Origin of the sequence: Streptomyces sp. NPDC092296 (genome assembly GCF_044755465.1) — a bacterium.
Classification (GTDB): domain Bacteria; phylum Actinomycetota; class Actinomycetes; order Streptomycetales; family Streptomycetaceae; genus Peterkaempfera.
In genome coordinates this window covers 172,109-219,260 of sequence record NZ_JBIVRB010000004.1, presented here as the reverse complement: position 1 = coordinate 219,260, position 47,152 = coordinate 172,109, and the positions used below count along the sequence as shown (strand labels likewise).

36 protein-coding genes and 1 pseudogene (1 of these 37 only partly in view) are annotated in these 47,152 nt (G+C 74.7%); 8 read left to right on the top strand and 29 right to left on the bottom strand.

The window, feature by feature from the left end; all coding sequences use genetic code 11:
* Nucleotides 1-112: 112 nt before the first annotated feature.
* Entirely contained in the window at nucleotides 113-2,581 is a 2,469-nt protein-coding gene (locus tag ACIQGZ_RS14040) for a DUF5682 family protein (protein ID WP_402601726.1), read from the bottom strand.
* 2 nt (nucleotides 2,582-2,583) lie between these two features.
* Complete coding sequence (locus ACIQGZ_RS14035; protein ID WP_402601725.1) at nucleotides 2,584-3,771, bottom strand: AAA family ATPase; 1,188 nt, start codon at nucleotides 3,769-3,771, stop codon at nucleotides 2,584-2,586.
* A gap of 167 nt (nucleotides 3,772-3,938) precedes the next feature.
* On the opposite strand from ACIQGZ_RS14035, the gene ACIQGZ_RS14030 reads away from it, so the two are divergent.
* Nucleotides 3,939-5,321: an SWIM zinc finger family protein gene (locus ACIQGZ_RS14030; protein WP_402601724.1), complete on the top strand. Its 1,383-nt coding sequence runs from the start codon at nucleotides 3,939-3,941 to the stop codon at nucleotides 5,319-5,321.
* A 480-nt stretch (nucleotides 5,322-5,801) separates the two neighbouring features.
* A complete protein-coding gene (locus ACIQGZ_RS14025) occupies nucleotides 5,802-7,349 on the top strand; it encodes a DUF5691 domain-containing protein (protein ID WP_402601723.1) in 1,548 nt (515 codons plus the stop codon).
* Between the two features lie 36 nt (nucleotides 7,350-7,385).
* On the opposite strand, the gene ACIQGZ_RS14020 is transcribed toward ACIQGZ_RS14025, so the two are convergent.
* Nucleotides 7,386-7,799 carry a cobalamin B12-binding domain-containing protein gene (locus ACIQGZ_RS14020; RefSeq protein ID WP_402601722.1) on the bottom strand — a complete coding sequence of 138 codons (414 nt, stop codon included), beginning with the start codon at nucleotides 7,797-7,799 and terminating at the stop codon, nucleotides 7,386-7,388.
* A 578-nt stretch (nucleotides 7,800-8,377) separates the two neighbouring features.
* Here ACIQGZ_RS14020 and ACIQGZ_RS14015 point away from each other — a divergent pair.
* On the top strand, nucleotides 8,378-10,015 hold the full coding sequence (locus ACIQGZ_RS14015) for a peptidoglycan DD-metalloendopeptidase family protein (RefSeq protein ID WP_402601721.1): 1,638 nt from the start codon (nucleotides 8,378-8,380) through the stop codon (nucleotides 10,013-10,015).
* 36 nt (nucleotides 10,016-10,051) lie between these two features.
* Here the strand turns inward: ACIQGZ_RS14015 and pcrA are convergent, their stop codons facing one another.
* The 6 genes from pcrA to ACIQGZ_RS13985 all read right to left on the bottom strand — a co-directional run bounded on the left by pcrA (nucleotide 10,052) and on the right by ACIQGZ_RS13985 (nucleotide 16,806).
* Entirely contained in the window at nucleotides 10,052-12,634 is a 2,583-nt protein-coding gene (gene pcrA, locus ACIQGZ_RS14010; protein ID WP_402601719.1) for a DNA helicase PcrA, read from the bottom strand.
* Nucleotides 12,635-12,682: 48 nt separating this feature from the next.
* Nucleotides 12,683-13,489, bottom strand: coding sequence for a DNA polymerase beta superfamily protein (locus ACIQGZ_RS14005; protein ID WP_402601718.1), 807 nt, complete (start codon nucleotides 13,487-13,489; stop codon nucleotides 12,683-12,685).
* Nucleotides 13,486-14,262, bottom strand: coding sequence for a DNA polymerase beta superfamily protein (locus tag ACIQGZ_RS14000; protein ID WP_402601982.1), 777 nt, complete (start codon nucleotides 14,260-14,262; stop codon nucleotides 13,486-13,488). Before ACIQGZ_RS14000 ends, ACIQGZ_RS14005 begins: the two co-directional genes overlap by 4 nt.
* A 52-nt stretch (nucleotides 14,263-14,314) precedes the next feature.
* Entirely contained in the window at nucleotides 14,315-14,668 is a 354-nt protein-coding gene (locus ACIQGZ_RS13995; protein ID WP_402601716.1) for a hypothetical protein, read from the bottom strand.
* A 108-nt stretch (nucleotides 14,669-14,776) separates the two neighbouring features.
* Nucleotides 14,777-15,484 carry a LuxR C-terminal-related transcriptional regulator gene (locus ACIQGZ_RS13990; RefSeq protein WP_402601714.1) on the bottom strand — a complete coding sequence of 236 codons (708 nt, stop codon included), beginning with the start codon at nucleotides 15,482-15,484 and terminating at the stop codon, nucleotides 14,777-14,779.
* The gene (locus tag ACIQGZ_RS13985; RefSeq protein WP_402601980.1) at nucleotides 15,481-16,806 is read right to left on the bottom strand and encodes a PspC domain-containing protein; all 1,326 of its coding nucleotides are present in this window, start codon (nucleotides 16,804-16,806) and stop codon (nucleotides 15,481-15,483) included. The genes ACIQGZ_RS13990 and ACIQGZ_RS13985 overlap by 4 nt, the downstream gene beginning before the upstream one ends.
* Nucleotides 16,807-17,185: 379 nt before the next feature.
* Here ACIQGZ_RS13985 and ACIQGZ_RS13980 point away from each other — a divergent pair, with 379 nt between their 5' ends.
* Nucleotides 17,186-18,688 (top strand): PspC domain-containing protein, encoded by a 1,503-nt coding sequence (locus ACIQGZ_RS13980; RefSeq protein ID WP_402601713.1) that lies wholly within the window; start codon nucleotides 17,186-17,188, stop codon nucleotides 18,686-18,688.
* Nucleotides 18,685-18,945 carry a hypothetical protein gene (locus ACIQGZ_RS13975; protein ID WP_402601711.1) on the top strand — a complete coding sequence of 87 codons (261 nt, stop codon included), beginning with the start codon at nucleotides 18,685-18,687 and terminating at the stop codon, nucleotides 18,943-18,945. Before ACIQGZ_RS13980 ends, ACIQGZ_RS13975 begins: the two co-directional genes overlap by 4 nt.
* Before the next feature lie 128 nt (nucleotides 18,946-19,073).
* Here ACIQGZ_RS13975 and ACIQGZ_RS13970 read toward each other — a convergent pair whose 3' ends face one another.
* The 11 genes and pseudogenes from ACIQGZ_RS13970 to ACIQGZ_RS13920 form a co-directional block, all read right to left on the bottom strand.
* Entirely contained in the window at nucleotides 19,074-19,340 is a 267-nt protein-coding gene (locus ACIQGZ_RS13970; protein WP_402601978.1) for a Rieske (2Fe-2S) protein, read from the bottom strand.
* Between the two features lie 276 nt (nucleotides 19,341-19,616).
* Nucleotides 19,617-20,156: pseudogene (locus ACIQGZ_RS13965) on the bottom strand (DoxX family protein); the annotation flags it as partial.
* A 144-nt stretch (nucleotides 20,157-20,300) separates the two neighbouring features.
* Nucleotides 20,301-20,906, bottom strand: a complete 606-nt coding sequence (locus ACIQGZ_RS13960; protein WP_402601710.1) for a Uma2 family endonuclease — start codon at nucleotides 20,904-20,906, stop codon at nucleotides 20,301-20,303.
* Nucleotides 20,907-21,025: 119 nt separating this feature from the next.
* Nucleotides 21,026-22,621, bottom strand: coding sequence for a glutamine-hydrolyzing GMP synthase (guaA, locus tag ACIQGZ_RS13955; protein WP_402601708.1), 1,596 nt, complete (start codon nucleotides 22,619-22,621; stop codon nucleotides 21,026-21,028).
* A 99-nt stretch (nucleotides 22,622-22,720) separates the two neighbouring features.
* Entirely contained in the window at nucleotides 22,721-23,050 is a 330-nt protein-coding gene (locus tag ACIQGZ_RS13950; protein WP_402601706.1) for a chorismate mutase, read from the bottom strand.
* Between the two features lie 1,242 nt (nucleotides 23,051-24,292).
* Nucleotides 24,293-25,978, bottom strand: a complete 1,686-nt coding sequence (locus ACIQGZ_RS13945) for a succinic semialdehyde dehydrogenase (protein WP_402601705.1) — start codon at nucleotides 25,976-25,978, stop codon at nucleotides 24,293-24,295.
* Nucleotides 25,979-26,091: 113 nt separating this feature from the next.
* On the bottom strand, nucleotides 26,092-26,652 hold the full coding sequence (locus tag ACIQGZ_RS13940) for a hypothetical protein (RefSeq protein ID WP_402601704.1): 561 nt from the start codon (nucleotides 26,650-26,652) through the stop codon (nucleotides 26,092-26,094).
* A gap of 315 nt (nucleotides 26,653-26,967) precedes the next feature.
* A complete protein-coding gene (locus ACIQGZ_RS13935) occupies nucleotides 26,968-28,377 on the bottom strand; it encodes a dihydrolipoyl dehydrogenase family protein (protein WP_402601703.1) in 1,410 nt (469 codons plus the stop codon).
* Nucleotides 28,378-28,521: 144 nt separating this feature from the next.
* The gene (locus ACIQGZ_RS13930) at nucleotides 28,522-30,438 is read right to left on the bottom strand and encodes a protein kinase (protein ID WP_402601701.1); all 1,917 of its coding nucleotides are present in this window, start codon (nucleotides 30,436-30,438) and stop codon (nucleotides 28,522-28,524) included.
* A 260-nt stretch (nucleotides 30,439-30,698) separates the two neighbouring features.
* Nucleotides 30,699-32,048, bottom strand: a complete 1,350-nt coding sequence (locus ACIQGZ_RS13925; protein WP_402601700.1) for a hypothetical protein — start codon at nucleotides 32,046-32,048, stop codon at nucleotides 30,699-30,701.
* Nucleotides 32,049-32,143: 95 nt separating this feature from the next.
* Entirely contained in the window at nucleotides 32,144-34,303 is a 2,160-nt protein-coding gene (locus ACIQGZ_RS13920; RefSeq protein WP_402601699.1) for a serine/threonine-protein kinase, read from the bottom strand.
* Between the two features lie 404 nt (nucleotides 34,304-34,707).
* On the opposite strand from ACIQGZ_RS13920, the gene ACIQGZ_RS13915 reads away from it, so the two are divergent.
* The gene (locus ACIQGZ_RS13915; protein WP_402601697.1) at nucleotides 34,708-35,334 is read left to right on the top strand and encodes a hypothetical protein; all 627 of its coding nucleotides are present in this window, start codon (nucleotides 34,708-34,710) and stop codon (nucleotides 35,332-35,334) included.
* A gap of 72 nt (nucleotides 35,335-35,406) precedes the next feature.
* Here ACIQGZ_RS13915 and ACIQGZ_RS13910 read toward each other — a convergent pair whose 3' ends face one another.
* The 4 genes from ACIQGZ_RS13910 to ACIQGZ_RS13895 form a co-directional block, all read right to left on the bottom strand.
* Nucleotides 35,407-36,534: a GuaB3 family IMP dehydrogenase-related protein gene (locus ACIQGZ_RS13910; protein ID WP_402601695.1), complete on the bottom strand. Its 1,128-nt coding sequence runs from the start codon at nucleotides 36,532-36,534 to the stop codon at nucleotides 35,407-35,409.
* A gap of 168 nt (nucleotides 36,535-36,702) precedes the next feature.
* Nucleotides 36,703-38,205 (bottom strand): IMP dehydrogenase, encoded by a 1,503-nt coding sequence (guaB, locus tag ACIQGZ_RS13905; RefSeq protein ID WP_402601694.1) that lies wholly within the window; start codon nucleotides 38,203-38,205, stop codon nucleotides 36,703-36,705.
* A gap of 319 nt (nucleotides 38,206-38,524) precedes the next feature.
* Entirely contained in the window at nucleotides 38,525-39,109 is a 585-nt protein-coding gene (gene shbA, locus ACIQGZ_RS13900) for an RNA polymerase sigma factor ShbA (protein ID WP_402601976.1), read from the bottom strand.
* Between the two features lie 494 nt (nucleotides 39,110-39,603).
* The gene (locus ACIQGZ_RS13895) at nucleotides 39,604-40,215 is read right to left on the bottom strand and encodes a response regulator transcription factor (protein WP_014136228.1); all 612 of its coding nucleotides are present in this window, start codon (nucleotides 40,213-40,215) and stop codon (nucleotides 39,604-39,606) included.
* 517 nt (nucleotides 40,216-40,732) lie between these two features.
* Between ACIQGZ_RS13895 and ACIQGZ_RS13890 the strand changes: the two genes are divergently transcribed.
* A complete protein-coding gene (locus ACIQGZ_RS13890) occupies nucleotides 40,733-41,059 on the top strand; it encodes a WhiB family transcriptional regulator (protein ID WP_402601693.1) in 327 nt (108 codons plus the stop codon).
* Nucleotides 41,060-41,209: 150 nt separating this feature from the next.
* On the opposite strand, the gene ACIQGZ_RS13885 is transcribed toward ACIQGZ_RS13890, so the two are convergent.
* From ACIQGZ_RS13885 to groES, 3 genes are all read right to left on the bottom strand, one after another.
* Nucleotides 41,210-42,250, bottom strand: coding sequence for a LysR substrate-binding domain-containing protein (locus ACIQGZ_RS13885; protein ID WP_402601692.1), 1,041 nt, complete (start codon nucleotides 42,248-42,250; stop codon nucleotides 41,210-41,212).
* Nucleotides 42,251-42,343: 93 nt separating this feature from the next.
* The gene (groL, locus tag ACIQGZ_RS13880) at nucleotides 42,344-43,972 is read right to left on the bottom strand and encodes a chaperonin GroEL (RefSeq protein ID WP_402601691.1); all 1,629 of its coding nucleotides are present in this window, start codon (nucleotides 43,970-43,972) and stop codon (nucleotides 42,344-42,346) included.
* Nucleotides 43,973-44,069: 97 nt separating this feature from the next.
* A complete protein-coding gene (gene groES, locus ACIQGZ_RS13875) occupies nucleotides 44,070-44,378 on the bottom strand; it encodes a co-chaperone GroES (protein WP_055586200.1) in 309 nt (102 codons plus the stop codon).
* Nucleotides 44,379-44,911: 533 nt separating this feature from the next.
* On the opposite strand from groES, the gene ACIQGZ_RS13870 reads away from it, so the two are divergent.
* Nucleotides 44,912-46,078, top strand: coding sequence for a methyltransferase domain-containing protein (locus ACIQGZ_RS13870; protein ID WP_402601689.1), 1,167 nt, complete (start codon nucleotides 44,912-44,914; stop codon nucleotides 46,076-46,078).
* Nucleotides 46,079-46,085: 7 nt separating this feature from the next.
* Here ACIQGZ_RS13870 and ACIQGZ_RS13865 read toward each other — a convergent pair whose 3' ends face one another.
* Both ACIQGZ_RS13865 and ACIQGZ_RS13860 read right to left on the bottom strand, forming a co-directional pair.
* Nucleotides 46,086-46,988, bottom strand: coding sequence for a polysaccharide deacetylase family protein (locus ACIQGZ_RS13865; protein WP_402601687.1), 903 nt, complete (start codon nucleotides 46,986-46,988; stop codon nucleotides 46,086-46,088).
* 50 nt (nucleotides 46,989-47,038) lie between these two features.
* Nucleotides 47,039-47,152, bottom strand: partial view of a hypothetical protein gene (locus ACIQGZ_RS13860; RefSeq protein ID WP_402601686.1) — the end only. It continues 186 nt past the right edge of the window; 114 of the gene's 300 nt are visible here — the last part of the coding sequence; its start codon lies beyond the right edge, outside the window — the gene reads right to left on this strand; the stop codon is at nucleotides 47,039-47,041.

The following is a 47,152-nucleotide window of genomic DNA, read 5'->3' as shown; positions in this document are numbered from 1 at the left end:
GCCGGACGGACGCCGACGGACGGACAGGCACCGTCGGCACGGCTGACGGCGGCAGGGGCGGCGACCGGGTCGGCCACCGGGCAGGCGATGGGCACGAGGGTGGGGCCGGTGGTCATGGGGTGGCGGTCCTCTCCGGGACGGGGGTGGTAGGGGGTTGGGCCAGGCCGAGCAGCAGGGCCACGGTGGCCAGGGCGGCGTCCGCCCGGGGGAGGTCGGGGTCGGCGGCGAAGCCGGGGGCGGTGGCGGACGGGCGGGCCGGGGTGCGGCCGTCCGCCGTACCGGGGGCGCCGGCGCGGACCCGCTCACCGACCGTCCGCCGGACACCCGCCTCGAAGCCGGAGAAGGTACGGCGCAGCAGCGGCAGCACCTCGGTGAACGCCTCGGCCGGCACCCCTGCCAGCCAGCCGTCCAGCAGGCCGAGCAGCCGGTCGTCGTGGACCAGCAGCATGCCGCCGCCGGCCAGGAAGCCCTCCGCCCACCCGGCGGCGTCGGCCGGCCCGGACGCGGTGGACAGGGCGAGGCCCATCCGGCGGGCGGCCTCGTCGGTGTCGAGCCGACCGTCGTCCAGCAGCAGCCGGACGGCCCGGCCGCGCAGCAGCCCGGGGACGCCGGTGGCGGAGCCCCCGACGGGTTCCCGGTCGGCCAGCGAGTACAGGGCGGCCGCCCAGCGCTCGCGCACCCCGCCCGGCTCGGAGCCGTCGTCGAGCAGGCCGATCGCGTGGTGTACGGCGTCGAGGTGGGCCAGCATGGCGGTGGCCGCCTCACCGGCCAGCCCGGTGCAGGCGGGTGGCAGGCCCACGCACACCCGTACCGCCAGGCCCTCCGCGACGCCGCGCAGCGCCCCGGCGTCGGTGCCGCGCACATCGCCGTAGCGCAGCGCCCGGACCAGGGCGGGCAGGGCCTCCGCGAGGTGGGCCACGTCGGTGTCCAGTGCGGCGCGGTCGGCGAGCACCCGCATCACGGTGGGGAGTGCGTCGGGCAGGTCCGCCAGCAGGCAGTCCTCGGCCAGGGCGGTGACCTCGGCCAGCGTGGCGGCGTGTGTGGCGCCGTCCCGCGCCCTGGCGGTGGCGGCGGCGGACACGGTGGTGCCCCAGAGGGCGGCCTCCACGACGCGGACGGCCAGCTCCGGGTCCCACCGCAGGCGCCAGGACTCGCGGAAGGTGCCGGTGCTGCCGCCGACGGAGCGGGCCGGGGTGCCCCAGGGGATGCCGAGCAGGCGGAGCCGGTGCAGCAGGCGGCTGCGGGCGGCGCCGGACTCCTGGCGCAGATCCAGGTCGAGATCACGCTCGGCGGCCGTGGGCGGCAGGCGCAGGGTGCGCTGCTGCCGGGTGAGGTCGCGCTGTAGTGGCACGGCCGGGGCGCTTTCGGGCACCGTACCGAGGGCGTCCCCGACCACCAGGCGGTCGTGGACGAGGGTGAGCGGCACCTCGGAGCCGTCGGTCAGCACCGCGCGGACGGCGTCCAGGGTCTCGGTGAGGCCGGGGAGCGGGCGGCCGCGCATGGCGGCAAGGGTCTCCGCGAGCCGGACCGCCTCGATGACATGGGCGGAGGAGACCGGGTGGTCGGCCTCGCGCAGCAGCCCGGCGACGCGGGTCATCCAGCGGGCCAGTGGCCGGTCGGGGGCGGTGAAGAGGTGGTGGTACCAGCCGGGTGAGGCGATGCCCGCGCCGTAGCCGGTGTGCTGGGCCAGGCGGCGGTGCGTCCAGGGCACCCAGGTGATCTCGGTCCTGGGCCGCCGGGGAAGGGTGCGCAGCAGTGCGGTGTCGTGGGCGGCGGTGGGCATCCGCTCCAGGGCGGGGACGTGCCAGGCGCCGCAGACCACGGCGATCCGGCGGTGGCCGGCCCGGCGGGCCGCGCGGATCTCCCGGCGCATGTACGCCTCGCGCAGTGCCTCGTCCGGCAGGCCGGTCGGGCCGCCGCTGCCCGGGTCGGATTCGGCCGGGCCGCGCTCGCGCAGCACGGCCATGGCCTCGGAGAGGGCCCGGAAGGGGGCCAGGGCGTCGCCGTCCCGGTCGTGCTCCCGGGGCAGCCGGTGTTCGACGACGTCCTCCCACCAGCGCTCGGCGTCGTCATGCCCTGCGGCTCGGGCCAGTGCGGCGATCGGGTCCAGGGCGGCCGGGCCGGCCCCTGCACCGTCACCGGGGCCGTCTTCGGGCTCGGCGGCGAGGCCGGGCGGGGCGCTCCCCGGTGGCGCCCCGCCCGGCTGCTGCTCCCGTGCGGCGGCCAGCGCGAAGCCGTACGCCGCCGGGAGGTCGATGAAGCGGACGGGCGTACCCCACTCCACGGCGTGCCGGATCGCGACCCACTCCGGGGAGAAGGACGCGAACGGCCAGAACGCGGCCTGGGCCGGCTCGTCCACCACATGGGCCAGCAGGGCGACCGGCGGGACCATGTCCTGCTCCGCCGCCAGCGCGAGGATCGGGTCGGCCTCCGGCGGGCCCTCGATCAGCACCGCGTCCGGCGCCAGGGCGGCCAGGGCGGCGGCCACCGCGCGGGCGGAGCCCGGCCCGTGGTGCCGTACGCCGAGCACGGTGACCTGTGCGGCCCGGTCGGCGGTGGCCGCCGGGGCGGATCGTGCCATCGTCAGCCCACCTCCCGGCAGGCGCGGTAGAAGTCCTTCCAGCCGTCGCGCTCGCGCACCACGCCCTCCAGGTACTCCCGCCAGACCACCCGGTCGCCGGCCGGGTCGCGGACCACGGCACCGAGGACGCCCGAGGCCACGTCGGCGGGGCGCAGCACGCCGTCACCGAAGTGGGTGGCGAGCGCGGTGCCGTTGGCCAGCACCGATATCGCCTCGGCGGTGGAGAGGGTGCCGGTGGGCGACTTGACCTTGGTGCGGCCGTCGGCGGTGACGCCGTCGCGCAGCTCGCGGAAGACGGTGACGACCCGTCGGATCTCGGTCGCGCCGTCCGGCAGGTCGGGCAGGTCCAGGGAGCGGCCCAGCTGGCGGACCCGCCGGGTGACGATGTCGACCTCGTCCTCGATGGAGGCGGGCAGCGGCAGCACCACCGTGTTGAACCGGCGGCGCAGCGCGCTGGAGAGGTCGTTGACGCCCCGGTCGCGGTCGTTGGCGGTGGCGATGAGGTTGAAGCCGCGCACGGCCTGGGTCTCGGCGCCGAGCTCGGGGATCGGCAGGGTCTTCTCGGACAGGATGGTGATCAGGCTGTCCTGCACGTCCGCCGGGATGCGGGTCAGCTCCTCGACGCGGGCGATCTTGCCGTCCGCCATGGCGCGCATCACCGGCGACGGGACCAGCGCCTCCCGGCTGGGGCCGTGGGCGAGCAGCCGGGCGTAGTCCCAGCCGTAGCGGACGGCCTCCTCCGGGGTGCCGGCGGTGCCCTGCACCAGCAGCGTGGAGTCGCCGCTAACGGCGGCCGCCAGATGCTCCGACACCCAGGTCTTGGCGGTGCCGGGGACGCCGAGCAGCAGCAGGGCCCGGTCGGTGGCGAGGGTGCTGACGGCGACCTCGACCAGGCGGCGCGGGCCGACGTACTTGGGGCTGATGACGGTGCCGTCCGGCAGCTCGCCGCCCAGCAGATAGGTGGCGACGGCCCACGGGGAGAGCCGCCAGCGCTCGGGGCGCGGCCGGTCGTCGTGGGCGGCGAGGGCGGCCAGCTCCGCGGCGCAGGCGTCCTCGGCGTGCGGCCGCAGCACCTCGGTGGTGCCGGCGGTCGTCGCAGCGGTCGGTGCGGTCAACGGGGGCTCCTTCCAGCGGGTCGCCGGGCACACCTGTGGCAGGGCACCGCGGCGGCGGGTTCGATCGGGGAGCATCGGCAGAGGTCAGTCCATGGGCAGGCCGACCGGGAGGGCGCGGACGGGCCGCGCCGGAGTCGGTCGGTCCGACCTGCGTGGAACCACCATGCACCACACCACTGACAACGCCGCCGGGACGGCTTCGGCCGGGGGCGTTGTCAGTGGTGGTCGCTACGGTCGGGGTCATGTCGGTGACTTCGAACGACGTGCGGTGGACGGCGGACCAGGTGCTGGCGCTGGCTCCTGACGCCGCATCACGCAAGGCGGCGGCCAAGTTGTCCTCCCCCGCGCCCTGGTCCGGGGTGGGCGCCGGGGGCGGTGCGGTGTGGGGGGAGTGCAAAGGCAGCGGCAGCGCCGTCTACCGGACGGCGGTAGAGCCGTCCGTGCCCGCGTACTCATGCAGTTGCCCCAGCCGGAAGTTCCCGTGCAAGCACGCGCTGGGCCTGCTGCTGCTCTGGGCCGGCGGCCCCGGCGCGGTGCCGGACGCGGCCGAGCCCGCCGACTTCGCCGCGCAGTGGCTGGCGTCCCGCCGGGAGCGCGCGGCGGGGAAGGAGCAGCGGGAGGCCGCCCGCGCCGAGGCGGCCACGGCCGACCCGGCGGCGGCGCGGCGGCGGGCCGAGCGGCGGTCCGCGCGGGTCGCGGCGGGCGCGGCGGAGCTGCGGTTGCGGCTCACCGACCGGCTGCGCGGCGGGCTGGCCGGTGAGGAGCAGGCGGGCTACGGCGGCTGGGACGACGTGGCCGCCCGGATGGTCGACGCCCAAGCCCCCGGGCTGGCCTCGCTCACCCGGGGGCTGGCGGCGGTCCCGGCCTCCGGTCCGGGCTGGCCGGCCCGGCTGTTGGAGGAGTACGCCCTGCTTGACCTGCTGACCGGCGCATACGGCCGGCTGGACGGGCTGCCCGCGCCGCTGGCCGCCACCGTCCGCACCCGGGTCGGCTTCACCGTGGACAACGCGGAGGTGCTGCGCGGTCCGGCCGTGCGCGACCGCTGGCTGGTGCTGGGCGTCCGCGAGACCGCCGACGACCGGCTGACCACCCGTCGGCTGTGGCTGCGGGGGGCCGGCAGCGGCCGCCTCGCCCTGCTGCTCTCCTTCGGACGGCCGGGCCAGGCTCCCGAACTCGCCCTGCCCACCGGCCTGGTGCTGGAGGCCGACATCGCCCACCACCCGGGCGCGCGGCCTCTGCGGGCGGCGCTCGGCACCCGCCACGCGCCTCCCGCTCCCCCGGAGCCCGGGGAGGCGGTGCCGCCCGGCGTCACGGTCGGCCGGGCGATGGCGGAGTACGGCGCCGCGCTGGCCGAGGACCCCTGGCTGGACTCCTGGCCCGTGGTGCTCACCGATGTGGTGCCGGTGCCGGGCCCGGACGGCTGGCGACTGGTGGACGGCGACGGCCGCGAGCAGATACCGGTGCCCCGCCCGGCGGCGGGCGGCGGAGTGGGGGCCGGGCTCTGGCTGCTGGCCGCCGTCTCCGGCGGGCGCCCGGTGACCGTCTTCGGAGAGTGCGGCCACCGGGGCTTCAACCCGGTGACCGTCTGGGACGCGGAGGGCACCGCGACGGGGGTCTGCCGATGACCCGTCGACAACGCGGCACGGCCCGCGCCCCGACACCACCGGCCGACGGCCGGCACCGCCCCCGGTCGGCGCGACCCGGCCGCACGCCCGTACGGCAGCACCTTCCACCGAAGGCGGCGTCGGGCCACCGGGGCACGACCGGCCGACGGCCAGGACCGCAGTCGGTCGGCGGCGTTCCCGGCCGAGCGCCCGTACGGCAGGAGCGCCTGACCCAAGGCACCGGTGGCCACCGGCCGGTACGGCCCCGACCGGGCACCCGTGCGGCAGCCACCAGGCGCGCGGCCCGCGCTCGGGCACGGCCTGAAGGCGACCGCCACCGGGCGGCACCGCGCCGACCCGACGACCCGACGGCCCGGCAGCCGGACAGCCCGACAGCCGGACGGCGGCCGGCCGCCGCGCCGGTTGCCCGGCCGGGTGGTGGACCGCACACACCTACTCCGCCCGGCTGAGCCGGGCGGCCGGATCACGCAGGAGGTACCCATGACCGCACAGCAGCTCCCGGCGGTACGGCCGCCGCAGGCCGGGGAGTGGGAGGAGCTGGTGGCCGCCGCGCTGCTGGGGACGGAGCGGCGGCCGGTGCCCGGCTCCGCCGACTCGGCCGCCGCACTGCTCACCCGGGCCGCGCTGAGCACCGTGCACCGGCGGGCCGGGCTGCGACCGGCCCCCGCCGAGCCGCTGCCCGGACCGGCGCCGGAAGACCCCCGGCCACCGCTCCCCGAACCGGCCCGGCGGCGGCTCGCCCTGCTGCTCGCGGACCGGGGCGGCACGGCCGGGGCCAACCTGGTCGAGCTGCTGCCGCAGTGGCTGGCCACCGCCCGAGCCCGTGGCTACCGGCTGCCCGCGCCACTGGTGCCCGCGCTGCTGGACACCGCCAGGGCCCGCAGCGAGCTGCGCGCGGACGCGGTCGCGCTCGCCGGTCCGCTGGGCCACTGGCTGGCCGCACGCAACCCCGACTGGCGCTTTGTGCTGCGTACCGTCCCGGAGGCACCGGCCACCGCCGAGCAGCCGGGCGACGGGACCGGGATCTGGCACGAGGGCCTGTTCGCGGAGCGGGTCACCCAGCTGACCCGGCTGCGCCGCCGCGACCCGGCCGCCGCACTGGAGTTGCTGCGCTCCACCTGGGCCACCGAGCGGGCCGAGGACCGGCTGCTCTTCCTGGACGCACTCCAGGAGCGGCTCTCCAGCGCCGACGAGCCGTTCCTGGAAGCCGCACTCGGTGACCGCAGCAAGAACGTCCGGCTGACGGCGGCCGAGCTGCTCTCCACCCTGCCGGGTTCGGCGCTGGCCGCCCGGATGGCGGACCGCGCCCGCGCCGCCGTCCGGCTGCGGCCGGGGCCCACCGGGGCCGCCCTCACCGTCCGGCCGCCCGACGAGTGCGACGCGGCGATGCAGCGGGACGGCATAGCCCCGAAGTCCCCCACCGGGCGCGGCGAGCGGGCCTGGTGGCTCGGGGAGATCGTGGCCGCCGCCCCGCTGCCGCTCTGGGCGGAGCTGACCGGGCTCGACCCCGGGCAGCTGCTGGCACTGCCGGTGGACGACGGCTGGGGCGACGACCTGCGGGAAGCCTGGGCCCGTGCCGCCGTACGGCAGCACGACAGCGACTGGGCCCGCGCGCTGCTCGGGCCGGCGCCCCGGCCGACCGACGGCGCCGGGCGGTCCGCCGGGGCACCGGCGAAGCTGCTCGCCGTACTGCCGCCGGAGGAGCGGGCGGCCTGGGCGGCGGCGTTCGTGGCAGCCCACGGGCTCGGGGACGCCTTCCAACTGCTGAGCGCCTGCACCGTGCCCTGGTCGCCCCGGCTGGGCGCCACCGTGGTGGGCGCCCTGGCCAGGGCCGCCGGTTCGGGGGCCTATCCATGGAGCCACAGCGGGGTGCTGGGGATGGCCGAGCGGGCCCTCGCCCCGGCGGCCGCCGACGAGGTGGAGGCGCTGGTGGCGGCCGCCGAGGGCGGCGCCGCGTGGACGGAGACCTTCGCCCGGCTGGCCGGCACGCTGCGTTTCCGCGCGGCGATGCTAGCCGAGCTCGGCTGAGCAGCGGCGACGGCGATGGTGCGGGGACCGCCCCCGTCAGGCGGCCGGCTGGGTACGCAGATTGGCCTCGACCCAGGCGACCACATCGCGGGTGGAGGTGCCCGGGGTGAAGATGTCCGCGACGCCCATGGCCTTGAGCTGCGGGACGTCGTCGTCGGGGATGATGCCGCCGATGAAGACCTTGATGTCGGCCGCGTCCTTCTCCTTCAGCAGCTCCACCACCTTGGCGCAGAGCGTCATATGGGCACCGGAGAGGATCGACAGGCCGATGCCGTCGGCGTCCTCCTGGATCGCGGTGTCCACGATCTGCTGCGGGGTCTGGTGCAGACCGGTGTAGATGACCTCCATACCGGCGTCGCGCAGCGCACGTGCGATGACCTTGGCCCCACGGTCGTGGCCGTCGAGACCCGGCTTGGCGACCACTACGCGGATCGGTCCGGACACTCCCATTCCTGCCTCCAGAGCTTCACGAGAACGCGGTGGGTCCCGCACATGCCAGGTGCCCGGTTAACGGGCGATAACAAACCTTGGAGGGAGGGTAGCGCCCACCGCGCCGGGGCGCTGTTCCACGGTCCACGGGGAGGGCAAAGTCACAGCGGGCGGCTGCGCCCCGCACCCGCACCGCCGACCGCCGGCCGCCCGGGGGCGCGACGCGGCCCGTTCGCCCGTCTGGACCATTCGGGGTGGAAACGGTGAGCGCCCCGCCGACCGGCCGCCCCCGGCCGTGGCCGAGGAGTCGGGTGCGGCTCCCCGCCGGGTCCGGCGGCGGCGCCGGCCGCCGCTGCGGAGGCGCCCGCAACCGCAGGTCACGGCCGAACGGCGGTCGATCCGGGACCGCGATCCGGCGGGCACCCGGGCCGTCCGATTCAGCACGTTTTCTGACGGGGCGACAGCTCCCGTACGGGCGGTGCCGGGTGTCCGATCGGCCGGTGCGGTGAGTCCCGTCCCCGGCAAAAGATTGTCGCCGGTCCACCTCCGGGGATACAGTCGCCGCTGATTCCCTTGCTGTCGAGGCGAAAGTGGAGCCAGTGGCATACGAAGGCCATGGTGCCGGGGCGGTCTTCCCGCCCCCTGTCGCCCCTGACCCCTCGTATGCGGAGACCTCCTACGACGCCACCGGCACCTGGTACGGCTACGGGGAGATGACGGCGGAGCAGACCGGCGGCTGGGCGGCCGACCCCGGCCGGCAGGCCGCCGCCGCGACCACCTACGGCTACGGCACGTACGCCGCAGACCCGACCGCGACCGCCGTCTGGGACAGCACCGCCTTCGCCTCGCCGGACACCACCGGCCACCAGTACGGCGCCCAGGACCTCTACGGCGGCACCGGGTACGGCGAGTACCCGGCAGGCACCGGGCCCGCCCAGGACGGGGTGTACGGCTACCAGGCGTACGCCGGGTACGACACCGCCCCGACCACCGGCACGGGGTACGCCGCCGAGTACGGCACCCACTCCGGCCAGGGCACGCCGCAGGAGGCCGCGCCGACCGGGTACGACACCGCTGCCACCGGCTACGGCGAGGCCCACTACCAGGCGACCGGGTACGACACCTCGCACTACGGGGCAGCCGGGTACGACACCATTCCGCACCAGGCGGCCCCGTACGACACGGCCCAGTTCGAGACCACGCAGTTCGAGACGGCCCAGTTCGAGACGGCCCAGTTCGACGAGACCGCGCAGTTCGAGGCCGCCCACTTCGACGAGACCGCGCAGTTCGAAGCGGCCCCGTACGACACGGCCGAGTTCGACCTGTCCCAGTTCGACCCCGCCGACCACCCCGAGCACGCCGGTCACCCCGAGCACCCGGACGCCGCAGCCCCCGCCGACCACCCCGGCCCGGCCGACGCCCCCGAACCCCCCGCAGCCGGGCACCCCGCCCCCGAACCCCCCACCCGGGTCGTGGCCCCCGGCGGCGGCCGCGCCGCCGCCCGCGCCGCCCGGGGCAAGCCCCGCACCGCCCGGCGGTCCGCGCTGCTCACCATCGCCGTCCCCTCGGTCGCCGTGATGGGCGTGGCCGCCGCAGCCGCCGTCTCGGTGAGCGCCCCCGACCAGAGCCCGTCGCACGAGACGGCGGCCGGAGCGTCCGACTCGACGGCCCTCGCACAGCAGCAGGTCACCACCGCCTCCTCCAAGCTGGACACCCAGCTGGCCGGACTGCGCAAGAACGCCGACGACTTCGCCGGCCGGGTCAGCCGCGACCAGGCGCGGATCGACCTGAAGAAGCGCCAGGCCGACGAGAAGAAGCGCAAGGAGGAGGCGCGCCCCAAGTTCGTACTGCCGGTGAAGCAGCACGGCCTCTCCGCCACCTTCGGCATGGCCGGCACCCACTGGGCGGCGCTGCACACCGGTATCGACTTCCCGGTCAGCTGGGGCACCAGCGTCCACGCGGCGACCGACGGCACCGTGCGCACCCAGTGGAACTCGGCGTACGGCTACATGGTGATCGTCACCGCGTCGGACGGCTCGGAGACCTGGTACTGCCACCTCAGCTCGTACAAGATCCGCTCGGGCAAGGTGAAGGCCGGCGACGTGATCGCCTACTCCGGCAGCAGCGGCAACAGCACCGGCCCGCACATGCACTTCGAGGTCCACCCCGGCGGCGAGGGCGCCCCCGCGGTGGACCCGATCCCGTGGCTGCTGGAGCACGGGCTCGACCCGCGCTGAGCAGCCCCGCCGACCGGGCCCACCGGTGATCGTCCGCTACAGCTTCTCCACCGGCGCGTAGCGCAGCAGCAGCCGCTTCCTGCCGGTCGCCCCGAAGTCGATGGTCGCCTGCGCCTTGTCACCGACCCCGGTGGCCTCGACCACGGTGCCCAGCCCGAAGGTGTCATGGCTGACCCGGTCGCCCACGGCCAGCGCCACCACCTCCCGCTCCTGCACCCGCCGCGCCGACTTGCCCCAGCCCGCCCGGGGCGCTGCCGCCGACCCGCCACGCGCACCGCCGACACCGCCCACCACGCCGCTGGACGGCGGCGCGGCAGCGGCGCCGGACCGCTTCCAGTCGACCAGCTGCGCCGGGATCTCCTCCAGGAAGCGCGACGCCGGGTTGTACGAGGGCTGGCCCCAGGCGCTGCGCATCACCGAGCGGGTCAGATACAGCCGCTCCCGGGCCCGGGTCACCCCGACGTAGGCGAGCCGCCGCTCCTCCTCCAGCTCCTTGGCCTGGCCGAGCGCCCGCATGTGCGGGAAGACGCCGTCCTCCATGCCGGTGAGGAAGACCACCGGGAACTCCAGGCCCTTGGCGGTGTGCAGGGTCATCAGGGTGATGACGCCCTGCGCCTCGCCTTCCTCGGTGTCGGGGATCTGGTCCGAGTCCGCGACCAGCGCCACCCGCTCCAGGAAGTCGGACAGGGTGCCGCCGCTGTCCTCCTGGGCGGCGCTCTCCTGCTCGAACTCCAGCGCGACGGCGGCCAGCTCCTGGAGGTTCTCGATCCGGGTCTCGTCCTGCGGATCGGTCGACGCCTGGAGCTCCGCCAGGTAGCCGGTCTCCTCCAGCACCGCCTCCAGCACGGTGGCGGGCCCGGCGCCGCTCTCCGCGATGCCGCGCAGCTTCGCCAGCAGCTCGTTGAACTTCCGTACCGCGTTGGCCGAGCGGGCGGCCATGCCGTACGCCTCGTCCACCCGGCGCAGCGCCTGGGCGAAGGGAATCCGCTCGCGCAGCGCCAGCGCGTCGATCATCGCCTCGGCGCGGTCCCCGATGCCGCGCTTGGGAACGTTGAGGATGCGGCGCAGCGGCACGGTGTCCTCGGGGTTGGCCAGCACCCGCAGGTACGCGAGGACGTCGCGGACCTCCTTGCGCTCGTAGAAGCGCACCCCGCCAACCACCTTGTACGGCAGGCCGACCCGGATGAACACCTCCTCGAAGACCCGGGACTGCGCGTTGGTGCGGTAGAAGACCGCGACGTCGCCGGGCCTGGCCTCGCCCGCGTCGGTCAGCCGGTCGATCTCCTCCGCGATGAACTGCGCCTCGCCGTGCTCGTCGTCCGCGACATAGCCGACGATCCCGGCGCCGTCGTCGCCCGCCGTCCAGAGGTTCTTCGGGCGGCGGTTGGTGTTGCGCTCGATGACCGCGTTGGCCGCGCTGAGGATGGTCTGGGTGGAGCGGTAGTTCTGCTCCAGCAGGATGGTGGTGGCGTCCGGGTAGTCCTCCTCGAACTGGAGGATGTTGCGGATCGTGGCACCCCGGAAGGCGTAGATCGACTGGTCGGCGTCGCCCACCACGCACAGCTCGGCCGGCGGCAGCTGCGCCGGCCCCTCGGCCGCCGGGTTGACCAGGTCGCCGTCCACCGTCCGCTTGGGCGCCTGGCCGACGGCGCCGCCGGTCAGCTCGCGAACCAGCATGTACTGGGCGTGGTTGGTGTCCTGGTACTCGTCCACCAGGATGTGCCGGAACCGCCGCCGGTAGTGCTCCGCCACGTCGGGGAACGCCTGGAGCAGGTGCACCGCCGTCATGATGATGTCGTCGAAGTCCAGCGCGTTGGCCTCCCGCAGCCGCCGCTGGTAGAGCGCGTACGCCTCGGCCAGCTTGCGCTCCATGGGGTTGGCCGCCTGGCCGGCGTAGGTCTCCTCGTCGATCAGCTCGTTCTTGAGGTTGGAGACCTTGGCCGTGAAGGACTTCGGCGGGAACTGCTTGGGGTCCAGATCCAGATCCCGGCAGACCAGGGCCATCAGCCGCTGCGCGTCGGCCGCGTCGTAGATCGAGAAGCTGGAGGTGAAGCCCAGCCGCTTGCTCTCCCGGCGCAGGATGCGGACACAGGCGCTGTGGAAGGTGGAGACCCACATCGCCCTGGCCTGCGGGCCGACCAGTTGCTCGACCCGCTCCCGCATCTCGCCGGCGGCCTTGTTGGTGAAGGTGATCGCCAGGATCTCGCCGGGCCGCACCCCGCGCTCGGCCAGCAGATGGGCGATCCGGTGGGTGAGCACCCGGGTCTTGCCGGAGCCCGCGCCGGCCACGATGAGCAGCGGCGAACCAGAGTGCACCACGGCCTCGCGCTGCTGCGGATTCATCCCGTCCAGCAGCTGCGCCGGGTCGATCACCGTGCGTGGCGCGCCATTGCCGTGGTACGCGTCCCGCTGGACCGGGCCGTTGAAGTCGCCCTGGAAGAGGTCGGCCGGAATGGCCTCCTCGTACGGAGCCGCCTCGTCGTACGGGGCGAAGCCGTCCTCCTCCGGGGGAGGCGGCTCGTCGGCGGCCGCGAAGGCCGCGTACCGGGCAGGGGCCGCCGACCCTGCGGTGGGGCCGTCGAGGCCGGGCAGCGGGATGTCGTCAAAGAGGCTACTCATCGCTCACCGAGTCTATGACCTGCCTGCGACAGCGGGCCGCCGCTCCGCTCATCCCAGCCGCGCCCGCACCACCAGCTCGTGCAGTTCCCGGTGGCCGCGCTGCTCGGCGGGCAGCGTGCTGTCCCGCTGCGCCTGGTCCAGCTCGGCCCCCAGCGCCTCCACCGCGTCGCGCAGCCGCTCCGGCGTCGGCGCCCCGGGCAGCTCGCCGCGCAGCCCCTGCTCCGCCGTCGCCTTGGCGGCGATCAGCTGCCCGAGGTACGGCGGCGCGGACGGCACCTCGGCCGCCAGCGTCGGCAGATGGGCCAGCACCTCGCCGCTGCGCATCAGGTGGATGCCGGTGAGCAGCGCGCGGAAGGTGTAGAGCAGCGGCTTCAGCTCGTCGCTGCGCTCGAACAGCCGCCACTGGGTGCGGGCGAAGCCCCGGTAGTGGTGACCGTGGTGGCGGGTCAGCACCAGCGGCGCCAGCGCGGCCAGCTCGGCGTGCACCGGGGTGGTGCGCAGCACCAGCGGGGAGAGTAGCTGCTCCAGGACGTAGCCGTTGCGCCGCAGCATCAACCGGGCGTACTTGGCCAGGTCATGGGTGACCAGGTCCAGTTCGACGCCCTCGCGCAGCCACATCCGGCTCTGGGTGTCGCGGGGCGTCTCCAGGCCGATCAGCGCCTCGACCGGCAGCAGGTGCGCGCCGCGCAGGTCCACGTCCGAGTCGGTGGACGGGAAGCCGTACAGGTGGGCGCCGGAGACCGAGGCGAAGACCAGCGGCTCCGCCACCTCCTCCGCCAGCACCTCACCGAGCTCGGGCACCCCCGCCGCCGCGAGCCTCTCCTTCACCACTGCCGCCGTCGTCCCGGTCGTCATGCGCTCACCCTCTCGCCGTCCAGTGTCCGGCGCCGCACCGAGACCAGCCACTCCTCCACCCGCCCGGCATCCGGCTCGGCGGGCAGCGGGCTGGTCGGCAGGGCGGAGTCGACCCGCCGGACGAGCCGGTCGCGCCAGGCGCAGACCTCGTCCCAGCCGACCTCGCCCCGGCCGACGGCCAGCAGCCGTTCGCGGTCGGCGCCGACGTCCAGCCGCATCGTCCCGGTCTCCAGCAGGTGGGCGCAGCCGGTCAGCAGCCGCAGCAGATGCAGCAGGTGCTTGCCCCTGGGCTGCTCGCCACGGGCACGGCGGGCGTCGGCTCGGGCGAACTGGGCGTCCGCGTAGCGGACGTGGGTCTGGTGCGCCCGGCGGGAGAGGAAGGCCGGGGCCAGCTCGCGCAGCTCGGCCCCCAGCGGGGTGGTGCGCTCGACCAGCGGGGAGTGCAGCACTTCGAGGACGTTGGGATTGGCGGTCAGCGCCAGCCCGCAGAACCGCTCGACCTCCCAACTGAACTGCTCGTCCTGCGGCCCCGCCATGTGCGGCGGCGGCTTCTCCAGCCGCCAGAGCCAGGAGGCGGGCGTCACATAGACGCCGCGCCGATCGGTGTCGGACGCCTCGGTGGCCAGCCCGAACGCATGCGAGCCCACGACCACCGAGAGGACGGTGTGGTCGGTGACCAGCTGCTCCCAGCGCTGCATGCGGGCCATCGTGGCGTGCCGCGCACGGTCGGCGCCAGCAGATTTCGGGGCGGCGGGCCAGGGGCGACGGGCCAGGGGCGACGGGCCGGGGTGGCGGCGGCCCGGGGTGGCGGCGGCCCGGGGCGGCTCAGGTCCAGAGGGTGGCGATGAAGATGTTGGCGGCGGTCAGGCCGCCGATCGCGCCGACCACGCCGCCGGCCGGCTTGTCCTCGTCGCGGTAGACCCAGACCAGCAGCAGGATGACCACCAGCAGGGCAAGCTTCACGCCGATCTTGACCATGTTGGGGTGGTGGTCGTCGGCGTCGTTCAGGCCCACCAGCGCCATGCCGGTGACCAGCATGGTCAGCGCGCCGTGCACCATCGCCGGCACCACCCGGGCACCGCCCGCCTTCAGGGCCTTGAGCTGGGTGAGGAACCCGCCCAGCAGGGCGGCTATGCCGATGATGTGCAGGGCGACGAAGATGTTGATGAGGACGTCCACCCGGCCGATCGTACTCAGCCGCCCCCGGCCGCCCGGCCGCGCCCCCGGGGCGGCCGGGGCCGAGAGCGCGGGCCGGGCCAGGCGGCGGGTTCAGACCAGGCAGCGGGTTCAGACCAGGCGGCGCGCGGTGGCCCAGCGGGTCAGCTCGTGCCGGTTGCTCAGCTGGAGCTTGCGCAGCACCGCCGACACATGGCTCTCCACCGTCTTCACCGAGATGAACAGCTGCTTGGCGATCTCCTTGTACGCGTACCCCCGGGCGATCAGCCGCAGCACCTCCCGCTCCCGCTGGGTGAGCCGGTCCAGGTCCTCGTCCACCGGCGGGGTGTCGGTCGCCGCGAAGGCGTCCAGGACGAACCCGGCCAGCCGGGGCGAGAACACCGCGTCGCCGTCCCCCACCCGGAAGACCGCCGCCACCAGGTCGGACCCGGTGATGGTCTTGGTCACATAGCCGCGCGCACCGCCCCGGATCACCCCGATCACGTCCTCCGCCGCGTCCGAGACCGACAGCGCCAGGAAGCGCACCGCCGCCGCGCCGTCCGCGCCCTCGGTCATCAGCGGCGCGCAGCGGCGCAGCACCTCCACCCCGCCGCCGCCGGGCAGGTGGACGTCGAGCAGCACCACGTCCGGCCGGGTGGCGGTGACCACGGCGACCGCCTGCTCCACGTCGTCGGCCTCCCCGACCACGTCGATGCCGGTCCGCGCGGTCTCCCCGATCTCGGCCCGTACGCCGGTGCGGAACATCCGGTGGTCGTCGACGAGCACCACCCGGGCCCTGCGGACCTGCCCCGCCCCGACCGCTTCCTCGGTCCCGCTCATCCGTCAGCCCTCTCCATCTCCAGCTCGACCTCGGTGCCGCCGGCCGGGGCGGGCCGCACCCGCGCCTGCCCGCCGTTGCGCCGCATCCGGCCGATGATCGACTCCCGTACGCCCATCCGGTCCTCCGGCACCGCCTCCGGGTCGAATCCGGGACCGCGGTCGCGTACGAACACCCATACGATCCTCCCCTCGACCTCAGCGTAGACCTGGACCGGTCCCCCGCCACCGTACTTGGCCGCGTTCACCATGGCCTCACGCGCGGCCTGCATCTGCGCCGTGAGCCGCTCGTCCATCGGGCAGTCACCGACGCAGACCACCTCCACCGGCACCCCGTGCAGGTCCTCCACCTCGGCGGCGACCTTGCGCACCCGCTCGGCCAGCGTGTCCGGCGTCTCCGCCGCCGCCTCCGGCCGGTACAGCCAGACCCGCAGCTCACGCTCCTGCGCGCGGGCCAGCCTGGCCACCTCCTTGGCGTCCTCCGCGTGCCGCTGGATCAGGGTGAGGGTGTGCAGCACCGAGTCATGGACGTGCGCCGCGATCTCGGCCCGCTCCTGGGCCCGAATCCGCTCCCGGCGCTCGGTGCCCAGGTCCTGCCACATCCGCAGCGCGTACGGGCCGATCAGCACCAGCACCCCGGCCAGCACCGCGAGCGACGCCTCCAGCACCGCGCCGAGCTGGGTCTCCGAACCCTGGAGCACCAGCAGGCCGATGATGCCGGCCGCCACCAGCACCACCCCGGCGACCACCCGCATCACGGCGGTGCCGCGCTTGCTGCCGTCCAGACCGAACCAGCGCTGCCACCGCGAGTCGTCGGCCTGCCGCCACACCAGGGCGACGCCCACCCCGATGGTCAGCAGCGGCCAGACGTACGGCTTGGCGGCCTGGATGTGCAGCGCGTTGAGCAGCGCCAGGATGCCCACCACCACGGCGAGCAGCGCCACCAGCTGTCCCAGGTTCTCCCGGCTGGCGCGGCCCTGCGGGGCGGCGGCGGGAGCGGCGGCCGGGTCCGGCGGCAGGCCGAAGGACTCGCCCTGGAACGTCCGCTGCAACCCCTCCCGCAGCCTGCCGATCCAGCCCCGGCCGCCCTTGCGCAGCGGCTCGCCGCCGCGACCGGGCACGAAGGCGCCGCCGACGTACGCCCAGTCGCCGGGCCCGCTGCCGCGCACCGGCTCACCGATGCCGATCGGCACCACGAACCAGAAGGCGGCGTAGAGCAGCACCCCCATGCCGTCCGCGAAGAACAGCAGGACGAAGGCGGCCCGCACCCAGGCCACCGGCAGCCCCAGGTGCACCGCCAGCCCGCCGGCCACCCCGCCCACCATCCGCCGCTCCGGGCTGCGGTAGAGCTTCCGGTACGGCGGCTGCGCCTCCGGCTCGGGCTTCGCGGCGGTGGCACCGCCGCCGGGCGCGCCGGAGTGCCCACCGGCGCCGGACGGCACTGCGGGCTCGGGAGGGATCGGGCCGGGCGGGTCCGGCCGGGACGGGGCTGGGCCGGACAGGGCTGAGTCGGACAGGGCTGGGTCGGCCGGGGCCGGGCCTGCGGGGGGTTCGGTGCCGGGTGCTGCCACGCCACCGATCGTCACACGCTCGCGGGGGCGCGCGCATCAGGGTTGCGCCCCTCAACCATCTCAGGGAGAGATCAGGGTCCGAGCAGGGGCGGAACCGGTTGGTCCCGGCCGCCGGCACCCGCAGGATGGAGTCATGACGGACGACCGCACGCCACCCCCGCCCACCGACGGGCGACAGGCGGCCCGGGACCGGGAGGACACCGCAGCCGGAGCCGGAGCCACCGCCGCCGACGACGGCACGGCCGCCCGCCCGCCGCTGGTGCGCAGCGACCGCCACCGGGTGGTGGCCGGCGTCTGCGGCGGCCTCGGCCGCCACCTCGACATCGACCCGGTGGTCTTCCGGGTGGTCATCGCGGTGCTTTGCCTCTCCGGCGGCCTCGGACTCTTCCTGTACGGCCTGGCGTGGCTGATCGTCCCCGCCGAGCGCTCCCGGAAGACCGAGATCCAGCGGGTGCTCACCGGGCAGGTCGACGCCCAGTCGATCGGCGCGGTGCTGCTCACCGTGATCGGCACCGGCGTCTTCTTCTCCTGGATGGACCGGGGCAACCGCCTCTTCCCGCTGCTGCTGCTCGGCGTGCTGGTCTTCTTCGCGGTGCGGTACGACCCGGAGCGGCGCCGCCGCCCGCCGGGCGAACCCCGACCGCGCCGCGAGTACGACCCGTACGACCGGCATGTCCAGCGCGAGGAGGCACGGGCCCAGCGCGACCAGCTGCGCGAGGAGTGGCGGGCGCGCCGCCAGGAGTTCCGGGACGAGTGGCGGGTGCGGCGGGAGGAGTGGCGGGCCACCGCCGGGTCCCCGACCGGCTACCGCTGGGACCCCCGGTATCCGGACCGCAACCCGTACGCCCCGTATGACGCGCCGCCCCCGCCGCCGGGCGGCACGGCGGCCTGGTGGCAGCGCGAGGATCTGCCGGCGGGCGATCCGCTGCGCAAGACGGCCGCGCCCGAGCCGCCCGTACCGCCGACGCCGCCGGAGCGGCGGCCGCGTCACCACCATCCGGGCCACCGGCACGGCCGCAGCCACCGGCACGGCCAGGGCGGCCTGGGTTCGATCGCCTTCCTGCTGTCGCTCGGTGCGGGTGCGGCGGTGTGGGCGATGGCGGGCGGGCAGCACGGTGATGTCCGGCTCACCACGGTGCTGGCGGCGGTGCTGCTGGTGCAGGGGCTGGCGCTGCTGCTCGCCTCCCGGCGGGGCCGGGCGCGCGGCCTGGTGCTGCCCGCGCTGCTCACCACGCTGGCGCTGGCGGCCGCCGGCACGTCCGACCTGCCACTCAAGGCGTCGGTGGGCGATCGCGCCTGGGCACCGGCCAGTGCCTCCCAGGTCCGGCACATCTACAGCCTGGGGGCGGGCAACGCGGCGCTCGACCTGGGCGGGATCGACCCGGGCGGCGGCACCGTCACCACCGGGGTCCGGCTCGGCGCGGGCAGCCTCACCGTCACCGTGCCGGGCGACGTACGGCTGCGGATCACCGTGCACAGCGCGGCGGGCGACATCGAGCTGCCGAACGGCATCCACGCGGGCGGCCTGGGCAACGAGCACCAGGCGAACCTGGCGCCGCTCGGTCCGCACTCCAAGGGCACCATCACCCTCGACCTACAGGTCGGGCTCGGCGACGTAAAGGTGGTCCGCAGATGAAACGCCACGAGGTCGACGTCTTCTCGCTGATCGCCGGGCTGACGTTCAGCGCCATCGCGGTGGTCTACCTGATCGCCTCGCTCAACAACCGGTCGGTCAACGGGCACATCGTGATCCCGGTGGCCCTGATCTCACTCGGCACCGCCGGCCTGGCCGGTGCGGTCGCCCGGATGGCCCGGCGCAACCGCCTGGACGCCACCGGCCAGGGCAACCCCCTGGGCCTCCTCGACGACGACCGGACTCCCCCGAAGCCCTGACCCCGTACGGCGCCAAGGCGCACCCACCCAGGGGCGCGAGGAACCGCGTGAAAAGCCATGGCCGCGCCCCCGGGTGGCCGCGCAAGGCGACCACTCGGGGGCGCGGCCTGACGGCCCGGCGGCGCCGGTCAGGACTCCTGCGGCCCGAGCTCCAGCCGGTCGCCGCTGCGGGTCAGCCCGTACTTGGGCAGCCCGGTCTTGGCCGGCCCGACCAGCACCTCACCGGTGGTCGCGTCGAACACCGACCGGTGGCACGGGCAGACCAGCTTGCCGTCCTTGGGCTTGTCCACCACGCACCGGGCGTGCGGGCAGACCGCCGACAGCGCCGAGTACTCGTCCTTCTTCAGCTGGAGGACGAAGACCGCGTCACCCGTCGCCGGGTCGGCGGTCCGCACCGCCCCGCCCAACGCGACCTCGGCCACCGGCACCGACACCTTGGCCGCACCGCCGCCCGCCCCGTTGGCACCGACCGGCTGCTGTGAGGGCGCGGCGTCGGACCCCGGCCGCACCGTCCGGTCGTCCTTGGCCACCGTGTCGCCGTTGTTGCGGCCGAGCTTGGCCGCCAGCACCCCGGAGAGCAGGCCCACGCCCGCGACCGCCACGGCGGCGATGCCGCCGTCGATCAGCGCCCGCCGCCGGACCGCGTCCGGCGCGGCACCGGCCGTCCGCTCCCGGGCGGTGCGCCCGGCCAGCCAGGCGTCCAGCGAGAGGTTGGGCGCCCCGGCGAGCACCAGCGGCAGCCAAGCGATCATGTAGGGCAGGTCATTGCCCAGGTAGAACGGGTCCACCTGCCAGCTGACGGTCAGCCAGAGGCTGAGGTTGATCAGCACGCCGCCGATCCCCGCCACCCGCATCCAGAGGCCCAGCAGCGCACCCAGCCCCACGGCCAGCTCGCCGAAGGCCATCGCCAGCGCGAACGGCGTCGGCGTGTGCAGTGCCTGGTCCAGCAGCGGGCCGATCGGGCTGCTGCCCCGCACCGCCCGGGTCTGCGCCACGAACGACGCGGAGTCGGCCGCGCCGGCCAGGTAGTGCGCGTCCGCGAGCTTGTCGATGCCCGCGTAGACGAAGGTCACCCCAAGGAAGATCCGCAGCGGCAGCAACGCATACCGGGAGCCGAGTTCCCGGAGCCCCGCAACCCCGCCCACCTGCGATTTCCCACCGCTGGGCCCCGGCGTCACCGCCGCGCCGCCATCGTCTGCCCTGTCCGCCATAACGCACCTCTCCGTGCTTCGCCTCTGAGTGACAAACCTAGGAGGCGCAGACGATTCGATACGCGCCGCGCGGCGTAGCAGACGACCCGTCAGCCGCCGCAAGGACAGCAGACCACGACCCCGGCCGTAGCGGAAGAGTCCGGACTACAGGTGTTCGATGTCCGACAAGTCGATATCAATCTCGAACGGAACGGTGAGCTTCAACCGGTCGTGGTGGATGCCGGTGAGCGCATAGACCCGGGCCGTCGGGTCGATCTCATAGGTGTACACAGTGGGACTCCCGTTCTCGGACCGGTCGACCAGCCAGTAGTGCGGAATGCCCACCCGGGCGTAGAGCTGCGGCTTGCGCTCCCGGTCCCGGATCTCCGAATCCGGTGAGACCACCTCGACGGCGAGCAGCACGTCAGCGGCCTGGTAGCGCGTCTGGTCGGGGTCGGCGTCCGCTTCGGCCCGCACGACCGTGATGTCCGGCTCCGGGCACTGCCGCGGCTCCAGCAGGACGCTCATTTCACGTCGCACCCGCAGGTTCTCCGGAACGGTCCGGCGCAGGCCGTACACCAGCAGATCCATGGCCAAAGTGTGGAAAAGCCTCTGCGGGCTGACAAAGATCAGGCTTCCGTCGATCAACTCCGAATGCGGCGGGAGTGCGGTCATCCGCAGGAAGTCGTCGGCGGTGAAGCCGGCCTCCGGCGGGATCAGCCAGTCCGGGACTGCCGACTGCTTCGGCTGGGGCAGCGGCTCTGCGGTCATGCTTCCTCCCATGGCACGGGATTCTGGCCTCCGTACCAGCGTAGAGGGCGGGAAACGGCGGCGCCGCCACCCGAACGTGTGTCGGATGGCGGCGCCGTTGACCGAGGGGGTGACCGGGGTCACTCCCACTCGATGGTGCCCGGGGGCTTGCTGGTGACGTCCAGCACGACGCGGTTGACGTCCGCGACCTCGTTGGTGATCCGGGTGGAGATCTTCGCCAGCACGTCGTACGGGACCCGCGACCAGTCGGCCGTCATGGCGTCCTCGGAGGAGACCGGGCGCAGCACGATCGGGTGGCCGTAGGTGCGGCCGTCGCCCTGGACGCCGACCGAGCGGACGTCCGCGAGCAGCACGACGGGGCACTGCCAGATGTCGCGGTCCAGGCCGGCCGCGGTCAGCTCGGCGCGGGCGATGGCGTCGGCCTCGCGGAGCAGCTCCAGCCGCTCCCGGGTGACCTCGCCGACGATCCGGATGCCCAGGCCGGGGCCGGGGAACGGCTGGCGCCAGACGATCTCACCGGGCAGGCCGAGCTCCAGCCCGACCATCCGGACCTCGTCCTTGAAGAGGCGGCGCAGCGGCTCGACCAGCTGGAACCGCATGTCCTCGGGGAGGCCGCCGACGTTGTGGTGCGACTTGATGTTGGCGGTGCCGGTGCCGCCGCCGGACTCCACCACATCGGGGTAGAGGGTGCCCTGGACCAGGAACTCCACCGGCTCGCCGGTGGCGCCGGCCTCCTCGACCACCTCACGGGCGGCCTGCTCGAAGACCCGGATGAACTCCCGGCCGATGATCTTGCGCTTCTGCTCGGGGTCGCTCACCCCGGCCAGCGCGGCCAGGAAGCGCTCCTGGGCGTCGACCACCTTCAGCTGGACGCCGGTGGCGGCCACGAAGTCCTTCTCGACCTGCTCGGCCTCGCCCTTGCGCAGCAGGCCGTGGTCGACGAAGACGCAGGTCAGCTGGTCACCGACCGCCTTCTGCACCAGGGCCGCCGCCACTGCGGAGTCCACGCCGCCGGAGAGACCGCAGATGACCTTCTTGGTGCCGACCTGGGCGCGGACCGCCTCGATCGACTCCTCCACCACATTGCTGGTGGTCCAGTCGGGGGAGAGCCCGGCGCCCCGGTAGAGGAAGTGCTCCAGCACCTGCTGGCCGTGCTCCGAGTGCAGCACCTCGGGGTGGTACTGGACGCCGTACAGCTTGCGCGCGTCGCACTCGAAGGCGGCGACCGGCGCGCCGTCGGTGGCGGCGGTGACGGTGAACCCGTCGGGCGCCTCGGAGACCGAGTCGCCGTGCGACATCCACACCGACGGGTCGCCCGGCACGCCCTCGAAGAGGGTGGAGCCGGGCCGCCCGACCCGCATCGGGGTGCGGCCGTACTCGCGCAGGCCGGTGTGGGCGACGGTGCCGCCCAGGGCCAGGGCCATCGCCTGGAAGCCGTAGCAGATGCCGAAGACCGGCACGCCGGCCTCGAACAGCTCCCGCTGCACCGCCGGGGCGCCGTCCGCGTACACGGAGGCGGGGCCGCCGGACAGGATGATCGCCTTGGGGTTCTTGGCCAGCATCTCCGCCACCGGCATGCTGTGCGGGACGATCTCGCTGTAGACGCGGGCCTCACGGACCCGGCGGGCGATGAGCTGGGCGTACTGGGCACCGAAGTCGACGACCAGGACGGTGTCGGTCGTCTGCTCGGTCTGTACGGGGGTCGCTGATGACACGTGCGGCCTTCCGGCGGGTGCTGCGGGGGGTCGGAACCCCAGTCTACCGGCCGGGGCCCCGCAGCCCGCCGGGCAGGCGGCGGGGCCCCGGCCGGTGGATCACATCGGGCCGCGGCATAGCTCCAGCAGCAGCTTGGCGACCTCGGTGCCGGGGCGGCCCAGCTCGGTGCGGAAGCGCTCCAGGATCTGCAGTTCGCGGGAGAGCGCGAGCCGGGGGCCGCCGACGGAGCGGCGGGCCGCCTGCACCTCGGCGGAGGCGGCGGCGCGCTGCTTGACCAGGGCGATGATCCGGCCGTCGAGATCGTCGATCCGGGCGCGGGCGCTGGCGATCACGGCGGCGGCCTCGGCGGCGGTGTCGGTCTGGGTCTCGGTCTGGGCCTCGGCCTCGGGAGCGGTGCCGGGCTGGGTGGGGGTGGGGGTGGCGGTCATGGTCCTCGTTCCTCGGGACGGGGTGCCCCGCCGCCCGACCCGGCCCGCGACGCACGACAGGCGCCCCGGGCCTGGTCGGCCCGGGGCGCCTGTGCGGTCTGTGCGTCAGTCGTTCACGCAGCAGCGGCTCGGCAACCGGACCTGCCGGTGCCATAGCCAAACGAGAAGTGCCGCGCTGCGCTGGACATACCGCCAGTATGGCCCGCCGCCACCGGACGGGCCACCGCTTTACCGCGCTCGGACGCCCCGCCATTCACCCGTTCGCCACACCCGGTGGGCGTGACCGGCCACCGTCCGGGCTCGTTGAGCACCATGACCGTACGAGCGCTCCCGCACCAGCCAGGGCGGACCGCCGGCCCCTCGCACGGGGCCGTCCAGTGCGGCATGTAGGACCACGCGTGGAACTTCCAGTCCACCGGCGCGTTGAGGCGCGTGGCCCGCCCCGCGTCGGCTCGCGCCGACCGGACCGGGCCCGCGCCGTGGGACACCGCGCCGGTGCTGTGACCGGAAAGCAGGGGACAGCGGCCCGGTCACGACTGAAAAGGAAGGGCGGCCGGCTCCGGGGACGCCCGGGTCGGCCGCCCCGCCGACGGCGTCGCCCCGACCGTACGCGGGGCGCGCGACAGCTCTACCAGCGCACACGCCCATGCCATGCGCCCATGGCGCATTCTTTGCGCAGCGTGACGATCTCCGGGGGGCGGCTCCCGGTGGCTCCGCTCCCGCCCGGGGCCGGAAATCGGCGGCACCCGAGTCTGTCGAACCAGTTGCACACAACCCCGCCGGTCCCCCACGATGCTGGTGAGGGGTTCACCGGGACGGCGCCCACCACCTCGGTGGCCACCGGTGCGAGCGTGGCCGAAACAGTGGGGTGACAACGATTGCCTGCTCACGCTCAGTGATCACATCTCCGTGCCCAGGGCGCACCCGCCACGGGCCGGTACAGAGGCCAAACCGCAGGACGGCGCTCCTCCCCCGGCGCCGTCACCTCAGCACCGGCGTTGCCCTGACGCCGTGTGCTGTATGACAAAGGGCCCCGCCCGCCGCGGGGCCCTTTGCCTGTACTGCTCGGGTCGCCCGTACTGCTCGGGTTGCCCGTACTGCTCGGGTCGCCTGGCGTGCTCGGGCCAGCCACTCCGGCGCCGCCGGCCGCTTCGGCGGCACCTCCGGCGGCGTCGTCAGGACTCCTTCGGGCATGCCGCACCCCCCGCTGCGGCGCGGCGGTCCGCCTGGCCCGTCCGGAGGCTACTTGAGGCGCAGCGCCTTCAGCGCCTTGAGGCTGCGGGTGAAGAAGGCGGCGAAGGCGGCGTCGTCCATGCCCAGCGAGGGGGCGATGGGCAGCAGCCGCTGGGTGGCGACGGTCTGCGCCTCGGTGTACTTGTGGATGCCCTCCACGCCGTGGCGGCGGCCGAGCCCGGAGTCGCCCATGCCGCCCATCGGGGCGCCGCTGGAGCCGTACGCGGCGGCGTACGCCTCGTTGATGTTGACGGTGCCGGTGCGCAGCCGGGCGGCGACGGCCCGGCCGCGCCGGGTGTCGCGGGTCCAGACGCTGGAGTTGAGGCCGTAGGGGGTGGCGTTGGCGCGGGTGACGGCCTCGTCCTCGGTGGCGAAGCGGTAGACCGAGACGACCGGGCCGAAGGTCTCCTCGGCGCAGACGGCCATGGTGTCCTGGACGCCGTCCAGCACGGTGGGCTCGTAGAACAGCGGGCCGAGGTCGGGCCGGGGGCGGCCGCCGGTGAGCACGGTGGCGCCGAGCCGTACCGCCTCGTCCACGTGCCGGGTCACCGCGTCCAGCTGGCGCCGGGAGACCAGCGAGCCCATGTCTGCCCCGTACGCCAGGCCGGTGCCCAGCCGCATCGCCCGCACCCGGGCGGTGAACCGCTCCAGGAAGGCATCGGCCACGTCGCGGTGGACCAGCAGCCGTTCGATGGAGATGCAGAGCTGCCCGGCGGAGGAGAAGCAGGCCCGTACGGCGCCCTCGGCGGCCCGGTCGAGGTCGGCGTCGGCCAGCACCAGCATCGCGTTCTTGCCGCCGAGCTCCAGGGAGGCGCCGACCAGGCGGGCGGCGGCGCGCTGGGCGACGTCGCGGCCGGTGCGGGTGGAGCCGGTGAACGAGACGTAGTCGGCGCCCTCCACCACGGCCGGGCCGACCACCGGGCCGTCGCCCACCACGATGTGCCACAGGTCGGCGGGCAGGCCGGCCTCGGTGAACAGCTCGCGGGCCCAGAGCGCGGTCAGCGCGGTCTGGGTGTCGGGCTTGTTGACGATGGCGTTTCCGGCCACCAGGGCGGGCAGCGCGTCGCCGACGGAGAGTTCCAGCGGGTAGTTCCACGGGGAGATCTGGCCGATGACGCCCTTGGGGCGGCGGGCCTCCACGGTGTGGGTGAGCAGCGGTACGGCGCCGCCCCGGCGGCGGTCCCTGAGGTACCCGGCGGCGGCCCGGCCGTAGTGGCGGGCGGCGCCGGCCACCGCCAGCACCTCCTCGAAGGCGTGCAGCCTGGACTTGCCGGTCTCCGCCTGGACCAGGTCCAGCACCTCGTCCTGCCGGCGCAGCAGCAGGTCGTGGAAGCGCAGCAGTACGGCCGCCCGGCGGCGGACCGGCAGCGCGGCCCAGCCCGGCTGGGCGGCGCGGGCCCGGCGGTACGCCTCCCGGACGTCGGCGGGCGTGGACTCGGGCAGCGCCGCCAGCACCTCGCCGGTGAACGGCGCCCGGGTGCGGACGAGGGTCGGCGCGGCCCCGGCGGTGACGCCCCGCGCCAGCCGGGCGACCAGCGCTTCGGTGACCGCGTCGGTGACCGTCCGGCCGCCGCCGGGGGCGACGGGGTTGCCCCGCTCCGTCCCGGGTGACGTGCTCCCGGGTGACTTCCTCCCGGGTGACTTCCTCCCGGGTGACTGGTCCCCGCCCTGACCGCTCAGCGTGGTTTCCGTCATACCGCGAAGCGTAGGCGCTCCGACGCCGGTTGGATACCCGCCGGTAACCGTGAATCCCGATTTCCGCCATCGATCACTGGCGCGGTTCCCCGCCCCTCCCCGGGCGGCCCGGCTCAGCTGCGCTGCGCCTTGGCCACCTTCGGCGTGGTCGTGGTGCGGCTGGACTTGGTACCGAAGGTGAGCAGGGTCGCGGTCTGCCCGTCGCCCAGGTCGTGCAGGGCCGTCACCGTGCTCTCCACCGTCTTCCCCGAGGCGTCCACGAAATCGACCAGCACCGCGTACGAGGCCGTCCGGCCGGAGTGGTTGCTGATCTTCACGGTCGCGGCGGGGTGGCCGTGCGCGGTGCTCGCCGGGACGCCGGAGAGCGTGATGTCGCCCACGGCGTTGCCCTGGCCCTGCACCGTCTTCAGCTCCGCTGCGGCGGCGGCCCGAGCGGCGGCGACCTCGGCCGACACCGACTCCACGCTCTCCGGGGTGGCCGTCGCCGCCGGCGCGCTCGCCCCGGCGTCCCCGGCGGCCGGTGCGGCGCCCGCCGCCCCGGTGGAGCCGCTGCACGCGGTGGCGCCGACCACCAGAGCGGCGGCGGCGATCAGCAGCCCGGCGGTGCTGCGGGCCGAGCGGCGCTGCCGCAGCGGTACCGGTCGGGCGATGGGATGCTGGTCGGTGGTGTTCACCGGTCTCCTCGGAAAGGGATCTCGGGCTTGCGCCCTGGGGCAGGTGCAGCCTTCCAGTCCCGGACCGCATCGCGGACCGGCGTCTGACCAGCCCATGGCGGCCCGCGGTCCTGCGGAGCACTGACCGGTGCCGACCGGGGGCGCGGGTGAATGTGCCCGTGCCGGGTGCTTCGCTCGGACGCGGATCGCCTGCCGACCCCCTGCGGGGACGGGGACTGCGACTCGGTACGAAGCGTGAGCATACAAGCCCATTCCCCGCAGGCCGAGAGGGAGATCACACCCGGTTCCCCCGCGTGCCCGGAGCCGACAGCAGGCTCAGCTGAGGGCGGCGAGGGCGTCGGCGATGGCGCGGTGGAAGGTGGGGTAGGCCCAGACGGTCCGGGCCAGCTCGGTGACGGGGATGCGGGCCTGGACCGCGAGGGTGAGGACGCCCAGGGTCTCGCCGCCGGTCGGGCCGACGGCCGTCGCACCGACCAGTACGCCGCTGTCCGCGTCCACCACCAGCTTGACGAAGCCGTCGTTGCCCGGCCCGTGGACGAAGCCCCGGGCGCTCGCCGCCAGGTCGGCCCGACCGATCCGGACCGGCAGCCCGCGCTCCCGGGCCCGCGCCTCGGTGAGGCCCACCGCGCCGATCTCCGGGTCGGTGAAGGTGACCCGGGGCACCGCGTGGTACTCGGCCTGCGGACCGCCCCGGCCGAGGATCGCCCGCACCGCCACATCGGCCTGGTACACCGCCACATGGGTGAACGCACCGTGCCCGGTCACATCCCCGACCGCCCACACCCCGGGCCCGCCCGGCGTCCGTACCCGCATCCGGGCGTCCACCGGCAGCGCGGCCGCACCCTCGTCCACCTCCAGCACCCCCGCGCCGAACCGGGCCAGGTCCACCCACCGCCCGGTCGCCACCAGCAGCCGCTGCGCCGCCAGCCGCTCACCGCGCGCACACCGCACCGTGAACCGGCCGTCGGCGTACGACACCGACTCCAGGTCGGCCCCGGTGTGGACCTCCACCCCGTCATCCGACAGCACCCGGACCAGCAGCTCCGCGACCTCCGGCTCCTCCTGGCCCAGCAGCCGGGGCGCCACCTCCACCACCGTCACCGCCGTGCCGAACCGTTGGAACACCTGGCCCAACTCAAGACCGACCGCGCCGCCGCCCAGCACCAGCAGCGACTCGGGCGCCTCGGTGGCCTCGATCGCCTCCCGGTTGGTCCAGTACGGCGTGGCGGCCAGCCCCGGCACCGGCGGTACGGCGGGCTCCGAACCGACCGCGATCACCACCGCCCGGCGCGGCCGCAGCACCACCTCACCGCCGTCGGCCGTCTCCACGGTCACCTCGCCGGGGGCGGTCAGCCGGCCCCGGCCGCGCAGAAAGCGCCCGCCCCGGGCGGTGAAGCGGTCGACCGCCGCCGCGTCGCTCCAGTCGTCGGTGGCCCGCCGCACCCGCCGGGCCAGCGGCCGCCAGTCGGGGTGCACCATCGCGGTGCCGGCCGTGCCCGGGATGCGGTGCGCCTCGGCCACCAGCCCGGCCGCCCGCACCATGATCTTGGACGGGATGCACCCCCAGTACGGGCACTCGCCGCCCAGCAGCCGCTCATCGACGCCGACCACGTCCAAGCCGGTGTCGGCCAGGCGCCCGGCGACCTCCTCGCCGCCCGGCCCCATGCCCACGACCACTGCGTCCACCTGCTGGGGCTGCTGCGGCAGCCGGTCCGTGACGGCCATGACGGCCTCCTCCCGGAGCACCTGGCGGCGCGGCACCGGAGCGGTCGGACCCGCCCCCGGCCTTCCTTCCACCGTACGCGCCCGCCGGACCTCGGGGCCCGGCGGTTCCCGGGGGTCCGGCGGCTCCCGGGGCCCGGCGGCGGATCAGCCGCCGGTCGGGGTGAAGCTGTTGCGTACGGTGTAGAACCGCTGCTCGCCGGTCTTCCAGTCGGCCTCCGGGTACGAGAGGTAGATCGCGTACTCGGTGCCGCCCACCCGGTAGAGCTGCTCGATCACATGCCGGGGGCCGCTGACGGCGTTGTAGGTGAACTCCCAGACGGCGCCGGTGTGGCCCTTGTAGTCGTTCTCGACCAGTTGGAGCTGCTGGTAGCCCGCCGACTGGCTGACGGTCTGCTCCATGGTCTCGGCGTGCTGGAGCGGGGTGGCGGTCTGGCCGGTGATCACCGAGAAGCGCAGATAGTGGTTGTTGCCGTCGGGGCTGTAGTCGATCTGCCCCTGGTTGATCGCCCGCGTCCACGGCTGGTCGGCGGAGTCCGGCAGCAGGAAGCGGAAGCCGTCCGGGTCGTCCGCCCAGCGGTAGCCGTCCGGCGCGGGCGGCCGCTCCCGGTCCGTACCGCCGGTGGGCGAGGCGGACGGGGAGTCGGACGGGGAGTCGGACGGCGACGCCGACGCGGTCGGGGTGGGCGAGGCGACGGCGGCGGGCCCGACGGAGTCGCCGCTCCGCTGGGCGACCGCCAGATACGCCACGCCGCCGCCCAGCAGCGCCGCCACCAGCGCGGCCGCGACCAGCAGCCCGGCCCGGCGCCGACCGGAGCGGCGCACCGTACCGGCGGAGTGGCCGCCCCGGGCCGCCGGGAACGGCGGGGCGGGCTGCTGCGGGCCGCCGCCGGGCGGGCTCGCGGCCAACAGCGGGGTGGGCGCCTCGGCGGGGCGGGCGCCACCGGGTCGGGCCTCGGCCGGCCGGGCGCCGTCGGATGCGCCGCCGGTGCGGTCCACCACCGGCACCACCTGGGTGGGCGTCCGCTGCGCGGCGGGCGGCCCCAGGGTGATGCCCAGGGTGTGCCCGGCGGCGACGCCCTCCAGCATCCGCATCGCCTCGTCGGCGCTCGGCCGGTCCCGGGGGTCCTTCTGGAGCAGCGCCCGCAGCACCGGCATCAGCGCCCCGGCGCTGCGCGGCTCGGGCAGCGGCTCGCCCACCACGGCGGCCAGCGTGGAGAGCGGCGAGGGGCGGCTGAACGGGGATTCGCCCTCGACTGCCGCGTACAGGGTCGCGCCGAGCGCCCACAGGTCGGACTCCGGCCCCGGCCGGTGGCCCTGCGCCCGCTCGGGGGCCAGGTAGTCGGGCGAGCCGACCAGGTCGCCGGGCCGGGTCAGCGAGGTGGAGCCCTCGAAGGTGGCGATGCCGAAGTCGGTGAGCACCACCCGGCCGGTACCGCTCTCCAGCAGCACATTGGCGGGCTTCACATCGCGGTGCAGCACGCCGACCTGGTGGCCCCGGTGCAGCGCGGCCAGCACCTGGGCGCCGACGTCGGCGGCGTCGCGGGGCAGCAGGGTGCCCTCCTCGGAGACCACGTCAGCCAGCGAGCGGCCGTCGATCAGCTCCATCACGATCCACGGGCGGCCGTCCTGCTCCAGCACATCGTGGATGGTGATCACGCCCGGGTGCTTGATCCGGGCGGCCGCGCGGGCCTCCTGCTTCATCCGCGTCTGGAGGATCACGAGGTCCTCCTCCGGGAGGTGACCGATGCTCAGCTCCTTGACCGCCACCTCGCGGTCGAGCATCCGGTCCTCGGCCCGCCAGACCGTGCCCATGCCGCCCCGGCCCAGCCGGTCACCGAGCAGATAGCGCCCGGCCAGCAGCCGCCCGTCGCGCGGCCCCCGGGGCGGTGGCCCGGAACCGGCCGCCCTGCCCGCCCGGTCCGCCCCGCCCGCCCGCTCCGTGCCGCCGGTGCCGGCTCTGCCCGAGCCGGCACCTGCGGCGTCCTCGGCGCGGTCGGCGGCGGCCTCAGCGCCGCCCGGGGTCGCGGCGGCGCCCGGTACGGAACCGTCCTGCGTACCCATCCGTGCTCCCCCTCGTCTGCGTACCGCCGCACCGGCAGGTGGTGCGGCATCGCACGACGACCCCCGTCGCCCGTCACCCCGGGTCTACCCGGAGCGGCCACTGCTCACCACTCGAACATGTACTGGGGACAGGTTAGGCGCCCGAGCCGACCCGGCCTATCCCGACCCCACCCGCGTGATCCGGCTGTAACGCACCGGCCGCCCCCGTCAACCGGTCAGTCAACCGGTCAGCCAACCGGTCAGCCGACCGGTCAGCAGCGTCAACCGGTCAGCAGCGCGGCCACCAGCAGCACCAGCAGCACCGTCAGCACCACACCGCCGACCAGCAGCGGACCGAGCAGCCCGCGCAGCCGACCGGGGCGGCGGCCCGCGTGCCGGGGCGGCCCGTGCGGATGGTCCGGGTGCGGCACCGGTGCCCCGCCCCGGCGGCGGCCGATCCCACCCCGGGCCGGCCGCTCCAGCGCCGCCGCCGGGCGGACGGCGGGCAGCAGCGCCGCGACCGAGGCGGCGTCCGGGTCGTACGGCTCCGGGGCGCGGGCCAGCAGCTCCACCAGCCGCTCCCGCAGCTGCGCCGGGCGGGGCCGGGCGGCGGGGTCGGGGTGCAGCAGCTCCTCCACCAGCGGGCGCAGCATGCCGCAGGTCCCGGCGGACGCCTGGCGGCCCGCCCGGACGGCGTCGAAGAGGACGGCCATGTCGTCCTCCGGGTAGGGGGCGCGGCCGCTGAGGGCCCGGAAGAGCAGCACGCCGACCGCCCAGCAGTCGGCGGCCGGGCCGACCGGCGCGCCGAGCTGCGGGCTCCACGGCTGGGGGCTCCTGGGCTGGGGGCTCCTGGGCTGGGGGAACTGCCCGTCGCGCACCGGCCCGACCTGCTCCGGCGCCCAGCGCTCGGCGCACGGCCCGGTGAGCGCGGCGCGGGTGTCGCGGGCGCGCAGCCGGGCCAACGTCCAGCCGGTGCCGTCCGGCCCGGCCCCCGGCTCGGCCCCCGGATCGGGGCCGCCCGCCGCATCGGCGCCGGTGCCCTCGGACAGTGCCTCCTGGGCGGCGCCGGTGCTCAGACCGCCGAGCATCGCGGTGCCGTCCTCGCAGACCAGCACCGTCTCGGCGGTGATGTTGCCGTGCATCAGCCCGGCGGCGTGCACGGCGTGCAGCGCGCCCAGCAGATCACCGGCGATCTCCGCGACCCGGTACGGCGGCAGCGGTCCGCGCTCCAGCAGCCGGGCGAGCGGTACCCCGGGCAGGTGCTCGCCGACCACCCAGAGGTAGCCGTCCTGCTCGAACACCTCGAAGACCTGGAGCAGCCGGGGGTGGGCCGGCACCGCGTCCGCGGCCTCGGCGGCGCGGCGCACGGCCCGTACGACGAGGGCATCGGTCCGGGGCGGGCGGGGGCCGCCGGGGGCCTCGGGCTCCTCCGGCGGCAGGCCGTAGACGGTGTCCAGGCCGTCGTCCAGCATCTCGGCGCTGACCAGCTCGGGCAGCGGGGTGGCCTCCAGCACGACCGGGAGGCCACTGAGCGTGTCCAGGGCCACGCAGGACACGGGCGCGTCGGCGTCCTCCGAACGGTCCGTGAGCTGGTACCGCCCGGCCAGCAGCCGTCCCGACGCTGGTGGCAATGGACCTCCCTCCGAGGCCCAGCGTACGGGCCGCCGACGACATCACCGGCAGCGCCTGCCCGGCGGCGCGGCGCCGGACACCCGATGACGCCCGGTCAGTCCTCGGGCTCGAAGGTGCGGAAGGCGACGTCGCGCGCCTCCTTGGCGGCGGCGCTGTCCCACTTGTCCTCGGGCGTGATCCACTGGATGAGGTAGGCGTGCTTCTTGTCGACCACGAAGGCACGGCTGAGACTGTGCTTGGCGGCCGGGCCCCGGTTGTAGGTCCACTCCCAGTCGGCGGCGTTCCAGCCCCGGTAGGAGACCTGGTGCACATCCCCGATCCGCTGGTAGTCCGGCCAGCCCGAGTGGGACTGGCTCTCCCGGTCCCGCCAGTCGTCCAGTGCGCTGGCGGAGGCATCGGTGCGCCGCTGGACGATCAGCACCAGGCCCTTGTACTCCAGTTGGTCACCGCCGTCCTTGGCGACGCCGGTGTACTTCATGCCCTTGGGCACGGCGATGGAGAAGTCCTCGCCGTTGCTGGTGTAGGTCTGGTAGCCCGCCGGGACGGCGGCGTCGCCGTCGCTGCTCCCGCCGCCGTTCCCGCTGTCGTCGCCGTCGCCACCGTCGTCGCCGCCGCCTGCCACCGGCCCGGTGCCGGTCTCCGGGTCGGACGGCGTGGTCGAACCGGTCGGAGCGGTCGAGCCGGACGGACCGGTCGAGCCGGACGGGGCGGTCGAGCCGGACGGGGTGGCCGGTGGCGTGGTGGCCGGGGACGGCGATCCGGCCGTCGCGGGCGGGGCGGGCGCCGGGTCGGACGGCTTGGGCGACCCGGTGGCGGGGTGGCCGCCGGTGGCCCGGTCCCGGTTGCCGTCGCCGCCCGACAGGGCGCGGACGCCGAGCACGATGCCGGTGGCCAGCAGCACCAGCACGACCAGGTAGATCAGCAGCGCCTGCGGGGTGGGGCGGCGCTCGGCGGGCGGCTGGGAGCGCCACTCGCGGATGCGGTGCCCGATCCCGCCCCCGTACACGGTGCCGCCGCCGGGCGGCCGCTCGCCGCCGTCCGGCCCGGTGACCGGCAGCACGGCGGTGGCCGGGGCCTCCGCCGCAGGCCCGGCCGGCTCGGCGGCGGGCGGTGTGGCCGCCGGGGCTTCCGGCGCCGTCCGGCTGCCGACCCGTACGGTGCCCAGCAGTCCGCCCAGTGCTCCGGCGCCGCGCTTGCCGGGCTCGGGCCGGTCCGCGTCGCCGCTCCCGGCGGCGGGCCCGCCGGTGGGCTCGGCGGCGGGGGCAGCAGCGGGCTCGGGGGCCTCCGCCACGGGTGCGCCGCCCTTCGGCGGCACGGTACGGGGCCCGTCCTTCGCCGCGTCCACGGCGGGCAGCACGGCGGGCAGCACGGTGGTCTCGGCGGCGGCGAGCGGTGCGGCCTCGGCGGTCTCGGCCGACTCGGCCGACTCGGCGATGATCCGGCGCAGCATCGACCGCGTGGTGGGCTCGTCCAGCCGCTCGTCCGGGTCCTTGTGCAGCAGCCCCTCGATGACCGGGCGCAGCGGCCCGGCGTTGCCCGGGGTCTTCAGGTCCTCGGTCATCACGGCGGTCAGGGTGGAGATCGCGGAGCCCCGGTCGTACGGCGGCTTGCCCTCCACCATGGCGTACAGCGTCGCGCCGAGCGACCACAGGTCGGCGGGCGGGCCGGGCTTCTGACCGCGCGCCCGCTCCGGCGAGATGTACGAGGGGGCGCCGACCAGCATGCCGGTGGAGGTGACCGAGGGGTCGCCCTCGACGCTGGCGATGCCGAAGTCGGTGAGCACCACCCGGCCGTCGTCCCCGATCAGCACATTGGACGGCTTGACGTCGCGGTGCAGGATGCCGTGGCCGTGCGCGGAGCGCAGCACGCCCAGCAGGTCGAGGCCGATCTCGGCGGCGCGGCGCGGCTTCAGCGGGCCGTCCTGCTTGATCACGTCGGACAGCGAGCGGGACTCGACCAGCTCCATGACGATCCACGGCCGGTCGTCCTCCTCGACCACGTCGAAGACGGTGACGGCGGCGACATGGCGTATTCGGGCGGTGGCCTTGGCCTCGCGCAGGGTGCGGGTGATCAGCCGGCGCTTCTCCTCCTCGTCGACGCCGCCGTGGAAGCGCAGCTCCTTGACCGCGACGACCCGTCCGAGCATCTCGTCCTCGGCGCGCCACACGGTGCCCATGCCGCCGCGGCCGAGCACCGACTCCAGTCGGTAGCGGCCCGCCAGGAGTCGGCCGGTGGAACCCTGCGCCTCGGTCATGGATGCGATCCCCTACTGCTGCCGGTCGACATGATGGTGCGTCGGCCCCGACGCACGCGCCGTGCGGTACGGGACCGGGGTCGGGCGGGGCGGTGTCCACGGGTGCTCCCGCGCCCCGGACGCCCAGGGCGCCCATCATCTCCTGAACCCCCGTCCGACCCATAGTCGGCCCCTGGCCATCGCCGGACGGGCGGCCCCCGGCGGGTGCAGGCACTGAGACGCGAGATCGCCGGTTCCGGTTCCCGACCGGCGCCGATCGGCGCTGCGTGGCCGCTCGCTCACGGAAATGCTCTGGGAACGGGCGTCCGGCACTGCTAGCCTTCCCGCCCATTCCCGTGCTCGCGCCCCGGCCCCGACGGGGCCGGGTGCGGCACGTCCGCGTTCACTCTCCTCGGGGGACCTCCATGGACCAGCCAGCACCCACGCCCGACACCACCGTGCCGCCGCCCGCCGGGGCTCCGCTGCCGCCACCGCCGGCCGGCCGGTCCGGCGCACCGCTGCCGCCGCCCGCCGGGGAGTTCGGCGCGCCGATCCCGCCGCCGACCGGGGAGTTCGGCGGCCCGGTGCCGCCCCCGCCGTCCCCGTACCTCCAGGCGCCGATCGCCCCCGCGCCGCCGGCCACCGCCTCCCGGGCGGCCCTCGGCGCGCTGGCCGGTGTGGTCGCGGCCCTGGTCGCCGCAGCGCTGTACGGCGGCCTGATCCGGGTCACCGAGCGCGAGTTCAGCTATGCCGCGCTGGCGGTGGGCGCGCTGGTGGGCGCGGCACTCGGCAAGGTCGGCGGGCGCAGCCAGACGCTGCCGGTGCTGGGCGTGCCGCTCGCCCTGCTGGGCGTCTTCCTCGGGCAGTTGTTCGGCATCGCGCTGCTGGCGCAGCACGAGCTGGGCATCTCGGTCTCCACGCTGATGCTGGACCACACCGGGACGCTGTACGACGCCTGGAAGGAGCAGCTCGGTGTGATGGACGTGCTGTTCTTCGCCGTCGCCGGGTACATGGGGTTCGCGCTCGCCAAGCGGTCCGGCGCTCACGGCTGACCGGGATGCGGCCGAGGGGCCCGGCAGCGCCGCAAACGGCGGTGCCGGGCCCCTCGGGTCTGTCCGACCGGATCAGCGGTGGCTGGCGTGCGGTGCGACGGTGACCTCGACCCGCTGGAACTCCTTGAGCTCGGAGTAGCCGGTGGTGGCCATCGCCCGGCGCAGCGCGCCGAAGAGGTTCATGGTGCCGTCGGGGGTGTGCGAGGGGCCGAGCAGGATCTCCTCGGTGGTGCCCACGGTGCCCAGGTGCACCCGCTTGCCGCGCGGCAGCTCCTCGTGGACGGCCTCCATGCCCCAGTGGTGGCCCCGGCCGGGCGCGTCGGTGGCGCGGGCCAGCGCGGCACCGATCATCACCGCGTCCGCGCCGCAGGCCACGGCCTTGGCCAGATCGCCGCTGTAGCCGACGCCGCCGTCCGCGATGACGTGCACGTACCGGCCGCCGGACTCGTCCATGTAGTCGCGGCGGGCCGCCGCCACGTCCGCGACGGCGGTCGCCATCGGGACCTCGATGCCCAGCACGGTACGGGTGGTGTGCGCGGCGCCGCCGCCGAAGCCGACCAGCACCCCGGCCGCGCCGGTGCGCATCAGGTGCAGCGCGGCGGTGTACGTGGCGCAGCCGCCGACGATCACCGGCACGTCCAGCTCGTAGATGAACTGCTTGAGGTTGAGCGGTTCGGCCGCGCCGGAGACGTGCTCGGCGGAGACCGTGGTGCCCCGGATCACGAAGACGTCGACGCCCGCGTCCACGACCGCCTTGGAGAACTCGGCGGTGCGCTGCGGGGAGAGCGCGGCGGCGGTGACCACCCCGGAGTCGCGCACCTCCTTGATCCGGCGGCCGATCAGCTCCGGCTTGATCGACTCGGCGTAGATCTCCTGGAGGCGCCGGGTGGCGGCCTGCTCGTCGTCCATCGCGGCGACCTCGGCCAGCAGCGGTTCGGGGTCCTCGTACCGGGTCCACAGACCCTCCAGGTTGAGCACCCCCAGACCGCCGAGCTTGCCGATGGCGATGGCCTGCGCGGGCGACACCACGCTGTCCATCGGCGCCGCGAGGAAGGGCAGGTCGAAGCGGTAGGCGTCGATCTGCCAGGCGATCGAGACCTCCTTGGGGTCCCGGGTGCGCCGGCTCGGCACGACGGCGATGTCGTCGAAGGCGTACGCCCGCCGGCCGCGCTTGCCCCGCCCGATCTCGATCTCGGTCACTTCGAGCCCTTCCGCTGTGTACATCTCGTCACGGCCGGTGATCTGCCCGTTCGGGCATCGACTCCGGTCGTTCCCAGTATCCCGGAGTCCGGCGGGCGGGCCACAACGGGCCGGGCCCGCCCGCCGCGCGAAGCGGTGGACGGGCCCGGTCGGCACGGCTCTGACCGGTCAGCGGCCGGGGTAGTTCGGCGCCTCGACCGTCATCTGGATGTCGTGCGGGTGGCTCTCCTTGAGGCCCGCGGCGGTGATCCGGACGAACCGGCCCTTGTCCTTGAGTTCCGGGATGTCGGCCGCACCGGCGTAGCCCATCGAGGAGCGCAGGCCGCCGATCAGCTGGTGCACCACCGAGGCCAGCGGGCCCCGGTAGGGCACCTGGCCCTCGATGCCCTCGGGGACGAGCTTGTCCTCGGAGAGCACATTGTCCTGGAAGTAGCGGTCCTTGGAGAAGGACGTGCCCTGGCCGCGCCCCTGCATGGCGCCCAGCGAGCCCATGCCCCGGTAGGACTTGAACTGCTTGCCGTTGATGAACAGCAGCTCGCCCGGCGACTCCTCGCAGCCGGCCAGCAGGCTGCCCAGCATCACGGTGTCGGCGCCGGCCGCGATGGCCTTGGCGATGTCGCCGGAGTACTGGAGGCCGCCGTCGCCGATCAGCGGGATACCGGCCGCGCCGGCTGCCTGGGCGGCCTCGTAGATCGCGGTGACCTGCGGCACGCCGACACCGGCGACCACCCGGGTGGTGCAGATGGAGCCGGGGCCCACGCCGACCTTGATCCCGTCCGCACCCGCGTCGATCATGGCCTGGGCGCCGTCGCGGGTGGCGACGTTGCCGCCGACCACGTCGACCCGGACATTGGCCTTGACCTTGGCGATCATGTCCAGGATGCCCCGGCTGTGGCCGTGCGCGCTGTCGATGACCAGGAAGTCCACGCCCGCCTCGACCAGCGCCACCGCGCGGTCGTACGCGGCGTCCCCGACGCCCACCGCGGCGCCCACGATCAACCGGCCCTCGGCGTCCTTGGCGGCGTTGGGGTACTGCTCCGCCTTGACGAAGTCCTTGACGGTGATCAGGCCCTTGAGCCGGCCCTCGCCGTCGACCAGCGGCAGCTTCTCGATCTTGTGGCGGCGCAGCAGCCCGATGGCATCCTCGCCGGAGATGCCGACCTTGCCGGTGATCAGCGGCATCGGCGTCATGACCTCGCGGACCTGGCGGCTGCGGTCCGACTCGAAGGCCATGTCGCGGTTGGTGACGATGCCCAGCAGCTTGCCGGCCTCGTCGGTCACCGGCACGCCGCTGATCCGGAACTTGGCGCAGAGCGCGTCGGCCTCGGCCAGCGTGGCGTCCGGGCGGACGGTGATCGGGTCGGTCACCATGCCCGACTCGGAGCGCTTGACCAGGTCGACCTGGTTGACCTGGTCCTCGATCGAGAGGTTGCGGTGCAGCACGCCGACGCCGCCCTGGCGGGCCATCGCGATGGCCATCCGGGCCTCGGTGACCTTGTCCATGGCGGCGGAGAGCAGCGGGATATTGACGGAGACGTTCCGGGTGATCCGGGACGAGGTGTCGACCTGGTTCGGCAGCACCTCGGAGGCGCCCGGGAGCAGCAGGACGTCGTCGTAGGTGAGCCCGAGCATGGCGAACTTCTCGGGTACGCCGGCGGCGTTGGAGGACATGAATACCTTCCCGTGGTGGGCCGGACCGATCCGATGGTCGGAGTTGGACGCGATCTCGTCGGATGTGGCGGAAGAGCCGGAGGGCGTCCGGTTTCTCCCCGCCCGCCCGCGTGCTCGCACCGGTACCTGCACGGGGCTGCTCGGGAGCGCAAGGCGCACCTGAGGCACTGCGGGGACGCCGAGGGCTCCGCCCGGACACCGATACTCCATGCTACTGGGACCGGAGACCTTTACTTCCGCCCCCTTGACGTCCCGGGCATCCCTTGACGCCAACGGCCCCTCGGGCCGACACCCCGGTCGGCCCGGCCCGCCGCCGGGCTCAGGCGGTCAGCCCGGTGGCCCCGTCGGCCTGCCCGGCCAGCGCCCGCAGCCGGGTCAGCGCCCGGTGCTGGGCGACCCGGACGGCGCCGGGCGACATCCCCAGCACCTCCCCGGTCTCCTCGGCGGTCAGCCCGGCGGCCACCCGCAGCAGCACCAGCTCCCGCTGGCGGCGCGGCAGGCAGGCGAGCAGTTCACGGGCCCAGGCGGCGTCGCTGCTGAGCAGGGCGCGCTCCTCCGGGCCGAGCGCCTCGTCGGCGGTCTCCGGCAGTACGTCGGCGGGGACGGCCGTGGAGGCGGGGCCGCGCATGGCGGCCCGCTGCAGATCCGCGATCTTGTGCGCGGCGATCCCGTACACAAAGGCCTCGAAGGGCCGGCCCTGGTCCCGGTAGCGGGGCAGTGCGCAGAGCACGGCCAGGCAGACGTCCTGTGCCACGTCGTCCACGTGGTGCCGGGCGTTGCCGGGCAGCCTGGTCAGCCGGGCCCGGCAGTAGCGCAGCACCAGGGGGTGGACATGCGCCAGCAGCGCGTCGGTGGCGCGGCCGTCCCCCTGGACGGCGCGGACGACCAGGTCGCCCACCGCCATGGACGGCGCCGACTGACGGGTCGGCTCGGCCACTGTCTCCGCCACCCTCCGCACCCCGAGGCCCCCCTGCCGACCGGCTGAACGCGACTGTCCGGCGCCTGCTCCTTCGGGCACGGCCGCGCCGAAGTCTGCCTCGCCGGGAGCGGCCGCCTCGTCGTAGCGCATCGGTCCATGGTGCCTGGTCGAACCGGAAAACGCGGCACCGCCCCCGGACTTGTGCACCGGAACGTTATGAGCTGCCCCGCCCGTGACGGCCGTGGCCTGCGGTGCGGCGTCCGGCAGCGGGTCCCCGAGGTACTCCATGCCTCTATGGTGCGGCCTGCGGCGCCCGCTGACACCATGCGGTCCCGCGCCGCGCACGGGGCTGCCCGGTCCGGAGCCGCCGGGAGGCGGTACGGGAGCCCCGCCCGCCTCCGGGGCGGGTGCCGCCGCCCGCACCGTAGCGCCGGACACCGGCGCCACGGGCCGCTCGGCGACCCCCGTCCTACGACCGCTCAGCGGACCAGGCCCCAGCGGAAGCCCAGCGCGACCGCGTGTGCGCGGTCGGAGGCGCCGAGCTTCTTGAACAGGCGGCGGGCGTGGGTCTTCACCGTGTCCTCGGAGAGGAACAGCTCACGGCCGATCTCCGCGTTGCTGCGGCCGTGGCTCATCCCCTCCAGCACCTGGATCTCCCGCGCGGTGAGGGTCGGCGCGGCGCCCATGTCCGGCGAGCGCAGCCGACGCGGGGCCAGCCGCCAGGTCGGGTCGGCCAGCGCCTGGGTCACGGTGGCCCGCAGCTCGGCGCGGGACGCGTCCTTGTGCAGGTAGCCACGGGCGCCGGCGGCGACCGCGAGGGCCACCCCGTCGAGATCCTCGGCCACCGTCAGCATGATGATGCGGGCCCCGGGGTCGGCCGACAGCAGCCGCCGGACCGTCTCCACCCCGCCCAGACCGGGCATCCGGACGTCCATCAGGACGAGGTCGGAGCGGTCCGCCACCCACCGGCGGAGGACCTCCTCGCCATTGGTGGCAGTGGTCACCCGGTCGACCCCGGGCACCGTCGCCACCGCGCGGCGGAGCGCCTCCCGGGCAAGCGGGGAATCGTCGCACACGAGAACGGATGTCATGACCGTCCTCCGCAGCTGATCCGCGTCACGTTGAGCCTCCTGGCTGGTACGAATCGTCACCGACACGGCCAATGACGACAGGCTTCGATCGGATCGCTCGTACTGCTCGCGATCGGTCCCGACGCCCGGCGCCCGCTAACCGCCTCCGCACTCCCAACGACCGTCACTCGAATGAGTTACGGGTCGGCGGCCACCTCCACCACTCTACGTGGTCGACCCGTTACCGATCGCCGCCCGCCGCCCGAGCCGTGCGCCGCGTCCTGCACGCCCGGCGGGTCCGGTGTAGTCCCAACGAGTGCACCGGCTCCCAGGACACGCCACCACCCGGCTTGTACTCTTAGTCCTTTTTCATGGGATTTGGGTAGAGAGAGCCTGTTGTGCAACTCACTGGGCATCTTGTCCTATAGATCTCTCCGTAGGTCATATTTCCATGTGTTCGCACTGACGTCCCGGAGCCTCGCCGTGACGGCCGACGCAGCCGCCCCCGAGCCTCGCGAAACCCTTGAGGGGATGAGCCATGGCAGACTTCTCTCGCCTTCCCGGCCCCAACGCTGACCTGTGGGACTGGCAGCTCTCGGCCGCCTGCCGCGGTGTGGACAGCTCCCTGTTCTTCCATCCGGAGGGCGAGCGCGGCGCCGCCCGCAGCTCGCGCGAGCAGGCCGCCAAGGAGGTGTGCATGCGCTGTCCGGTCCGCACGCAGTGCGCCACCCACGCGCTGACCGTCCGCGAACCGTACGGGGTGTGGGGCGGCCTGACCGAGGACGAACGCGAGGAGCTCCAGGGCCGGGCCCGGCACCGCCTGGTGGAGATCCCGCTGATCGCGCCGTCGACCGGACCGTGTTGAACGGCGGCCCCGCAGTGCGCCGGGCCGCCGGGCCGTACGGGACCACTCATGCAGGATCGTTTCTGCAATGCGCCGACCCGGACCGGACGACGCCGGGCCGCCCACCCGCAAACCGGCCGCCGGCCGCCGGCCCGCCAACCGCCCGAGCTGTCAGCCGACGGGCTGGGCCAGGCGTCCGGCCGCCACCCTGGTCAGCCGGTCCAGCATCAGCTCCACCGCCGGCACCCCCGCCAGGTCCGGCAGGGTGAGCGCCACCACCTGCCGCGCCGCGGGCGGGGTCAGCTCCACCACCGCGACGCCCGTGTGCCGTACCGACTCCAGCGCCAACCCCGGCAGCACCGCCACTCCCAGCCCGGCCGCGACCAGGCCCACCACGGCGGGGTAGTCGTCGGTGGCGAAGTCGATGCTCGGCTCGAAGCCCGCCCGGCGGCACAGCTCCACGAGATGGCCCCGGCACTGCGGGCAACCCGCGATCCACTGCTCCCCGGCCAGCTCCACCAGCCCGACCGGCCGGCCCGCGCCGCGCTCCGCCAGCGGATGCCCGGCGGACACCAGCGCGACCAGCCGGTCGTCCAGCAGCGGGCGGACCACCAGCTCCGACCAGTCACCCGCAGCGGCGGACGCCGCCGCCTCCAGCGCGGCCTCGGCCCGCGCCTCGCGCCGGGAGCCATGGCCGCCGGCCGCCACCGGCTCCTCCTGGTGGACCGGCGGCTGCTCCCGTACCGGCAGCGGCAGATCCGGGTAGCGGAAGGCCAGCGCCACTTCGCACTCCCCGGCCCGCAGCATCGCCAGCGCCTCCGGCGGCTCGGCCTCCACCAGTGAGACCCGCACCCCCGGGTGCGAGGCCCGCACCTCCGCGACCGCGCGCGGCACCAGGGTGGAGCTGGCGGTCGGGAAGGAGACCAGCCGCACCCGCCCGGCCCGCAGCCCGGCGATGGCGGCGACCTCCTCCTCGGCGGCGGTGAGCCCGGCGAGGATGCCGCCCGCGTGCTTGAGCAGCACCCGGCCCGCCTCGGTGAGCTGCATGCCCCGGCCGGAGCGGGCCACCAGCGGCGTACCGACCGACTTCTCCAGCGCCTTCATCTGCTGGCTGACCGCCGGCTGGGTGCAGCCCAGCTCCCGGGCGGCGGCGGAGAAGGAGCCGGTCCGGGCCGCCGCCCGCAGGACCCTGAGATGACGTGCCTCGATCATTCCCCAATCATAAGCAGTGCTTTGAGAAACGACCGGGGCCTGTGCCCGCCGCGAGGAAGCGGCGGGCACAGGCCCCGGAAGGGATGCGCTGCGTCAGTGCGAGTGGCCGTGGCCGCCGTGCGAGTGGCCGGCCTCCGGCTCCTCCTCCTTCTTCTCCACCACCAGGGTCTCGGTGGTGAGCAGCAGGGAGGCGATGGAGGCGGCGTTCTCCAGGGCGGAGCGGGTGACCTTGACCGGGTCGATGACGCCGGCCTTGATCAGGTCGCCGTACTCGCCGGTGGCGGCGTTGAAGCCCTGCCCGGCGTCCAGCTCGGCCACCTTGGCGGTGATCACGTAGCCCTCGAGGCCCGCGTTCTGGGCGATCCAGCGCAGCGGCTCGACCAGCGCGCGGCGGACGACCGCGACACCGGTGGCCTCGTCGCCGGTCAGGCCCAGGCCGTCCTCCAGCACCTTGGCGGAGTGGACCAGGGAGGCGCCGCCGCCGGCGACGATGCCCTCCTCGACCGCCGCGCGGGTCGCCGAGATGGCGTCCTCAAGGCGGTGCTTCTTCTCCTTGAGCTCCACCTCGGTGGCGGCGCCGACCCGGATGACGCAGACGCCGCCGGCCAGCTTGGCCAGCCGCTCCTGCAGCTTCTCGCGGTCCCAGTCGGAGTCGGTGCCGGCGATCTCGGCCTTGATCTGCGCGACCCGGCCGGTGACCTCCTCCGAGGAGCCCGCACCGTCGACGACCGTGGTGTCGTCCTTGGTGACGGTCACCCGGCGGGCGCTGCCCAGCACGTCCAGACCGGCCTGGTCGAGCTTGAGGCCGACCTCCTCCGCGATGACGGTGGCACCGGTCAGGGTGGCCAGGTCACCGAGCATGGCCTTGCGGCGGTCACCGAAGCCGGGGGCCTTCACCGCGACGGCGTTGAAGGTGCCGCGGATCTTGTTGACCACCAGGGTCGACAGGGCTTCGCCCTCGACGTCCTCGGCGATGATCAGCAGCGGCTTGCTGGCGCCACCCTGGAGGATCTTCTCCAGCAGCGGCAGCAGGTCCTGGATGGAGGAGATCTTGCCCTGGTGGATCAGGATGTACGGGTCCTCCAGGACGGCCTCCATCCGCTCCTGGTCGGTCACCATGTACGGCGACAGGTAGCCCTTGTCGAACTGCATGCCCTCGGTGAAGTCCAGCTCCAGGCCGAAGGTGTTCGACTCCTCGACGGTGATCACACCGTCCTTGCCGACCTTGTCCATCGCCTCGGCGATCAGATCGCCGACCTGCTGGTCCTGGGCGGACAGCGCGGCCACGGCGGCGATGTCGTCCTTGCCCTCGATCTCACGGGCGATGGCGAGCAGGTGCTCCGAGACGGCCGCGACGGCGGCGTCGATGCCCTTCTTCAGAGCGGCGGGGCCGGTGCCCGCCACGACGTTGCGCAGACCCTCGTTGACCAGGGCCTGGGCCAGCACGGTGGCGGTGGTGGTGCCGTCACCCGCGACGTCGTTGGTCTTGGTGGCGACCTCCTTGACGAGCTGCGCGCCAAGGTTCTCGTACGGGTCGTCCAGCTCCACCTCACGGGCGATGGTGACACCGTCGTTGGTGATGGTGGGAGCACCGAACTTCTTGTCGATGACGACATTGCGGCCCTTGGGGCCGATCGTCACCTTCACGGTGTCGGCGAGCTTGTTGACGCCGCGCTCAAGCGAGCGGCGCGCGTCCTCGTTGAACTGCAGGATCTTCGCCATCGTTGCGTCTTTTCCCTCTCAACAACCGCGCCCCGGGACCCCGGTCACTGCTGACAGGGAGCCCGGGGCGGGTCACGACTCTACGGTGAGCGTCGAATTACTTCTCGATGATCGCGAGGACGTCGCGAGCCGAGAGGACGAGGTACTCCTCGCCGTTGTACTTGACCTCGGTGCCGCCGTACTTGCTGTACAGCACGACATCGCCGACGGCGACGTCCAGCGGGAGACGCTGGCCGTCCTCGAAGCGACCCGGGCCCACGGCCAGGACGACGCCCTCCTGGGGCTTCTCCTTGGCAGTGTCCGGGATGACCAGGCCAGAGGCCGTGGTGGTCTCGGCGTCGAGCGGCTGGACCACAATGCGGTCCTCGAGCGGCTTGATGGCAACCTTGGTGCTGGCGGTCGTCACGTCCGACCTCCCCCTTCGGAGATCTCACGGGGTTGTCTAAAGGTAGGTGGCGACCTGGCCGGCCCGTCGTCGCGGGTGCCGGACCTGCCTCGTCGCGTTAGCACCCTCCTGGGGAGAGTGCCAAGGACGACCATAGGGGGCGTCTAGCACTCAGTCAACCAGAGTGCTAACCAGTGGCTGGTCTCGCTGACCGGAGACGGGTACCGACGGGGGTCGTCCTGGCGGCTGTCCGTAGGGGGTTGGGGGCGCGCGGCGGGGCCTGCCGGCCTTGAGAACGGCCCAGGAAACGGCAGGCGCCATGGGCGTGTCGCGGCCCCCAGGGGCGCGAGGAACTGCGCGAACACTCAGCCCCGCACCCCCAGGGGCGCGAGGAACTGCGCGAACAACCCCCACCTCCGTGGCGCGCCGCACAACGCCCCGCGCCCCGAGTGGCATCACCGCACAGCCCGCACCCGACCGAAGCACCCCCACCGAAGCACCCCCACCGAAGCACCCCCACCGAAGCGCCCGCACCGAAGCGGGAGAATGGCCGAGTGGAGATCGACGCGTTCCAGGAGCTTCAGTCCGGCGAGGGGCAGGCCCTGCTGGCCCTGCTGCGCGACTACGACCCCGGCCAGGAGCTGGCCCTCGCCACCCGGCTGCGCCGCGAGCACCCCGCCGAGCTGGTCTCGGCCGCCCTCGGTCAGGCCCGGCTGCGCCAGCGCGCCCGCGCCAAGTTCGGCGGCGACGCCGACCGGATGTACTTCACCCCGGACGGGGTCGAGCAGGCCACCCGCACCACGGTCGGCGAGTGGCGGGCCCGCCGGTTCGCCGCGCTGGGGGTGCGGCGGCTGGCCGACCTCTGCTGCGGGGTCGGCGGCGACGCCGTCGCGCTGGCTCGGGCCGGTATCGCGGTGCTCGCGGTGGACCGCTCGCCGCTGGCCTGCGCCGCCGCCGAGGCCAACGCGCGGGCGCTGGGAGTGGCCGACCTGGTCGAGGTGCGCTGCGCGGACGTGGCCGAGGTGGACCTGACCGGATACGACGCGGTCTTCACCGACCCGGCGCGCCGGGGGGCGCGCGGCCGGATCTTCGACCCGGAGGCGTACTCCCCGCCGCTCTCCTGGGCCGTCGCCGCCGCCCGGCGCACCCCGTACGCCGCACTGAAGATCGCCCCCGGCGTGCCGCACGAGGCGGTGCCCGCGGACGCCGAGGCCGAGTGGGTCTCGGACGGCGGGGACGTCAAGGAGGCCGTGCTCTGGTTCGGCACCGGCGCCGCGCAGCCGCACCGCGCCACCCTGCTGCCCGGCGGCCACACGCTGACCGGCGGCCGGCTGCCCGACCCGGCCGTGGGCCCGGTGCGCCGCAACCTCTACGAGCCGGACGGCGCCGTGATCCGCGCCCACCTGGTGGCGGAGGTCGCGGAGCGGGTCGGGGGCGGCCTGCTCGATCCAACCATCGCCTACCTCGCCTCCGACACCCTGGTGCCCACCCCGTACGCCACCGCGTACGAGATCACCGACACCCTGCCGTTCAACCTCAAGCGGCTGCGGGCGCTGCTGCGCGAGCGCGGGGTCGGCACGGTGGTGGTCAAGAAGCGCGGCTCCGCCGTGGAGCCGGAGGAGCTGCGCCGCAAGCTCCGGCCGCAGGGCCCGAACTCCTGCACGGTGTTCCTGACCCGGGTGGCGGGCGCGCCCACCGTACTGCTGGGGCAACCGGCCTGACGGCGGGTCAGCCGGAGGTGCCCAGGTAGTCGTCGAGCCGGCCCACCGCGAAGCCCTGCTGCTGGATGCGGTGCAGCAGCGCGGCGAACATCTGGGTCATGGTGTGCCCCTTGAGCTCGGACGGGCCCCGGAAGTGGGCCAGGATGACGTCACCGGGGCGCAGCTTCTTGTCGGGGGCCTGGTACTGCATGTCGGTGATCTGCATCGACTCCTTCCAGAGCACCACGGCCTTGATCCCGCACTCCTTGGCCGCCTGGAGGGTGGCGGCGTTGTAGTTCCCGTACGGCGGCCGCAGCAGGGTGGGCGCCTTGCCGTACTCCTTGGCGAGCTTCTGCTGCTGGCCGCAGATCTCGGCGCGCTGGGCGGCGGCGCCGAGGGTGGGCAGGTCGGGATGGGTCAGGGTGTGGTTCTGGACGGTGTTGCCGAGCCCCTGGAGCGGGGTGAAGTAGCGGTAGTCAGTGCGAATGCTGGCGTCGGTGAGGAACATGGTGACCGGCACCTTGAGCTCGCTGAGCATCCGGACGAACTCCGGGTCCTTCTCGGCGCCGTCGTCGATGGTGATGAAGACGACCCGGTCCTTGGTGTCGACCTGGCTGATCACCGGGATCGGTCCTGAGTCGCCCGGTCCGCCGGTGGGCAGCGCGGGCGCGGCGGGCGGCTTGGGGGCGGCCCGCAGCGGGGTGAGGTGCCAGCCGCGCCAGAGCGCGGCCTGCCGTCGGGCGGCCTCCCGCCTGGCGTCGGCGGACGGGATGGCGGCGTGGGCCGTGGTGGCGCCCGCCGACGGGGTCGGGCCGCCGGGGCCGGGGGCGGGCGCGCCGGTGCCGCAGGCGGCCAGCGAGGCGGCGGCGGCCAGCGAGGCGCCGATGACGCCGTACCGGACCGCTCGCCCGCGTGCACTCCGATCGATCATGCGTATGAGGACGCCGGGGGCGGATCGGTGGTTGCCGGGGCGCGCGGCGGTCACGGGAAGCTCTCGACCCGGTGGAAGCGCCACCGGTGCGGGGCGCGGGCCAGCAGTTCCTGCGGCGGGTCCGGCAGCTCGGGCAGCGTACGCCGCTCCGGCTCGGTCACCGC

Coding starts and splice junctions, on each gene's coding strand:
- ACIQGZ_RS14040 (WP_402601726.1), bottom strand. CDS start 2,581: ATGGCACGATCCGCCCCGGCGGCCACCGCCGACCGGGCCGCACAGGTC.
- ACIQGZ_RS14035 (WP_402601725.1), bottom strand. CDS start 3,771: ATGCTCCCCGATCGAACCCGCCGCCGCGGTGCCCTGCCACAGGTGTGC.
- ACIQGZ_RS14030 (WP_402601724.1), top strand. CDS start 3,939: ATGTCGGTGACTTCGAACGACGTGCGGTGGACGGCGGACCAGGTGCTG.
- ACIQGZ_RS14025 (WP_402601723.1), top strand. CDS start 5,802: ATGACCGCACAGCAGCTCCCGGCGGTACGGCCGCCGCAGGCCGGGGAG.
- ACIQGZ_RS14020 (WP_402601722.1), bottom strand. CDS start 7,799: ATGGGAGTGTCCGGACCGATCCGCGTAGTGGTCGCCAAGCCGGGTCTC.
- pcrA (WP_402601719.1), bottom strand. CDS start 12,634: ATGAGTAGCCTCTTTGACGACATCCCGCTGCCCGGCCTCGACGGCCCC.
- ACIQGZ_RS14005 (WP_402601718.1), bottom strand. CDS start 13,489: ATGACGACCGGGACGACGGCGGCAGTGGTGAAGGAGAGGCTCGCGGCG.
- ACIQGZ_RS13990 (WP_402601714.1), bottom strand. CDS start 15,484: ATGAGCGGGACCGAGGAAGCGGTCGGGGCGGGGCAGGTCCGCAGGGCC.
- ACIQGZ_RS13985 (WP_402601980.1), bottom strand. CDS start 16,806: ATGGTGGGCGGGGTGGCCGGCGGGCTGGCGGTGCACCTGGGGCTGCCG.
- ACIQGZ_RS13980 (WP_402601713.1), top strand. CDS start 17,186: ATGACGGACGACCGCACGCCACCCCCGCCCACCGACGGGCGACAGGCG.
- ACIQGZ_RS13975 (WP_402601711.1), top strand. CDS start 18,685: ATGAAACGCCACGAGGTCGACGTCTTCTCGCTGATCGCCGGGCTGACG.
- ACIQGZ_RS13960 (WP_402601710.1), bottom strand. CDS start 20,906: ATGACCGCAGAGCCGCTGCCCCAGCCGAAGCAGTCGGCAGTCCCGGAC.
- ACIQGZ_RS13950 (WP_402601706.1), bottom strand. CDS start 23,050: ATGACCGCCACCCCCACCCCCACCCAGCCCGGCACCGCTCCCGAGGCC.
- ACIQGZ_RS13945 (WP_402601705.1), bottom strand. CDS start 25,978: ATGACGGAAACCACGCTGAGCGGTCAGGGCGGGGACCAGTCACCCGGG.
- ACIQGZ_RS13935 (WP_402601703.1), bottom strand. CDS start 28,377: ATGGCCGTCACGGACCGGCTGCCGCAGCAGCCCCAGCAGGTGGACGCA.
- ACIQGZ_RS13930 (WP_402601701.1), bottom strand. CDS start 30,438: ATGGGTACGCAGGACGGTTCCGTACCGGGCGCCGCCGCGACCCCGGGC.
- ACIQGZ_RS13920 (WP_402601699.1), bottom strand. CDS start 34,303: ATGACCGAGGCGCAGGGTTCCACCGGCCGACTCCTGGCGGGCCGCTAC.
- ACIQGZ_RS13915 (WP_402601697.1), top strand. CDS start 34,708: ATGGACCAGCCAGCACCCACGCCCGACACCACCGTGCCGCCGCCCGCC.
- guaB (WP_402601694.1), bottom strand. CDS start 38,205: ATGTCCTCCAACGCCGCCGGCGTACCCGAGAAGTTCGCCATGCTCGGG.
- shbA (WP_402601976.1), bottom strand. CDS start 39,109: ATGGCGGTGGGCGACCTGGTCGTCCGCGCCGTCCAGGGGGACGGCCGC.
- ACIQGZ_RS13895 (WP_014136228.1), bottom strand. CDS start 40,215: ATGACATCCGTTCTCGTGTGCGACGATTCCCCGCTTGCCCGGGAGGCG.
- ACIQGZ_RS13890 (WP_402601693.1), top strand. CDS start 40,733: ATGGCAGACTTCTCTCGCCTTCCCGGCCCCAACGCTGACCTGTGGGAC.
- ACIQGZ_RS13885 (WP_402601692.1), bottom strand. CDS start 42,250: ATGATCGAGGCACGTCATCTCAGGGTCCTGCGGGCGGCGGCCCGGACC.
- groL (WP_402601691.1), bottom strand. CDS start 43,972: ATGGCGAAGATCCTGCAGTTCAACGAGGACGCGCGCCGCTCGCTTGAG.
- ACIQGZ_RS13865 (WP_402601687.1), bottom strand. CDS start 46,988: ATGATCGATCGGAGTGCACGCGGGCGAGCGGTCCGGTACGGCGTCATC.